General features: G+C 69.4%; 50 protein-coding genes and 2 tRNA genes (1 of these 52 running past the window's edge). 32 read left to right on the top strand and 20 right to left on the bottom strand.

Going from position 1 to position 57,671, the window contains the following annotated elements; all coding sequences use genetic code 11:
- Nucleotides 1–198, bottom strand: partial view of a M1 family metallopeptidase gene (locus tag TFC3_RS26790; protein ID WP_067505521.1) — the 5' portion only. It extends 1,254 nt beyond the left edge of the window; only the first 198 of its 1,452 coding nucleotides appear in the window; its start codon is at nt 196–198; the stop codon falls past the left edge of the window.
- A 100-nt stretch (nt 199–298) separates the two neighbouring features.
- On the opposite strand from TFC3_RS26790, the gene gatB reads away from it, so the two are divergent.
- On the top strand, nt 299–1,792 hold the full coding sequence (gatB, locus tag TFC3_RS26785; protein WP_067505514.1) for an Asp-tRNA(Asn)/Glu-tRNA(Gln) amidotransferase subunit GatB: 1,494 nt from the start codon (nt 299–301) through the stop codon (nt 1,790–1,792).
- Between the two features lie 10 nt (nt 1,793–1,802).
- Nucleotides 1,803–2,015 carry a hypothetical protein gene (locus TFC3_RS38850; RefSeq protein ID WP_067505511.1) on the top strand — a complete coding sequence of 71 codons (213 nt, stop codon included), beginning with the start codon at nt 1,803–1,805 and terminating at the stop codon, nt 2,013–2,015.
- On the opposite strand, the gene TFC3_RS26775 is transcribed toward TFC3_RS38850, so the two are convergent.
- Nucleotides 1,999–3,579 carry a metallophosphoesterase gene (locus TFC3_RS26775; RefSeq protein ID WP_369819692.1) on the bottom strand — a complete coding sequence of 527 codons (1,581 nt, stop codon included), beginning with the start codon at nt 3,577–3,579 and terminating at the stop codon, nt 1,999–2,001. The two genes, TFC3_RS38850 and TFC3_RS26775, sit on opposite strands and share 17 nt — an antisense overlap.
- 58 nt (nt 3,580–3,637) lie before the next feature.
- Complete coding sequence (locus TFC3_RS26770) at nt 3,638–4,813, bottom strand: sorbosone dehydrogenase family protein (protein WP_082772325.1); 1,176 nt, start codon at nt 4,811–4,813, stop codon at nt 3,638–3,640.
- Nucleotides 4,814–4,863: 50 nt separating this feature from the next.
- Between TFC3_RS26770 and TFC3_RS26765 the strand changes: the two genes are divergently transcribed.
- A complete protein-coding gene (locus TFC3_RS26765) occupies nt 4,864–5,790 on the top strand; it encodes a 2-hydroxyacid dehydrogenase (protein ID WP_067505502.1) in 927 nt (308 codons plus the stop codon).
- Here the strand turns inward: TFC3_RS26765 and TFC3_RS26760 are convergent.
- Nucleotides 5,784–6,167, bottom strand: a complete 384-nt coding sequence (locus TFC3_RS26760; protein ID WP_067505499.1) for a PH domain-containing protein — start codon at nt 6,165–6,167, stop codon at nt 5,784–5,786. The genes TFC3_RS26765 and TFC3_RS26760 overlap by 7 nt on opposite strands.
- Before the next feature lie 202 nt (nt 6,168–6,369).
- Here TFC3_RS26760 and TFC3_RS26755 point away from each other — a divergent pair, with 202 nt between their 5' ends.
- Complete coding sequence (locus tag TFC3_RS26755) at nt 6,370–8,982, top strand: bifunctional diguanylate cyclase/phosphodiesterase (protein ID WP_236718329.1); 2,613 nt, start codon at nt 6,370–6,372, stop codon at nt 8,980–8,982.
- A gap of 37 nt (nt 8,983–9,019) precedes the next feature.
- Here the strand turns inward: TFC3_RS26755 and TFC3_RS26750 are convergent, their stop codons facing one another.
- Nucleotides 9,020–9,865 carry a PHP domain-containing protein gene (locus TFC3_RS26750; protein ID WP_067507679.1) on the bottom strand — a complete coding sequence of 282 codons (846 nt, stop codon included), beginning with the start codon at nt 9,863–9,865 and terminating at the stop codon, nt 9,020–9,022.
- 147 nt (nt 9,866–10,012) lie between these two features.
- Here TFC3_RS26750 and pip point away from each other — a divergent pair, with 147 nt between their 5' ends.
- Entirely contained in the window at nt 10,013–10,981 is a 969-nt protein-coding gene (gene pip / locus TFC3_RS26745) for a prolyl aminopeptidase (protein WP_067505485.1), read from the top strand.
- A 23-nt stretch (nt 10,982–11,004) separates the two neighbouring features.
- On the opposite strand, the gene TFC3_RS26740 is transcribed toward pip, so the two are convergent.
- Nucleotides 11,005–12,021, bottom strand: a complete 1,017-nt coding sequence (locus tag TFC3_RS26740; protein ID WP_067505481.1) for a LacI family DNA-binding transcriptional regulator — start codon at nt 12,019–12,021, stop codon at nt 11,005–11,007.
- Between the two features lie 104 nt (nt 12,022–12,125).
- On the opposite strand from TFC3_RS26740, the gene TFC3_RS39625 reads away from it, so the two are divergent.
- The 6 genes from TFC3_RS39625 (at nt 12,126) to TFC3_RS26710 (ending at nt 20,533) form a co-directional block, all read left to right on the top strand.
- Nucleotides 12,126–12,491, top strand: coding sequence for a hypothetical protein (locus TFC3_RS39625; protein ID WP_236718327.1), 366 nt, complete (start codon nt 12,126–12,128; stop codon nt 12,489–12,491).
- Nucleotides 12,488–13,351, top strand: a complete 864-nt coding sequence (locus TFC3_RS26730) for a carbohydrate ABC transporter permease (RefSeq protein WP_067505475.1) — start codon at nt 12,488–12,490, stop codon at nt 13,349–13,351. The genes TFC3_RS39625 and TFC3_RS26730 overlap by 4 nt, the downstream gene beginning before the upstream one ends.
- A 20-nt stretch (nt 13,352–13,371) precedes the next feature.
- Entirely contained in the window at nt 13,372–15,738 is a 2,367-nt protein-coding gene (locus tag TFC3_RS26725; RefSeq protein ID WP_067505472.1) for a glycoside hydrolase family 2 protein, read from the top strand.
- 69 nt (nt 15,739–15,807) lie between these two features.
- Entirely contained in the window at nt 15,808–17,529 is a 1,722-nt protein-coding gene (locus tag TFC3_RS26720; RefSeq protein WP_082772324.1) for an RICIN domain-containing protein, read from the top strand.
- A gap of 207 nt (nt 17,530–17,736) precedes the next feature.
- Nucleotides 17,737–18,246 (top strand): DUF4440 domain-containing protein, encoded by a 510-nt coding sequence (locus TFC3_RS26715; protein ID WP_236718325.1) that lies wholly within the window; start codon nt 17,737–17,739, stop codon nt 18,244–18,246.
- A gap of 88 nt (nt 18,247–18,334) precedes the next feature.
- On the top strand, nt 18,335–20,533 hold the full coding sequence (locus TFC3_RS26710; protein ID WP_067505466.1) for an ATP-binding protein: 2,199 nt from the start codon (nt 18,335–18,337) through the stop codon (nt 20,531–20,533).
- Here the strand turns inward: TFC3_RS26710 and TFC3_RS26705 are convergent.
- The 3 genes from TFC3_RS26705 to ilvD form a co-directional block, all read right to left on the bottom strand.
- Entirely contained in the window at nt 20,512–20,922 is a 411-nt protein-coding gene (locus TFC3_RS26705) for a response regulator (protein WP_067505464.1), read from the bottom strand. The two genes, TFC3_RS26710 and TFC3_RS26705, sit on opposite strands and share 22 nt — an antisense overlap.
- Nucleotides 20,915–22,567 carry a PP2C family protein-serine/threonine phosphatase gene (locus tag TFC3_RS26700; RefSeq protein ID WP_153040391.1) on the bottom strand — a complete coding sequence of 551 codons (1,653 nt, stop codon included), beginning with the start codon at nt 22,565–22,567 and terminating at the stop codon, nt 20,915–20,917. Before TFC3_RS26700 ends, TFC3_RS26705 begins: the two co-directional genes overlap by 8 nt.
- Nucleotides 22,568–22,934: 367 nt before the next feature.
- On the bottom strand, nt 22,935–24,782 hold the full coding sequence (ilvD, locus tag TFC3_RS26695; protein WP_082772537.1) for a dihydroxy-acid dehydratase: 1,848 nt from the start codon (nt 24,780–24,782) through the stop codon (nt 22,935–22,937).
- Between the two features lie 124 nt (nt 24,783–24,906).
- Between ilvD and TFC3_RS26690 the strand changes: the two genes are divergently transcribed.
- The 6 genes from TFC3_RS26690 to serA all read left to right on the top strand — a co-directional run bounded on the left by TFC3_RS26690 (nt 24,907) and on the right by serA (nt 33,966).
- Nucleotides 24,907–27,300, top strand: coding sequence for a bifunctional diguanylate cyclase/phosphodiesterase (locus TFC3_RS26690; RefSeq protein ID WP_067505455.1), 2,394 nt, complete (start codon nt 24,907–24,909; stop codon nt 27,298–27,300).
- A 147-nt stretch (nt 27,301–27,447) separates the two neighbouring features.
- Entirely contained in the window at nt 27,448–29,274 is a 1,827-nt protein-coding gene (locus TFC3_RS26685; protein WP_067507673.1) for an acetolactate synthase large subunit, read from the top strand.
- Nucleotides 29,271–29,795 carry an acetolactate synthase small subunit gene (gene ilvN, locus TFC3_RS26680; RefSeq protein ID WP_067505452.1) on the top strand — a complete coding sequence of 175 codons (525 nt, stop codon included), beginning with the start codon at nt 29,271–29,273 and terminating at the stop codon, nt 29,793–29,795. The genes TFC3_RS26685 and ilvN overlap by 4 nt, the downstream gene beginning before the upstream one ends.
- A 38-nt stretch (nt 29,796–29,833) precedes the next feature.
- A complete protein-coding gene (gene ilvC, locus TFC3_RS26675; RefSeq protein WP_067505448.1) occupies nt 29,834–30,847 on the top strand; it encodes a ketol-acid reductoisomerase in 1,014 nt (337 codons plus the stop codon).
- Between the two features lie 174 nt (nt 30,848–31,021).
- Nucleotides 31,022–32,284: a mannosyl-3-phosphoglycerate synthase gene (mpgS, locus tag TFC3_RS26670; RefSeq protein WP_082772322.1), complete on the top strand. Its 1,263-nt coding sequence runs from the start codon at nt 31,022–31,024 to the stop codon at nt 32,282–32,284.
- Nucleotides 32,285–32,367: 83 nt separating this feature from the next.
- Nucleotides 32,368–33,966, top strand: a complete 1,599-nt coding sequence (gene serA, locus TFC3_RS26665) for a phosphoglycerate dehydrogenase (RefSeq protein ID WP_067505445.1) — start codon at nt 32,368–32,370, stop codon at nt 33,964–33,966.
- 1 nt (nt 33,967) lies between these two features.
- On the opposite strand, the gene TFC3_RS26660 is transcribed toward serA, so the two are convergent.
- Entirely contained in the window at nt 33,968–34,303 is a 336-nt protein-coding gene (locus TFC3_RS26660) for a hypothetical protein (protein ID WP_369819691.1), read from the bottom strand.
- Nucleotides 34,304–34,704: 401 nt separating this feature from the next.
- Here TFC3_RS26660 and TFC3_RS26655 point away from each other — a divergent pair, with 401 nt between their 5' ends.
- Both TFC3_RS26655 and TFC3_RS26650 read left to right on the top strand, forming a co-directional pair.
- Nucleotides 34,705–35,733: a 3-isopropylmalate dehydrogenase gene (locus TFC3_RS26655; RefSeq protein ID WP_173745403.1), complete on the top strand. Its 1,029-nt coding sequence runs from the start codon at nt 34,705–34,707 to the stop codon at nt 35,731–35,733.
- 188 nt (nt 35,734–35,921) lie between these two features.
- Complete coding sequence (locus tag TFC3_RS26650) at nt 35,922–37,019, top strand: branched-chain amino acid aminotransferase (protein WP_067505436.1); 1,098 nt, start codon at nt 35,922–35,924, stop codon at nt 37,017–37,019.
- Here TFC3_RS26650 and TFC3_RS26645 read toward each other — a convergent pair whose 3' ends face one another.
- Complete coding sequence (locus TFC3_RS26645; protein ID WP_067505433.1) at nt 37,020–37,754, bottom strand: tyrosine-protein phosphatase; 735 nt, start codon at nt 37,752–37,754, stop codon at nt 37,020–37,022. It lies immediately after the preceding gene.
- Between the two features lie 283 nt (nt 37,755–38,037).
- Between TFC3_RS26645 and cimA the strand changes: the two genes are divergently transcribed.
- A complete protein-coding gene (cimA, locus tag TFC3_RS26640; protein WP_067505431.1) occupies nt 38,038–39,627 on the top strand; it encodes a citramalate synthase in 1,590 nt (529 codons plus the stop codon).
- Between the two features lie 5 nt (nt 39,628–39,632).
- Here cimA and TFC3_RS26635 read toward each other — a convergent pair whose 3' ends face one another.
- On the bottom strand, nt 39,633–40,370 hold the full coding sequence (locus TFC3_RS26635; protein WP_067505428.1) for an ABC transporter permease: 738 nt from the start codon (nt 40,368–40,370) through the stop codon (nt 39,633–39,635).
- Nucleotides 40,351–41,232: an ABC transporter ATP-binding protein gene (locus TFC3_RS26630; RefSeq protein WP_067505426.1), complete on the bottom strand. Its 882-nt coding sequence runs from the start codon at nt 41,230–41,232 to the stop codon at nt 40,351–40,353. The genes TFC3_RS26635 and TFC3_RS26630 overlap by 20 nt, the downstream gene beginning before the upstream one ends.
- 82 nt (nt 41,233–41,314) lie before the next feature.
- On the opposite strand from TFC3_RS26630, the gene TFC3_RS26625 reads away from it, so the two are divergent.
- Entirely contained in the window at nt 41,315–41,914 is a 600-nt protein-coding gene (locus TFC3_RS26625) for a TetR/AcrR family transcriptional regulator (RefSeq protein WP_067505423.1), read from the top strand.
- On the opposite strand, the gene TFC3_RS26620 is transcribed toward TFC3_RS26625, so the two are convergent.
- The 4 genes from TFC3_RS26620 to TFC3_RS26605 form a co-directional block, all read right to left on the bottom strand.
- A complete protein-coding gene (locus TFC3_RS26620) occupies nt 41,883–42,839 on the bottom strand; it encodes an endonuclease/exonuclease/phosphatase family protein (protein ID WP_067507667.1) in 957 nt (318 codons plus the stop codon). The two genes, TFC3_RS26625 and TFC3_RS26620, sit on opposite strands and share 32 nt — an antisense overlap.
- Nucleotides 42,840–42,949: 110 nt before the next feature.
- Complete coding sequence (locus tag TFC3_RS26615) at nt 42,950–44,386, bottom strand: hypothetical protein (protein ID WP_067505420.1); 1,437 nt, start codon at nt 44,384–44,386, stop codon at nt 42,950–42,952.
- A 59-nt stretch (nt 44,387–44,445) separates the two neighbouring features.
- Nucleotides 44,446–45,792, bottom strand: coding sequence for a pitrilysin family protein (locus tag TFC3_RS26610; protein WP_067505417.1), 1,347 nt, complete (start codon nt 45,790–45,792; stop codon nt 44,446–44,448).
- The gene (locus TFC3_RS26605) at nt 45,789–47,105 is read right to left on the bottom strand and encodes a pitrilysin family protein (RefSeq protein WP_067505413.1); all 1,317 of its coding nucleotides are present in this window, start codon (nt 47,103–47,105) and stop codon (nt 45,789–45,791) included. The genes TFC3_RS26610 and TFC3_RS26605 overlap by 4 nt, the downstream gene beginning before the upstream one ends.
- Before the next feature lie 209 nt (nt 47,106–47,314).
- On the opposite strand from TFC3_RS26605, the gene arfB reads away from it, so the two are divergent.
- Complete coding sequence (gene arfB / locus TFC3_RS26600; RefSeq protein ID WP_173745351.1) at nt 47,315–47,755, top strand: alternative ribosome rescue aminoacyl-tRNA hydrolase ArfB; 441 nt, start codon at nt 47,315–47,317, stop codon at nt 47,753–47,755.
- 12 nt (nt 47,756–47,767) lie between these two features.
- Here arfB and TFC3_RS26595 read toward each other — a convergent pair whose 3' ends face one another.
- A complete protein-coding gene (locus TFC3_RS26595) occupies nt 47,768–48,742 on the bottom strand; it encodes a 3-methyladenine DNA glycosylase (protein WP_067505410.1) in 975 nt (324 codons plus the stop codon).
- A gap of 315 nt (nt 48,743–49,057) precedes the next feature.
- Here TFC3_RS26595 and TFC3_RS26590 point away from each other — a divergent pair, with 315 nt between their 5' ends.
- The 6 genes from TFC3_RS26590 (at nt 49,058) to TFC3_RS26565 (ending at nt 52,694) form a co-directional block, all read left to right on the top strand.
- Nucleotides 49,058–50,020 carry an ABC transporter ATP-binding protein gene (locus TFC3_RS26590; RefSeq protein WP_067505407.1) on the top strand — a complete coding sequence of 321 codons (963 nt, stop codon included), beginning with the start codon at nt 49,058–49,060 and terminating at the stop codon, nt 50,018–50,020.
- A complete protein-coding gene (locus tag TFC3_RS26585; RefSeq protein WP_067505403.1) occupies nt 50,017–50,865 on the top strand; it encodes an ABC transporter permease in 849 nt (282 codons plus the stop codon). The genes TFC3_RS26590 and TFC3_RS26585 overlap by 4 nt, the downstream gene beginning before the upstream one ends.
- Nucleotides 50,866–50,875: 10 nt before the next feature.
- Entirely contained in the window at nt 50,876–51,124 is a 249-nt protein-coding gene (locus TFC3_RS26580; protein WP_067505401.1) for a helix-turn-helix transcriptional regulator, read from the top strand.
- Nucleotides 51,125–51,170: 46 nt separating this feature from the next.
- On the top strand, nt 51,171–51,974 hold the full coding sequence (locus TFC3_RS26575; protein ID WP_082772320.1) for a fumarylacetoacetate hydrolase family protein: 804 nt from the start codon (nt 51,171–51,173) through the stop codon (nt 51,972–51,974).
- Between the two features lie 463 nt (nt 51,975–52,437).
- Nucleotides 52,438–52,509, top strand: a tRNA-Gln gene (locus TFC3_RS26570).
- A 112-nt stretch (nt 52,510–52,621) separates the two neighbouring features.
- Nucleotides 52,622–52,694: transfer RNA gene (locus TFC3_RS26565), tRNA-Glu, on the top strand.
- A 377-nt stretch (nt 52,695–53,071) separates the two neighbouring features.
- Here TFC3_RS26565 and TFC3_RS38230 read toward each other — a convergent pair.
- Together TFC3_RS38230 and TFC3_RS26555 are read right to left on the bottom strand one after the other, a co-directional pair.
- Nucleotides 53,072–53,251 (bottom strand): hypothetical protein, encoded by a 180-nt coding sequence (locus TFC3_RS38230; protein WP_067505395.1) that lies wholly within the window; start codon nt 53,249–53,251, stop codon nt 53,072–53,074.
- Between the two features lie 65 nt (nt 53,252–53,316).
- Nucleotides 53,317–54,003, bottom strand: a complete 687-nt coding sequence (locus tag TFC3_RS26555; RefSeq protein ID WP_023561932.1) for an IclR family transcriptional regulator — start codon at nt 54,001–54,003, stop codon at nt 53,317–53,319.
- A 49-nt stretch (nt 54,004–54,052) separates the two neighbouring features.
- Between TFC3_RS26555 and leuC the strand changes: the two genes are divergently transcribed.
- From leuC to TFC3_RS26535, 4 genes are all read left to right on the top strand, one after another.
- Nucleotides 54,053–55,498, top strand: coding sequence for a 3-isopropylmalate dehydratase large subunit (gene leuC / locus TFC3_RS26550; RefSeq protein WP_067505392.1), 1,446 nt, complete (start codon nt 54,053–54,055; stop codon nt 55,496–55,498).
- A gap of 15 nt (nt 55,499–55,513) precedes the next feature.
- Nucleotides 55,514–56,101, top strand: a complete 588-nt coding sequence (leuD, locus tag TFC3_RS26545; RefSeq protein WP_067505389.1) for a 3-isopropylmalate dehydratase small subunit — start codon at nt 55,514–55,516, stop codon at nt 56,099–56,101.
- Between the two features lie 218 nt (nt 56,102–56,319).
- The gene (locus tag TFC3_RS26540) at nt 56,320–57,165 is read left to right on the top strand and encodes an HU family DNA-binding protein (RefSeq protein ID WP_067505386.1); all 846 of its coding nucleotides are present in this window, start codon (nt 56,320–56,322) and stop codon (nt 57,163–57,165) included.
- Between the two features lie 104 nt (nt 57,166–57,269).
- The coding region (locus TFC3_RS26535) for a hypothetical protein (RefSeq protein ID WP_067505383.1) at nt 57,270–57,671 on the top strand (402 nt) is incomplete at its 3' end.

The raw sequence follows: 57,671 nt of genomic DNA, 5'->3' as shown, positions 1-57,671 counted from the left end.
GTTGTCCTGGCCGCGGTTGGGGTAGATCGGGTCCGCTATCGGCTGGCCCGCTGCCGTTGGTGCGCTCTCCCGGGGCGTTGCTTGGCCTGTAACTCCGGCTGCTGACGGCTTTGCTGCCGGCTTCGTTTCGGGGGTGGAGCAGGCGGTGAGCAGGGCGGCTGAGAGCAGGCTCGTGGCGAGCAGGACGGGACGGAGCATGGCGGTGACCGTACCGAAATGGGCGCCCGCCGTGGGGACACCAGAAACGGCTACTAGGCTTGTGGGTTGTCGGATCCCGCAGTCACCTGGAGTCCAGCGCATGAGTACGACCGTGCTTCCCACCTACGACGATGCTGTCGCCCGCTACGAGCCGGTGATCGGCCTCGAGACGCACGTCGAGCTCGGCACGAACACGAAGATGTTCTGCGGTTGCCCGACCGAGTTCGGCGCCGAACCCAACACCCAGGTGTGCCCGGTCTGCCTGGCCCTGCCCGGCGCCCTGCCGGTGGCCAACCGCGCCGGCATCGAGGCCACCATCCGCATCGGGCTCGCGCTCAACTGCGGCATCGCCACCTGGTGCCGGATGGCGCGGAAGAACTACTTCTACCCCGACATGCCGAAGAACTACCAGACCTCGCAGTACGACGAGCCGCTGTGCACCGACGGCTATGTCGACGTGGAACTGGACGGCGAGACCTTCCGCATCGAGATCGAACGCGTGCACCTGGAAGAGGACACCGGCAAGACCCTGCACGTCGGCGGGGCCACCGGCCGCATCCACGGCGCCACCGAGTCGCTGGTCGACTACAACCGCGCCGGCATCCCGCTCGTCGAGATCGTCACCAAACCGGTCCCCGGCCTGGGCGCCCGCGCCCCCGAGGTGGCCCGCGCCTACGTCAGCGAGCTGCGCGACATCATCCGGTCTCTTGGCGTCTCCGACGTCCGCATGGAGCAGGGCTCGCTGCGCTGCGACGTCAACACCTCGCTCAACAAGTCCGGCGAGGAATGGGGCACTCGCACCGAGGCCAAGAACGTCAACTCCCTGCGCTCGGTCGAACGTGCCGTCCGCTCCGAAATCATCCGCCAGTCCGCGGTCCTGGACGGCGGCGGCTCGATCCTGCAGGAAACCCGCCACTTCCAGGAGGACACCGGCGACACCCGCCCGGGCCGCTCCAAGGAAACCGCTACGGATTACCGCTACTTCCCCGAGCCCGACCTGGTTCCGATCGCGCCCGACCCGGCCTGGGTAGCCGAACTCAAGGCTGCGCTGCCCGAGCGTCCCAGCACCAAGCGCGCCCGCCTGCGCGAGGAGTGGGCCATCAGCGAACTCGACATGCAGTCCATCGCCAACGCCGGCGCCGTCGAGCTGATCGAGGAGACCATCGCCGCCGGAGCCAACCCCGCGGGCGCCCGCAAGTGGTGGATGGGCGAACTGGCCCGCCGCGCCAACGAAACCGGCGTCGAGTTGTCGGCCGTCGGCGCCACCCCGGCGCAGGTAGCCCAGCTCCAGAAGCTGGTCGACGACGGCAAACTGAACGACAAGGTAGCCCGCCAGGTCCTCGAAGGCGTCGTCGCCGGTGAAGGCGATCCCGCCCAGGTGATGGCCTCCCGCGGACTCGAGGTTGTGTCCGACACCGGCGCTCTGCAGGCCGCTGTTGACGAGGCGATCGCGGCCAACCCGGATGTTGCGGCGAAAATCCGGGACGGGAAGGTGGCTGCTGCGGGTGCTCTGGTTGGTGCGGTCATGAAGACCACTCGGGGGCAGGCTGATGCTAAGACGGTTCGGGAGTTGATTCTCGCTCGGCTCAGCTGAGCACTTTTTCTTGCGGTTGACGGCCGGGCTGGGCACGGCGGCCATCTTGGCGGCCGGAGCCGCCTGCCTTTTGACGGCGCTCGATCCGCGGGCCCGGCGGCACGCGCTGGCGGTGGCCACCCTGGAGATCATCGCCGAGGTAGGCATTGGGCGGAGCACGCATCGGGCCGTCGCGGCGCGGGCCGGGGCCGATCGGCGGCAGGTGGTCAGCGGCTCGGGGTGATGCCGGGGGTCACCCCGTTGACCACCGACGGATTCGTGGTCGGTTCGGGGCTGGTGCCGATGACGTTGCGCTGAACCTCGACGTTGGACTGCCCGGTGCCCCCCAGCCGAATGTCGTCGTACGCCTTCAAGCTCTGGTTTTCGTCGAAGTAGAGCACCGACATGGCCAGCGGCGTGGGCTCCTTCTTCTCCAGGCCGCGCAGGCCAGCGCCGCCGGTTGAGCCCTCCACCAGCAGCCGCGTCTGCATCGGGGCCGTGGCCGCCGCCGAGGGGGAGGGCGCCGGGGAGGCCGAGGCCGTCGACTCGGACGGGGGCGGGAGCAGGCTCACCGAGCGCTGGTGGGTGTGCCCGGCCAGTACCAGCGGGACCGTGCCGGACAGCGGCGGGGCCATGGCCGGGTCATGTACCAGCGCCACCCCGACCTTGGTCTTGGCGGCGCGGATCGTGGCGGCGAGTTCGTCGCCCGCGGCCAGCAGCGGGCTGGTGCCCAGGTCATCGGCGCCCGCGGGGGCCTGGGTTTCGCTCTTGTCGGGAGTGAACTCCGGGTCGCCGATGCCGGCGATGGTCAGCCCGTTGATCGTGATGATCGAGTTGTCGAGGACCTTGGCGTTCTTCTGCCGGGCCACAGCGGCCTGGATCGCCGCGGAGTCATGGTTGCCGCGGATGTAGATGTACGGGACGCCGACCGTGGCGATGGTGTTCACGTACGACGTCTCCGGGCTGCTGCCCCAGTCCACGATGTCGCCGGTGTCGATGATCGCGTCGATGTCCCACTGCTTGACCACCGTCTTGATCACGCTCCACGACGCCGGGTTGAGGTGCAGGTCCGAGACGTGCAGGATGCGCGTGGTGTTGCCGGACGGCTGCACCGGCAGGCTGGAGACCGTGGTGTAGATGCGGCTGACGTTGCTGACCAGCTCGGCGAGCTGATCGGCGTACCGGCCGTAGTTGTCGGCGATGCGCCGCGCGTCACCGACCACCGCCGGCGCGTTGACCAGCAGGCCCTCGTAGCGCGGTTCGCTGATCGAGTCGGGGCGGATCGTGCCGGCGGCCAGGCCCAGGCTGCCGCCGGTCACCACCAGCGAGATCAGGCCGGCCGAGGCGACCCGGCGGATGTTGCGGAAGATCAGCGCGGACAGCAGCAGCGAGCAGACGATCGCCGCGCCGAGCGCCCGCAGGCTGAGCTTGAGCACACCCTGGGTTACGTCGTCAACCGCGGACTGGCCGGCGGCGCTGATCGCGGTGGGGTCGTCGATCAGGGCCTCGGTGCGTTGCTGATCCAGCGAACCCAGGTTGACCTTGAGGTGGATGGGCCCGTCGTGGCTGTCCAGGTGCAGCGAGCCCAGCGGCGGGATGTCGATCTCGGTGCCGCCCTGCACGGACGGGCTGATCGACATGTCGGCGCGGAACGGCCCGACCGCGATCTCGGAGTGGGCCAGCAGCATCGTGCCGACGACGACGCCGGTGAGGCTGACCAGCAGCACGGCGGCCCAGACGCCGAGGCGCCGGGTCCACGGGTGCCGGCGTACCCGGCCCACCAGGTCCTTGGTCTTCGTCAAAGTCATATCCATGGTCAACGCCCAAGCCTGCCCCCGCGGTCCCGTCGTCAAACGATTACCAGCGTCAGCTGCGGCCTGCGCCACCTTCCGAGAACACCAGGCGAATGATCTGGTCGTCGTCGGGACCCGGGTCGCCACCCTCCTCCTGGTTGGAGGTGGTGACCCACAGCGACCCGTCCGGCGCCGCGGCCAGCGCGCGCAACCGGCCGTACTGACCGGTCAGCAGTTTCTGCGGCTGCCCGACGAGCGTGCCGTTGCCGGTGGTGCTGACCATCCAGATCCGCACGCCGCCCAGGCAGGCCGTGGCGATGGTCCGGTCCAGCACCGCCACGCCCGAGCAGTAGGAATCCGCGATCGGCCACGTGACCAGTGGGTTTGTGTACTTGGGATCGTTGGTGGTGCCGTCGGCTGCCGCCCAGCCGTAGTTCTTGGCCTTCTGGATGACGTTGAGCTCGCCGTTCTTGGGCTGGTCGGACTCGCTGGCGTACATGCGCTTGCCCGAGTCCCAGGCGATGCCCTGCACGTTGCGGTGCCCGCTGGACCAGACCGGGGAGTCCTTCACCGGGTTGCCCGGCGCGGGCTTGCCGTCGGCGGTGACGCGCAGGATCTTGCCGCCGAGGTTCTTCGGGTTCTGCGCCTGGGTGCCCTTGGTGGCGTCGCCGGTGGTCACGTACAGCATGCCGTCGGGTCCGAAGGCCAGCTGGCCGCCGTTGTCGTGGGCCGAGTGCGGGATGCCGGTCAGGATGGGCTGCGGCTTGGCTTTGAGCTTGAGCTTGGCGACCCGGTTGTCCTTGTCGGTGGAGTAGTAGACGAACACCGTCTGGTCGCTGGCGTACTTGGGGGAGACCGCGATGCCCAGCAGCCCGCCATCGCCGCCCGCGGTGACCTCGGAGAGCCGCTGCACCTCGGTGACCTTGAGCCCCTCGGCGTCGGAATCCGGGCCGACCTGCAGGATGCGAGCAGTGTCGCGCTCGGTGACCAGCGCCGAGCCGTCGGGCAGGAACGCCAGGCCCCATGGCACCTCGAGGCCCTTCGCGAGCACGGTGACCACGGCTTCCTGCGCCGACTCGCTGCCGTCGGGCCCGGAGGACTCCGGTGCCGAGGCCGAGGGGGTGGGCAGGTTGGGCGGCTCGCCCGCCACGTCGGGGTCCGGTGGGCCGAAGCTGCAGGCGGTGCCGGCCAGCAGCACCACACCCAGCGTCACGGCACTCGCACGCAACCGGCGACTGCGCTCGCTCACACGACCTCCTCGTTCACGACTCCAGCGTAGCCGCGTCTAACTTGTGGGACATGAAGGTGTGGATCGCTCATGAGAAGGCGCTCGGGCTGCTGGGACAGCTTCCGGCCGGGGTGGACGTCGAGGTCTGCGAGGACGCGGTCAGCTGGCCGTCGGACCCGGCGACGGTGCAGTTCTGGGTGCCGCCGTTCGCGTCGGTGACCCGTGCGGTCGATCAGCTACCCGCGTTCACCGGGCTTGAGGTGGTCCAGCTCCTGTCCGCCGGCGCCGATGCCTGGGCCGGGCACACGCGCTCCGACGTGCAGCTTTGTGACGCGCGAGGGGTGCATGACAAGCCCGTGGCCGAGTGGGTGATCGGCGCGGCGATCGCTGCCTTCCGGCAATTTCCTGCTTGGGTACGAGCCCAGCGCGCCGAACAGTGGGGCGTCCCCGGCAGCACCCCGACCCAGGAGCTGACCGGCAAGAAGGTGCTGATCGTCGGCGCGGGTTCGATCGGGCGGGCCGTGGAGCAGCACCTGGCCCCGTTCGACGTGACGATCACCCGGGTGGCCCGCACGGCCCGGCCGCGGGACGGTGTCCATGGCGTCGAGGAGCTGGCCGGGCTGCTGCCGTACGCCCAAGTCGTGATCTTGCTGGTGCCCTTGACCGAGCAGACCCGGGGGCTGGTCGACGCCGCGTTCCTGGCCGCGCTGCCCGACGGCGCGCTGCTGATCAACGCTGCGCGCGGACCGGTGGCTGGCACCGACGCGCTGGTCGCCGAGCTGGCCAGCGGCCGGATCAGCGCGGCGCTCGACGTCACCGATCCGGAGCCGCTGCCGCCGGGTCACCCACTCTGGCAGCTACCGAACGTCCTGATCACCCCGCACATCGGCGGGTCGGTGCACGGGCTCGGACCGCGCGCCTACGGGCTGGCCGGGGATCAGATCCGCCGCCACGCCGCCGGGGAACCGCTGATCAACCTGGTGACCGAGGGTTACTGATCCTCCGGAGGCGAGCTGACCTCCTGGCCGCCGGCCGCCAGCACGGCCGGGAGGTTGTCGGTGGTCACCGCGGTCAGCGGCACCACCCGGTTGTCGTTGGTGCGCACCGAGATCCGGTTGCGCTCGTCCGGGGCGAACGCGGTGATCTGCGGCCAGGTCAGCGTGGTGCTGCCGAACAGCGCCCGGACCTTGAGCCCTTCGGGGAAGACGTCGGTGCCCGCGCGCCAGGCCCAGACCATCACGGCGAGCGGGATGAGCAGCAGCGGCGCCAACTGCCAGGTCACCCCGGCGAACGGCACCGTCCCGACGAACGCGATGAAGGCGGCGAGGACCAGCGCGCCGGACCGGCGTACGCGCAGAACAGGCTTGCGACTCACCCAGCCATCCTCCCACCGGCACGCCCGGGTCTTTCGGCCAGGCCCCGCAGGCGATCTTGGTGTCCATACCAGACAATCGGCTGGTACGAAGGCAGCCGGGCCGCACGTAACCTGTCCGGGGGACGATCGTTACCCGCAGTGGGGCAGCGTTCCTCGCGCCGCCCTCCCCTCAGCCCCCTCACCCCGCAGAGGTTCCGTCGACGTGGCAGTGCCGCTCCTCGCGCGCTCTTTCACGCGGGTCAGCACCCGTGTGGCGTTTCTCGTCGCCCCCGTGGCGGCTGCCCTGGTGCTTGTCGCCGGGATGACCGGTCTGCTCGACCCGGTACTCGCGCTGGCCAGCGCCGTGGGCATCGCCGCCGTGTTCGCCACCGCCGTGCTGTGGCGTACGGCCCTGGCCATCCACCACGACGAGCAAGCCTTCGCCGCCTGCCGCGGTGCCGGCCTGATCGGCACAGCGACCCTGCTCACCGGGGTCACCTGCGGCCTGCTCGCCGCAGGGCAGGGCTGGGCCGCGGTCGGTGCCGCGGGCGCTGTCGCCGCCTTCTTCGTGCTCGGCACCGCGCTGCTGCCCGGCGCCGCGTCCACCTTCGCGGTCCGGCTGCGGCGGGTGTTCGACGGGCTCGGCCTGGGCATCAGCCTCGGCTTCGCGGCCTACCTGGTCACCCCGATGCGCGAGACGCCGGTCGCGGCGCTGGTTTGCACGTTGCTGACCGCCACCGGCATCTCCATGGTCACCGTGATCGTGCTGCGAGCGCGGCTGCACCGCCCGGCGGCCCTGCGCTGCGGGATGGGCGCGATCGCGTTGATGATCTCGCTGTGCATCGAGGTCAACTTCGTGCTCTGCGGCATCAAGGGCTGGAGTGTGCCGCTGTGCGGTCTGGTCGTCGTGGCCCGGCTGGCGCTGACCGCCGAGGGCGGGTCGCGGCGGCACCTGCCCACCCGGATCGAGCCCCGTGAGCCCGACCAGTACCTGTCCGGCTACCCGCTACTCGCGGTGCCAGCCGCGGTCGGGGTGGTCGCCGCGCTCTACCACCTGTTCTTCGTGGGCAACTTCGACCGGGCCGCCGTGGTGCTGGGCATCCTGATGGTGGCCGTGCTGACCATGCGCGAGCTGCTCGTGGTCCGCGACATCCGGCGCTACACCGGCCAACTGCGCACCAAGGAAGCGCACTTCCGCTCGCTGGTCGCCGGGGCCACCGACCTGACCCTGGTGCTCGACGACGAGCTGCTGATCCGCTGGCAGTCCCCGGCCGCCGCGAGGCTGTTCGGGCTGGCCGACGCCGAGGTGATCGGCCGTACGTTCCTGGAGCTGATCCACCCGGACGACGCCGCCGACGCCAAGGCCGGGATCGAGGTCCTGCTCGCCGGGGAACGCGAGGACGGCCCGCCCGCCCTGCTCAACGCGCGGCTGCGCGACGGCTACGGGATCTGGCGCGACACCGAATCCACGGTGGCCGACCAGCGCGGGGTGCCCGAGGTGGCCGCGCTGGTGGTGCACGTGCGCGACGTCGGCGAGCGCCGCCACCTGGAACGCACGCTGCACCGGCTCAGCTACACCGACCAGCTCACCGGGCTGGCCAACCGGCGGGCGCTGATGCGCGATCTGCTCGAGTTCCGCCGCCGCGCCGGTCAGCAGGGCACGCTGCTGGTGATCGACCTGCACGGGCTGGCCGAGATCAACGACAGCCGGGGCCGCGAGACCGGGGACGCGGTGCTGATCGAGGTGGCCCGGCGCATCCGGGCGCTGCTGGCTCAGGAGGACGTACCGGCGCGGCTGGGCGGCGACGAGTTCGCGGTGCTGAGCACCGATGGCGCGGTGCTGGCGTATGCCCTGGCCACCCGGATCGTCACCGCGCTGGTCGAGCCGTACCAGCTACCCGGCACCATTGTCGAGCTGCACACCAGCGTGGGGCTGGCCGAACTGGCCGGTGGCAAGGACTCCGACGAGCTGCTGCGCCACGCCGACCTGGCCCGCAGCCGCGCCCACCAGCTCGGCCGCGACCGGGTGGAGTGGTACGACACCGACGTCGAGATCCAGCTGCACCGGCGCATGGATCTGGAACGCGAGCTGCTCGGGGCGGCCGACCGGGGCGAGCTGGACCTGGTCTTCCAACCGGTAGTGGCGCTGGGCGACGCGCACCCGGCCGGCGTCGAGGCGTTGCTGCGCTGGCGGCACCCCCGGCTGGGCACGGTTCTGCCGGCCGAGCTGCTGCCGATCGCCCGCGCGGTGGGTTGCGCCGCCGAGCTGGACGAATGGGTGCTGGACGCCGCCTGCCGTCACCTGGCGAGCTGGTCGAGCGGCGGCACCGACTTTTGGCTGTCGGTGAACGTCGCACCCCGCGAGCTGCTCACCGCCCGCTTCCCGGAGCACGTCGCGGAGATCCTCGCGCGCCATGCCATCGCCCCGGAACGGCTCGTGGTCGAGGTGCAGGAGACGTGGGTTGCGGAGGACGTTCCGGCCATCGTGGCGGCGCTGACGGCCTTGCGAAAATTAGGGGTACGGGCAGCGCTGGACGATTTCGGCGCCGGCCAGGCCTCCCTGGCGCACCTGCGCCGGCTGCCGGTCGACATGCTCAAACTGGACCAGTCGCTGCTCAACCAGGGCGACACGGCCAGCACCACGCCCGCGGTGATCGACGTGGTGGTCAGCCTGGGCCGCCGGCTCGGCTTGCAGTTGGTGGCCAAGGGGCTGGAGAGCCAGGACCAGCTCGAACGCGCCCATCAGGCTGGGTGCCACTTCGGGCAGGGCTTCGCGGTGGGCCACCCGGCCCCGGCCGAGCGCATGGAGGCCTACCTGGACAGCCACCGTAGCTGAGGCCCGTCCTATCGGACCGAGACGGCCTGCGACGCCGCTAGACGGTCCAGCGGTCGTAGGGGTGCCGGCCGGGGCGGAAGCCGAACGACTCGACCATGTCGACGGCCTCGCGGAAGCCGTGGGTGATGCCGCCGGGCTGGTGCGAGTCGCTGCCGAAGGTGACCACCCGGCCGCCCTCGTCGCGGAACCACTTGACGAGTTCCGGGAAGGGCAGGTTGCGAGTGTTCACCTCGAGGGCTCGATCGGTGGCGGCGAGGGCGCTGAGGGCGTACCGGAAACCCTCTTCGAATTTGCTGGGGTTGAACGGTCCCAGGCTTGCGGGCCAAGCGCGCGTGGGGTAATCGAGGTGGGCCAGCACGCCGAACAGGTCGGAGCCGTTGATCATCTTGGTGATCTCGGCCAGGTAGTCGTGGATGAGCTGGTCGGCCGGCCGGTCGAGGTAGATCCCGGAGACCTCGGCAAGCACCGCGTCGGGGCCGACGGGCAGGCAGTGCAGCGAGCCGAGCACCCGTTCGAAGCCGCCCTCGTGGAGCAGCGCAGAGGCCTCGGACCGGACCCAGTGCGACTCGCCGAGCTCGACGCCGTGGATGATCCGCAGTCCCGGGAACTTGGCGCGGCAGCGCTCCAAGCACTCACGGTAACCCTCCACGTCGAGCCGGGGCGGCACCAGCATGCCCTCGGGTGTCGCGTGCTTCTTGCGCGTCGGATCCTCGAAGATGTTCTTGTTGAGCAGCTTCCACGTAGTGAAATCGGCATGCTCGGTGAAGGCGATAGCGGGCAACCCGATCTCCACCGCCCGCGCGCAGGTCTCCTCCATGGCCCCGAGCGGCGCATCCCACGACCACTCACTGTGCACATGCCCGTCCGCGGGAATAACGTCCATGATCACCATTCTGCTATGCGGACGGGCTCGCCGGGCGACCGGCGCCCAGCCGGGGGAAGGGTTCATGCAGCGGTCAGGGACTCGTTACCGCGCGACGCGGCCAATTCTGGGATGCGCGGCAAGCCGTGACACGGTTGGATCACCGCCATGAGCCAGTTGTATCCCGACATCGAACCGTTCGCCCACGGCCTGCTCGACGTCGGGGAGGGCCACTGCGTCTACTGGGAGAGCTGCGGCAACCCGCACGGCAAGCCCGCGCTGGTGTTGCACGGTGGTCCCGGCTCGGGCGCGAACGCCGACTGGCGGCGGCTGTTCGATCCGGCGATCTACCGGGTGGTCCTGTTCGACCAGCGCGGCTGTGGACGCAGCACCCCCGACGCGGGCGACGTGCGCAGCGACCTGTCGACGAACACCACGCCGCACCTGCTGGGCGACATCGAGAAGCTGCGCGTCCACCTGAACATCGACAAGTGGTTGCTGGTCGGCGGATCCTGGGGCAGCGCGCTCGCCCTCGGCTACGCCGAGAAGCACCCGGACCGGGTCAGCGAGATTGTGCTGTTCAGCGTCGTCACCAGTACCCCGGCCGAGCACCGGTGGCTCACCCGCGACCTCGGCCGCATCTTCCCCGAGCAATGGGAACGTTTCCGCGACGCGGTGCCGGTGGCAGAGCGTGACGGCAACCTGCCCGCTGCTTACGCCCGGCTCCTGGCCGACCCCGATGAGACGGTACGGGACCAGGCCGCGCGTTCCTGGTGCGCCTGGGAAGATGCCCTGGTCTCCAACGTGCCCGGCAGCAAACCCGACCCCCGGTACGACGATCCGGCGTTCCGGATGACCTTCACCCGCCTCGTCACCCACTACTGGGCCCACGACGGCTGGTTCGCCGACGGTGAGCTGCTGGCCGGGGCGCACCGCCTCGCCGGCATCCCCGCCGTCCTGGTCCACGGCCGTCTCGACCTCGGCAGCCCCGCCGGCATCCCCTGGCGCCTGGCCAACGCCTGGCCCGACGCGAGGCTCGAACTGATCGACGAGGCCGGGCACGGCACGGGCCGAGGGGTTGGCGGTGTGGTGATCGAGGCGCTGGACCGCTTCGGTGCTGCTTCTGGCACGCTTTAGCGGTGCGGCTGTTCGTCCCCGGCTCAGGAAGCGGGCGGTGCCGTGCTGCCTCTCGGGGTCAGGTGGGCGGTGCCTTCCTCGCTGTTCGGCACCGGTTCGCCGGCGATCGCGGCCAGCAGGGCTCGCGCGGCATGGGCGCCGTACGCGGCGATGTCTCGGCTCAGGGCGGTCAGCGGTGGGTGGACCAGCGAGCACAGCGGCGAGTCGTCCCACGCCACGATCGACAGGTCGGCCGGGACGCTCAGACCCATCTCCTGGGCCACCGACAGGCCGGCCAGGGCCATCACGTCGTTGTCGTAGATGATCGCGGTGGGGCGTTCACCCGCGCTGAGCAGGCGGCGGGTGGCCCGTCCGCCTTCCTCGCCGGTGTAGTCCGAGGGGACCGTCAGCGCTGAGCTCAGGCCGAGGGACGCGCAAATCTCGGTGAACGCGCGGGTGCGGGTCTGGGTGTGCAGCAGGTCCGGCAGGCCGCCGACCCGGGCGATGCGGCGGTGCCCGAGGGCCATCAGGTAGCCGACTGCCTCGCGGATGGCACCGGCGTCGTTGGACCAGAGCTGGGTCAGTCGGCCGGTGTCGCCGGGGCCGCCGAGCACCACGGCGGGCAGTTGCAGTTCGTTGAGCACCGGGATGCGCACGTCGTTCTCGCGCAGGTCGGTCACGAAGACGCCGTCCACCCGGCGCTCACCCCACCAGCGGCGGTAGACCTCGGTCTCGGTTTGCGGGCTGGCCACCACCTGCAGGGTCAGCGCGTACGAGCGGGCGGCCAGCTCCTGCTCGAAGCCGCTGATCAGGCCCATGAAGAACGGCTCGATGCTGAGGATACGCGCGGGGCGGCTCAGGGTCAGCCCGACCGCTCGGGAGCTGGCTCCGGACAAGGCCCGGGCGGCGCTGTGCGGGTTGAAGCCGATCTCTTCGGCGATCGCCATGATGCGGCGCCGGGTGGCCTCGGACACGCCGGGCTGGCCGTTGAGGGCGTATGACACCGCGCCCTTGGACACGCCGGCCTTGCGGGCGATGTCCGCGATAGTCGGCCGCTTCACGAGCCCCCGCCTTTCTCATGTTCCAGCGCCCACCGCGGTGGGGCGCTCTCACGCTACCGCGCGCCGATATTGCCCTGGAGGCGGCCAAACTCTTTATCGGTTAAGTGTCCCACATCACCATGAGGCTGCGTGGCCGTCAAGCAGGAACAGCGCCCGGGATGCGCGTTTTCCCACATCAGAAACGCACTCGTAACACGGTATTGACAGTCAGATGTGAGCCGGATTACGGTCCGAAACTTATCCGGTTCAGTTACATTCTCGCGCTGTTTTTCCAGGAGAACTCGGCCGCGGCGACGGGAGGCTCGGACAGCCAATGGCAGACCATCGCGCAACTCATCTACAAGGCCGGCTGGAAGGACCTCGATCTGGGGTACGCGGCGGCGATGTCGTGGGCCCTGTTCCTCATCATTCTGGTGATCGCCGGCGTCAACGCGTTCCTCACCAACCGGCTGGGCGGGGGCAAACGATGAGACAACGACCCTCGGACCTGGGCCGGGCACCCCAGGAAACCCGCGCAACGCTGCGCACCTATGCCGCGCTGGCTGCCGTTCTGCTGTTGTCGGCGTTTCCGCTCTACTGGATGTTCGTCATCGCGACGAGCACCGACGCGGCGGTCTCGGCCATTCCGCCGTCGGTGCTCCCCGGCGGGCAACTGATGACCAACCTGCACGAGGTCTTCACGATGCAGGACGTCTATTTCACCGCCTCGCTCATCAACAGCGTCATCGTTTCCACGGTCGTGACCGTGTCGACGCTGTTCTTCTGCTCGCTGGCCGGGTTCGCCTTCGCCAAACTGCGCTTCCGTGGCCGCGATCCGCTGATGGTCGTGGTGATCCTGACGCTGACCGTGCCCAACCAGCTCGGCGTGGTGGCGTTGTACATCCTGATGGGCAAGCTCGGCTGGAACGGCACGCTGCTCGCGGTCATCACGCCGTTCCTGGTGAGCGCCTTCGGCGTTTTCTACATGCGCCAGTTCATCCTGCACGCGGTGCCGGACGAACTGGTCGAATCCGCCCGGATGGACGGCGCGCTGACCATGCGGATCTACGCCAGCATCATCCTGCCGGCCATTCGCCCGGCCCTCGCGGTGCTCGGGCTGCTGACCTTCGTGGCGACCTGGAACGAATTCCAATGGCCGCTGATCACGCTCAACGGCACCGAATTCCCGACCTCGATGGTGGCACTGTCGGACCTGGCGAGCGGAAACTATGTCATCTACCGCCGGGTGCTGGCGGGTGCGTTCGTGGCCACGGTTCCGCTGCTCGCGCTGCTGCTCGTGGGCGGGCGGCAGATCGTGCGGGGGATCATGGAAGGCGCCGTGAAGTCCTGACCGAAACTGCTAGGAGCACTGTGCCGTCGTACCGGGAATTGCATGAAGGCTGGATTCTCACCGGCGGTGACGTCACCGATGTCGCCGCCACCGTGCCGGGTTCTGTGCACACCGATCTGCTCGCCGCCGGGATCATCGAGGATCCCTGTCTCGGCTCGAACGAGGCCGAGGTGGCGTGGATCGGGCGCACCGATTGGGTCTATCGCACTCGCTTCGAGTGGAACGGCGGGCAGGAGCGCACCGATCTGGTGTGCGACGGGCTCGACACGATCGCCACGATCATGCTGAACGGCGTCGCAGTGGGGCACACCTCCAACCAGCACCGCGGTTACCGCTTCGATGCGCGCCCGGCCCTGCAAGCGGGCGACAACGACCTGGAAATCCGTTTCCAGTCGGCGTACACGTATGCCGAGGCGCAGCAGCAGCGGCTCGGCGATCGGCCCAACGCCTATCCCGAGCCGTTCAACTTCATCCGCAAGCAGGCCTGCAATTTCGGCTGGGACTGGGGGCCCACGCTGGTCACCGCCGGAATCTGGCAGCCCATTGGTTTGCACACCTGGCAAACGGCCCGGCTGGCCGAGGTGCGACCGCAAGTCACGGTCGTGGCTGGGCGGGGTGTGGTGGAGCTTCGGGTACGAATCGAGCGCACCACCCCCGGCCCGCTCACCCTCACCGCAACAATCGCCGGGCAAACACGCACGCTCACCTGCACCGATGACGAGGTGCAGGTGCGTCTGGACATCGAGGACCCCGGGTTGTGGTGGCCGCGGGGATTCGGTGAACAGCCGCTTTACGACCTCGATGTGGTGCTCGGTGACGGCCTCGATTCCTGGCACCGCCGCGTCGGTTTCCGGACCGTACGGGTGGACACCGCGGACGGCGCTTTCGCCGTGCAGGTCAACGAGGTGCCGGTGTTCGTCAAGGGCGTCAACTGGATCCCCGATGACGTGTTCGCCAGCCGGGTCACGCCCGAGCGGCTGCGGCACCGTTTCCAGCAGGCCATCGACGCGAACGTCAACTATTTGCGGGTGTGGGGCGGTGGCCGCTACGAATCCGAGGAGTTCTACGGCCTCGCCGACGAACTCGGGCTGCTGGTCGGTCAGGACTTCCTTTTCGCCTGCGCCGCCTACCCCGAGGAAGAACCGTTCACGAGTGAGATCGCGGCCGAGGCGCGCGAGAATGTGGTGCGGCTTGCCTCGCATCCCAGCCTGGTGCTGTGGACGGGCAACAACGAGAACATCTGGGGGCACGCCGACTGGGGCTGGATCCCCGAACTCGACGGTAAATCCTGGGGCGCCGGCTTCTATTTCGACCTGCTGCCCGGCATTGTGGCCGAAGAAGACCCGAGCCGCTTCTACTGGCCCGGCAGCCCCTGGTCGGGAAGCCCGGATCGCCACCCCAACGATCCGGCGTACGGGACCACGCACATCTGGGACGTCTGGAACACCGACGACTACACCAAGTACCGCGCATACCGGCCGCGCTTCGCCGCCGAATTCGGCTACCAGGCGCCGCCCACGTATGCAACGCTGCGCCGGGCGCTCACCGATGATCCGCTGACCCATGACTCGCCGGGAATGCAGGCACACCAGAAGGCGATCGGCGGCGACGCGAAGCTGCAACGCGGGCTCGACGCCCACCTGCCGGTCCCGCGCGATTTCGACGATTGGCACTATCTGACCCAGCTCAACCAGGCGCGGGCGTTGTCTCTGGGAATCGAGCACTTCCGCTCGCTGCGGCCGTACTGCATGGGCGCGATCATGTGGCAACTCAACGATTGCTGGCCGGTGACGTCCTGGGCAGCGGTTGACGGGGACGGGCGGAAGAAGCCTTTGTGGTACGCGCTGCGCCACTCCTTTGCCCCGCGACTGCTGACTTTCCAGCCTCGTGAGGGCGGCGTCGCTCTGGTTGCCGTAAACGACTCCGGCGACGTGTGGGAGCTCGAAACGGCGATCTTTGGACGTACCGTGGAAGGGGTTGAGGTTTCGTCGCAATCGGTCGGCGTGAGCGTTGCTCCCGGCTCGGCCACGACGGTGGACGTCAGCGTCTCCGGCGACTTTCTGCTGGCCGAGGCGGACGGTCAGCGGGCTTTCTGGTTCTTCGCCGAGGACAAGGATATTGCTTGGCCGGCACCGCAGTTCGAGGCTGCCGTCGAGGTCATCGGCGACGAGACGCACGTGCGCGTGACGGCCGCAACGACCCTGCGCGACCTCACGCTGTACGCCGACCGCGTCGACCCAGCGGCCGAAGTGGACCGTGCCGGTGTGACTTTGCTCCCAGGCGAATCGGTGACGTTCCGGATCCGTGGCGCCGGCGATCTGGACCCCGCCGCGCTGATCAGCAAACCCGTGCTGCGATGCGTCAACGACGTGGTGGCCGGCGGCTGAGGACGGGGTTGCGAGGCACCGCCGGGAAGTGGGAGATTTCTGCGTACTTCGATGCGACGGGGGCTTTGAATGCGAACTCTGTCCACTCTGGCTGGGCTGTGCCTGATGGCGGCGGGTGCGGTGCTCGTGCCCGCAGCCGCCGCCCAGGCCGCCACCACACCCGCGGCCGGCAGCACGCTCCGGCTCGGGCACAGCGGCAAGTGCCTCAACATCGGCAACAACAGCACCGCCAACAACGCCAAGGTCATCCAGTACACCTGCTCGACCTCGGCCACGGCCCTCAACGACAAGTTCAAGCTGGTCCCGGTGGCCGGATCCGGCGGGTTCTACCAGATCCAGGTCGTCAGCTCGGGCAAGTGCCTCAACGTGACCAGCGCCTCGACCGCCAACAACGCACTGATCATCCAATACACGTGCAGCGCCACCAGCGACAACAACCTCTGGCACGTCGAGGAGATCCCCGGGCGCCCGACCGTACGCTTCGTCGGCGTGGGCAGCGGCAAGTGCCTCAACCTGCCGCGCAACAGCACTGCCGACAACATTCAGCTGATCCAGTACACCTGCTCGGCGTCGACGACAGCGGGCAACGAGCAGTTCTTCCAGCCGCCGGCCACCTCCGGCACCCCTGTGGCGCGCCCGTTCACCAGCAAGCAGCCGATCTCGGTGGTGCAGGGCACGGCCGCGACCAGCGGCGGCACCGCGCCGGTCCACTACAGTTGGATCAACGTCGACAACCAGCTCACCGTGCTGGCCGACCGCAACCCCGACCCGCAGAACACCGACCCCAACGCCCCCGAGCCGATCTACAGCCAGACCGACGGCTTCGGCTACACCGGCCGTACCCAGAGCGCCAGGCTGCAGGACGGCCGCGTGCAGGTGCTGGCCCACGACGCCGCCGCCGGTGACATCGAGCTGGCCGATGAGACGGCAAAGGGCTCCGGCTCGTACGGTCTCATCCACGACATCGGCGGAGCGTTCACCCCGCAGCCGGTGCTCGGCCAACTCGGTCCCAACGGCGCGCTCGTCGCTTTCGCCGTGGTCAACGGTGAGCTCTGGTACGCACCCCAGGTCGTCAACAACACCACGGTGCCCTACGGCGCCTGGCGCAACCTCGGCGGCACCAGCCTGACCGGCACCCCCTCGCTGGTCCGCACCGCCGCCGGTGTCCGGGTCTTCGCCAACGACACCACCAACCGGCTGTGGACTGCGGTGTTCGCCTCGGGCCAGCTATCCGACTGGGTCCAGCTCACCGGCACGTTCACCGGCTTCACCGTAGCGGGCAAGCCGGGCAACGACTCGGTGCTGGTGGGCCGCACGTCCGCCGGTCAGATCCAGGTCAAGGGACAGAACGCCGACGGTTCGTACGCCACCACGCTGACCCCGGTCGCGGGTCTCAACGCCGTGGGCACCCCCAGCGCGGCCACCGACCCGGCCACCGGCCGCGTGGTGATCAGCGCCCGCGACTCGCTGGGCCAGGTCTACCTGTCCTACGAGACCGGCTCGAACACCGACACGTTCGGCGCCTGGCGGCTTGTCTCCGACCCGGAAAGCACGGAAACCCTGGCTGCTAACGACCCGACGGTGTTTGCGTACACGGTGCCGTCCGGGGCCAGCTTCGGGATCGCCTGGCCGAGCAAGGCCACGGACGTCGACTTCCCGATTGTGGCGACGTTTGCTCCTGGGGCGGCTGCTCCTGCTGCTGCTTCCGGCGCTACGCAGCGGAAGGGCGGGCTCAAGGCGGACGTGCACCAGCTGACGCCGCCTGCGAAGGTCGCGAAGATCAAGGGCTGATCCCGTTCCGGGCGCCGGCCCCTTCTGCCTTGGATGGCGGGAGGGGCCGGCGTTTCGCGTTAGGTGGCCCGCTCCTGTGAAGGGTCGCGGTGCACGGCAGAGGGTTCGCCCTCGACCGCTGGCACGAGAGGGGGTGGAGCCCGGCCGCGACGGGTCCGGCCCCGGACGGCTTGATCTCAACCCGGGTTGAGCTCCTACCGTCGTGGCATGCCCGACCCCATGAGCGAGGACCGACCGATGACCGGAACCGAGCAACGAGTGGCGTTGAACGACCCGGCGGCCCACGCCGCTGCCGAGACGGTGGCTGCGGAGCTGGCGGCGCAACTGCAGCTAGGCGGGAACGCCATGGACGCCGACGTGTACGACGCCTGGTTCGCCGCCGACATCCTGTGGGGCAGCCCGTACGGAGCAACGCTGGCCGGCTTCACGGAGTTGAACGCGATCCACCGTCGATTCATGAACCAGTCGCCGTCGACAACCCCAGCCCCGGCCCCGGCCTCGCGCTTCGAAGTCGTGTCGGTCCTCGCGCCCACACCGGGGGTCGTCGTGACCCAGATCCGCCGGCAGGCCCTCGCAGCGGGCGGGTTCTCGGAGATGGCCCTCTACGTGCTGGTCGAACGCGAAGGCCGATGGTGGCTGGCCGCCGCCCAGAACACGCCGATCGGCCAACCCCCGCGAAACAGGACCCAGGTCCCGGTCGCAAGCACCAAGCCGTAAGCCGGAGATCAGGCAGGCAGCGTCGAAACAGCAGGCCACACCCCACACACCCGCGGACCACGCGCGCCAGACCGGATACCGTCGGCTGGTGACTGATGATCGGGCCGCTGCGGCTGAGGTTGAGACCGGGACCACCTTCGACCTGTCGGCCTGTGTGCGGGAGCCGATTCACCGGCTGGGGGGCGTCCAGTCCTACGGTTCGCTGGTTGCCATCGACGGTGACCGGATCGTCGTAGCGAGCGCGAACGCCGAGGCGATGCTCGGGGCCGGGCCGCTGATCGGGGCGCCGGTGTCGCACCTACTGACGGGGGAGCAGTTGGAGACCCTGCTCGCCCTGGTGGATGCCGATGCGGGGCAGGCGGCCATGATGCCGTTGGAGATTCCCGGGCGTTTCGACGTTACCGTGCACCGCTCCGAGGGGCTGCTGGTGCTGGAGTTCGAGCCGGCCGGGCCTGCGGTCAACGAATTCACCGCGTTCTACGCGCCGATCCGGCAAGCGCTCGTGCGGTTGCAGCGGGCCACCACAGTCGTCGAGGCCTGCCAGGCGGCGGTGCGCGAGATCAAAGCGATCACCGGGTACGACCGCGTGGTTGCCTATCGGTTCGAGTCCTTTGACGGGCCCGGCGAGGTGGTCGCCGAGGAGGTTGCGCCGGAATGGGAACCGTGGCTGGGACTGTGGTTCCCGGCCACCGACATCCCCCCGCAAGCCCGCCGGCTGTACGAACACAACTGGATCCGGGTCATCGCCGACGTCGACGACGCCACCGCCGTGCTGGAGCCGGTGACCGCGGAGCCGCTGGACCTGTCGCTGTCGGTGCTGCGTACGGTGTCACCTTTTCATTTGGAGTACCTGCGCAACATCGGGGTGACCTCCTCGATGTCGGTGTCGCTGCTGGCCCACGGGCGGCTCTGGGGGCTGATCGCCTGCCACGGCCGCGACGTCAAAACCTTGAGCCCGCAGCTCCGGGCGGCGTGCGAGTTCTTCGGGGTTGCCCTGTCCCTGCACCTGGCGGCGTTGCGGGAGCGCGACGACAGCGCCGGGCGGGAGCAGTCGCGCACGGTCATCGTCCGGTTGATGGAGCGGGTGGCTGCCGACCTGCCAACCGGGTGGGCCGCGGGGCCCGCCGGGTTGGAGCGCGTGATGGATTGCGATGCTGTGGCCGTACGGATGAATGGTGAGACCGTTGTGCACGGGGCTGATCCGGGCCCGGAAGCTGTTGCGGCACTGGCCGCGGCTGTTCCGCCGTTGGGCGCGGGCGAGTTGTGGCACAGCGACGAGGTGGGGTCGGGCACGCCGGACCTGGCCGGGGCGCTCGTGCTGCGGTTGAGCAACGCCGGGGACAGCATCATGTGGCTGCGCAAGGAACGCACGTCGCGGCGGCGGTGGGCGGCCGATCCGGATACGCCGGTGGTGCTCGGGCCGCACGGTCAGCGGTTGACCCCGCGCGGGTCGACGGCGGTGTTCCTGGCCACCGTGCGCGGGCGCAGTTTGCCGTGGACCGCGACGGATCTGGCGATGGCGGGGGAGCTGGGCCGCGGGATCATGGAGATCGCGGTGGCTTACGCGCGCGAGATGGTGGCACTGAACACCGAGCTGAGCCGCAGCAACGTCGACTTGGATTCGTTCGCGCACGCGGCTGCGCACGATCTGAAGGAGCCCTTGCGGGGCATCGCGAACACCGCGGCGTTCATCGCCGAGGACGCGGCGGACGACTTGGACCCGGTGACCGCGCGGCGGCTGACCTCCATCCAGCGGCTGGCCACCCGGATGGATGAGCTGCTCAACGCGCTGCTCTACTACTCAAGGCTGGGGCGCACCGAGTTGCGCCGCGAGCCGGTGAACCTGCGGGCCGCCGTCGAGCACGCGCTGGAGGTGGCCGGGCCGCGGCTGGAATCCGAGCGCGTGGAGATCGAGCTGCCCGATCCGGGGGCCGTGCTGCTGGCCGATCCGGTGCTGTTCGACGAGGTGCTGGTCAACTTGCTGGTGAACGCGGCCAAGTATGCCCGGGTGCAGGGGGCGCGGCGGGTGGCTGTGGGGGCGGAAGCGGATGCCTTGTTCGTACGGGACAACGGTGTGGGCATGCCACCGCACCTACGCGAGGAGGCGTTCCAACTTTTCCGGCGGCTGCACCCGAAGACGAACCCGGGTGACGGGTCGGGCGCGGGGCTGGCGATCGTGCGCCGCATCGTGGAACGCCACGGCGGGCGGGTGTGGGCCGAGGAGACGCCGGGCGGGGGCACGACGATGTGGGCGACGTTTCCCGGTCAGGAACGGGCGCGCCAATAATCCAACGTCTGAGTGAGGACCGTACGGAACAGAGCGAAGTTGATCGGCTTGTAGATGTAGCTGTCCGCCCCGGCCGCATAGCACGCATCGGCTTCCGTCTGATCCTCCGACGACGTGAAGACGACAAGCGTCAGGTGCGGCAGGGCGGGCTCTGCTCGTACCCGTTGAATGACCTGCAGTCCGCCTTCCCCGGGCATGTTCAAATCGAGCAGAACAAGGCCGGGCAGGACGGTGTCAGGCTGGTTGAGCCGGGGCAGCACGTCGGCGCCCGACCGCAGGAATTCCAGCCGTACGTTCGGATGTGAGCGCCCGATGGCCCGCCCGATGGCTTCGACGTCCTCCTCGGAGTCCTCGACCACCAGGACGAAATCCGGGTCCGTGTCAGCCATCGTGGTGCCCCCTCGCGCGGATCGCCAGCACGGCGATGTCATCGCCCCCGCCCCCGCCGAACGCGGCCGAGGCGCTGCTCACCTCGCGCACCAGCTCCTCGACCGGGGCGTCGCGCAGGCGATCGAGCGTGTTCCACAGCTCGCGATGTTCGAACATCACGCCGCCGGCATCGCGGCTCTCGGTCAGCCCGTCGGTGAACATCAGCAGCGTGTCACCCGGCGCCAGCTGCAACTGCGACCGCCCGATCGACGGCTTCGCCACAACCCCCAGCGGAATCCCACCGCCGCGCCCCGCCTCGGCCGGACGCTCCCGGCGCACCACAATCGGCGCCGGATGACCGGCTGACAACCAGCGCACGCTCACCTCGCTGGGTCCCGGCCGCAGCATCGCCACACCGGTGGTCACAAACCGCCACGAGCCGTCGCGCCGCAGGCCACTGTTGAGCCGCCCGAGCGCCCGCCCGGGTGACACGCCCTCCTGCAGCAGCGTGCTCAAGGTGTGCCGGGCCATCCCGGTGAGCGCCGCAGCCTCAGGGCCACGCCCGCACACATCACCGATCAGCGCCGCCACCGTGCCGTCCGAGCGGGCCACCACGTCGTAGAAGTCCCCGCCCACCTCGGTCACCCGGTCCCCGACGGCGTAGTTCGCCGCCATGTGCAGACCCTTGGCAACCGGCAGACGGGCGGGCAGCAGATGCTGTTGCATGGTCATCACGTCGCGGCGGCGCTGCTCGTACAACTGCCCGTTGTCGATCGCCAGGGCCGCCCGATAAGCCAGGTCCCGCAAGAAATCGGCCGGCGGAATCCGCTCATCCCCTCGGTCGAAGAGGAACAGCAGAACACCGAGTACGCGCCCGCGCGCCCGCAGCACCTCAGGATGGAGGGTCCGGGTCCCAGCCTGGAACGGCGCTTCCACGTGCATCCGCTTGGCCCGCCCGGCCACTGCACACCGGGCCAGCCGCCCCAGCCCGTCAGTGGTCTCGGCGTGATTCAACGCGGCATCGAGCCGGCGCATGTCAACGTGGACGGCGCTGCTGAGCGAGAGCGTGTCGTTGTCGCAGGTGTAGACCAGGCATCCCTCGGCGATCGCCGGCACGGCCATGCGAGCCACCCGGCGCAGCGTCTGCTTGGTGTCGAGGACGGCGTCCATCTGCAGGGAGGCCTCGGCGAGCAGGGCATCACGGATCTGCTGCGCTTCCTCGTCGCGGCGGCCTTCGAGGCGGTGGATGGCCTCGCGGGCTACGTCCACTACTTGGGCCAGGCAGGCGCGTACCCGCTCGAGGTCGGCGGTGTCGTCGGTGAGCGCCATCATGGTGCCACCGGATTTGCCGGGGACTTCGACGCTGAGGGAGATGGCGTGGCGGACACCGCGCTTGGCCAGAGATTCCGGGATTTCTTGAGGTGCGGCCTCGGCCAGGGCTTCGGCGGTCTTCTCGTCGTCGGCTTCCAATGGCAGGCCCGCCCACCGGTACGCCGAAGTGTGTCCCCGGGGGTCATGACGCAGCCCCCACACGCCGAGCACCCCCGGCTCACCCAGCAGCGGCGGCAGAACAAGCTCCGCAAGCTGGTCGCGCGCAGTGATCGCAGCGACGGCCGTCCAGAGCCGGTGCAGCGTCGCGGCCCACCCCAGCTCGCTGTCGCCCACGCCCACCTCCCAGCCATCCCTCACTCAGGGTAACGGGCCCGAGAGTCCGAGAGGGTGACGGCCCCCGAGAGCCCGAGCAAGTATGCGCGGATCCTTGCACCAGAGCAAACGACGGCCGGGGGTGCCCGGCGCGCGCCTTGAGCGCCTGAACTGCCCCCCACGAGCCGTCGATCTTCACTACATTGAGGCGGCGGGACGTCAACGGTCTGTACGGCACGTACCAGGCGAAGCTGTCGGACAGTTGCACCGGGGACTACATCCAGATCCTGGACTACTGAGCCTTCTCGAGGCTTTGCCGGGGCGGCTCGGGCTCCTCAACGCAGAGATCCGAGCCGCCACCAAGCCGCCACCAAGAAAGAACAGTGCCCTACTCGGGCACCCGCCGGTAAGCGCCATCACTGGCGCTGGTAGCCATCGACGCGTATGCCCGCAAGGCCGCCGACACCGGCCGCACCCGGTCAGCCGGCGTGTAAGGCTTGGCCCGCCGCTCCTGTTCGTGGCGCCGCTGGGCCAGATCCTCGTCCGACACGTTGAGCGTGATGCTGCGGCCGGGGATGTCGATGGTGATCTCGTCGCCGGTCTCGACCAGGGCGATCAGGCCCCCGGAAGCCGCCTCCGGAGAGACGTGGCCGATGGACAGCCCGCTCGTGCCGCCGGAGAAGCGGCCGTCGGTGATCAGCGCGCACGCCTTGCCCAGGCCGCGGCCCTTGAGGAAGCTCGTCGGGTACAGCATCTCCTGCATGCCGGGGCCGCCCTTGGGGCCCTCGTAGCGGATCACCACGACGTCCCCCTCGACCACCTGCTTGCCGAGGATGCCGTCGACCGCCGCGTCTTGGCTCTCGAAGACGCGGGCCGGTCCGGTGAACTTCCAGATCGACTCATCGACGCCTGCCGTCTTCACCACGCAGCCATCCGGGGCGAGGTTGCCGAAGAGGATAGCCAGGCCGCCATCGACGGTGTAGGCGTGCTCGACCGAGCGGATGCAGCCGCTCTCGGCGTCGGTGTCGAGGGTGGCCCAGCGGTTCTCGGTGCTGAACGGCTGGGTGGTGCGCACGCCGCCGGGGGCGGCGTGGAAGAGCTCCAGCGCCTCGGGGCTGGCCGAGCCGCTGCGGATGTCCCAGGCGTCCAGCCAACTGCTGAGATCGGGGGAGTGTACGGACCGGACGTTCGTCTTGAGCGAGCCACCGCGGTTCAACTCGCCGAGCAGGGCGGGGATGCCACCGGCCCGGTGCACGTCCTCCATGTGGTACTTGGGGCTGTTCGGGGCGACCTTGCTCAGGCAGGGCACCCGGCGCGAGATCGCGTCGATGTCGGCGACGCTGAAGTCCAGCCCGGCCTCGCGGGCCGCGGCCAGCAGGTGCAGCACCGTGTTGGTGGAGCCGCCCATCGCCACGTCCAGGGCCACCGCGTTCTCGAAGGCGTCGCGGCTGGCGATGGTGCGCGGCAGCACGCTCTCGTCGTTGTTCTCGTAGTACTGCTTGGCGATGTCGACGATCAGCGCGCCGGCCTTCTCGAACAGCGCCTTGCGGGAGGCGTGCGTGGCCAGCGTGGAGCCGTTGCCGGGCAGGGCCAGGCCGATCGCCTCGGTCAGGCAGTTCATCGAGTTGGCGGTGAACATGCCGGAGCACGAACCGCAGGTGGGGCAGGCCGAGCGCTCGATGGTGTCGAGCTGCTGGTCGGTGACCTTGTCGTTGGCGCTGGCGCTCATCGCGTCGACCAGGTCGAGCTTCTCGTGCACCACGCCCTCGATGGCGACGGTCTTGCCGGCCTCCATCGGGCCGCCGGAGACGAACACCGTCGGGATGTTGAGCCGCAGTGCGGCGATCAGCATGCCGGGGGTGATCTTGTCGCAGTTCGAGATGCAGACCAGGGCGTCGGCGCAGTGCGCGTTGACCATGTATTCGACGGCATCGGCGATCAGCTCGCGGCTGGGCAGCGAGTAGAGCATGCCGCCGTGGCCCATGGCGATGCCGTCGTCGACGGCAATGGTGTTGAACTCGCGCCCGACGCCGCCGGCCTCGGCGATGCTGTCGGCGACGAGCCCGCCGAGGTCCTTGAGGTGCACATGCCCCGGTACGAACTGGGTGTAGCTGTTGGCAATCGCCACGATGGGCTTGCCGAAGTCGTCGTCGGTCATGCCGGTGGCGCGCCAGAGGGCGCGGGCGCCGGCCATCGTCCGACCGTGTGTTGAGGTCCGGGAACGCAGCTCAGGCATGACACCCATAGTGCCACCGCGAGTAAGGACCGCCGGTGTGCCGCCCGTCATGCTTCCACAAGGCGGGACGCGGAAGCGCGACAAGGCGGGACAGCAAGGCGGGACGTGACAGGGACTACAACAAATGATCGCGGTACGGCAGAGTGTTCCCGTGCACTCACCGTCCGGCGTGGAGCTGGCCGGGCTGGCGAGCCTCCTGGTCGCCGTCCCGGCCGTCGCCTTGCTGGGCAAATCCGGACGTAAACACACGGGTGCCGCGCGCCGGGCCCACCTCCTGCTGGCTGCGGGTGGTGCGCTGTCGACCGCCGCCGCCTTGGCCGGCCTGCTTACCGCGGTGCTGCTGCCGCACCGGGACGGCCGGACGCTGGGCCAGGCGGTCGCGCTCGCCATGGCCCTGGGCACGATCACGCTGCTGACCGGCACCTTGATGCTGCCGGGCGCCGCGGAGAGCCGCCGGGCGGCGCTGCGTCACCTGCTCGACGGTCTGATCGTCGCGGCGGCGATCTGGTTCGTGGGCTGGATCCTGGTCTCCGCACCCACCCGCATCCTGGGCGCGGCCACCCCGGTCCGGTGCCTGCCGATGTTGCTGCCCGCCGGTGTCGCGGTGCTGGCCACGGGCCTGACCACCATTCTCGCGATGCATGCGCACCGGCCGCGCTACGCCACGGTCCGGGTCTCCGCCGGGGTCACCATGGTGGCGATCGGCGCCACCGCGTTGTCCGGCGGCATCTGCCAGGACTGGCCGGTTATCGTGCTGAGCAGCGCGATCCTGCTGCCGGCGGGGCTGTTCGTGGTGGCCCGCGGCGTGCGCAGCGCGGACCGGCCGGTCACGGTCACCGGCGACATCATCCAGCGCGGATCCGGCTATGCGTTCGTACCCATGGGCTCGATGTTTCTGGCCGGCTGTTACCACCTGCTGGCCGGCGGCGAATTCACCGGTTTGGGCTTCGTGGGCGCCACGGTGGAGGGCTTCGCGCTGGTCACCCGGCAATACGTGGCGCTCGGGGACGTACGGGATTACACCTTGCGGTTGCGTCAGCGGGAGGCACACTTCCGCGAGCTGGCGCACACCGATCCGCTCACCGGGCTGGCCAACCGGCGGGGTCTGGTGCGGGCGCTGCGCACCGACGCGTCCTTCGCGCACGACCGCACGCTGGTCAGCATCGACCTGGATGGCTTCAAGAACGTCAACGACATGCGCGGGCATGACATCGGTGACGCGGTTCTGACTGAGGTGGGCGAGCGGCTGCGCGCCAACCTGCGTGAGGGGGACGTGGCCGCGCGGCTGGGTGGGGATGAGTTCGCGGTGCTGATGATGGCGAGCCGCGAGGAAGCGCTGCGGGTGAGCGAGCGGCTGCTCGAAGTGCTGTGCGAGCCCTACGACACCACCGACGGGCCGGTCTTCCTGTCGGCGAGCGTGGGCGTGGCGGGCTCTCCCGCGCCCGGCGACACCGGCGAGCTGATGCGCGACGCGGATCTGGCGCTGCGTTACGCGAAGCAGCGCGGCAAGAACCGGGTGGAGAGCTACGAGAAGCGCTATGACGAGCTGCTGCGCCGGCACAGCGTGCTGGAGAACGAGCTTCGCCACGCCATCGACAGGGATCAGTTGCGGTTGGTGTTCCAACCGGTCGTGACGCTTCCATCGGTACGTCCAGTGGGCGCGGAAGCTCTGTTGCGCTGGACCCACCCCGAGTTGGGCAAGGTCCGCCCGGACGAGTTCATCCCGGTCGCCGAGGAGTCCGATCTCATCTGCGTGCTCGGCTCCTGGGTGCTCGACCAGGCTTGCCGTCAGCTCTCGCAGTGGCTGGCGGCCGGGCACGACGTGTGGGTGTCGGTCAACCTGTCACCCAAGGAGTTGCACGCCGCCGACTACGCGTGCCGGGTGGCCGGCGTGCTGGAGAAGTACGGCGTTCCCCCGCAGCGGCTCGTGCTGGAGGTCACCGAGCATGCCGTGGCCACCGACAAGGAAGAGCTGATCCGCCGCCTGGTCGAGCTGCGCTCCACCGGGGTGCGGATCGCGCTGGACGACTTCGGGGCCGGCTACTCCTCGCTGGGCCAGCTGCGCGACCTGCCGGTGGACATCTTGAAGATCGATCACGCGCTGGTCGCCGAGCCGGAGTCGCGGACGGGCATGGCCGCGCCGCTGGTCGACGTCGTCGTGCGCCTCGGGCACCGGCTGGGCCTGGAGGTGCTGGCCGAGGGCGTCGGCACCCCCGCGCAACGCGAGGTGGTCGAGCAGGCCGGGTGCCGGCTCGGGCAGGGCTCGCTGTTCGGCTGGGGCGTGCCGGCCGAGCATTTCGAGGCCAAGCTGCTCACCGCTCGGCCCGGCGGAGTACGCCCGGTTCCGCCGGCCCGCAACCGCCCGCCGGTTTCCTCAACGGCACCTGCTCGCAGCCAGATCGTCATGCTGGGGCCCGGAATGCGGCAGGTGAGAGCGGTCCTGCCCACCGATCCGGCCTTTTCGAGTGACCAAGATGTGAGATCAGTTGACGCACCACGTGAGATGGGGCAGTCTTAGCCGCATGTGTTCGTCGTTCCTCGTACTTAGTTGAGCGCGCTGCCCATCTAGAACCCCGGGCAGTGCGCTAGGTCCCGTGCGAAAGCACGCGGGCCTTTTTTGTTGCGCGAAGAACGGCATCCGAACCCGAACGAAGGCCTGATCGTCATGACGAGACCCACGCCAGAGACCCTCGCAAACCGCGCTACCCCGGCCACCGTCGCAGCGGCCTCCGGGACGGCTGTACCGGCTTCCCCGACCCCGGTCACCGGGGCCGGTTCCCTCGTGCGGTCACTGGAGGCGCTCGGCGTCGAGGTGGCGTTCGGCATTCCCGGCGGGACGATCCTGCCGGCCTACGACCCGCTGTACGACTCCAAGGTCCGGCACATCCTGGTGCGCCACGAGCAGGGCGCGGGTCACGCCGCCACCGGCTATGCCCAGGCCACCGGCAAGGTCGGCGTGTGCATCGCCACCTCCGGGCCGGGCGCCACCAACCTGGTCACCGCGATCGCCGACGCCTACATGGACTCGGTGCCGATCGTGGCGATCACCGGTCAGGTCTCGCGCGCCGCCATCGGCACCGACGCGTTCCAGGAAGCAGATATCCAGGGCATCACGCTGCCGATCACGAAGCACAACTTCCTGATCCAGGACCCCGAGGAGATCCCTCAGGTTCTCGCGCAGGCGTTCCACCTGGCCTCGACCGGCCGGCCCGGCCCGGTGCTGGTCGACATCCCCAAGGACGTCCAGCAGGCGCAGACCACGTTCTCCTGGCCGCCGACGCTGGACCTGCCCGGCTACCGGCCCACCCTGCACCCGCACGGCAAGCAGATCCGCGAGGCAGCCCGGTTGATCGCCGCGGCCAAGCGCCCGGTGCTCTACGTCGGCGGCGGCGTGCTCAAGGCCGGCGCCACCGACGGGCTGCGCAAGCTGGCCGAGCTCACCGGCATCCCGGTGGTCACCACGCTGATGGCGCTCGGCGCGTTCCCCGACTCGCACCCGCAGCATCTGGGCATGCCCGGCATGCACGGCACGGTTCCCGCGGTGTACGCCCTGCAGAAGGCTGACCTGCTGGTGACCCTCGGCGCCCGCTTCGACGACCGGGTCACCGGCCAGCTCGACTCGTTCGCGCCGGACGCCAAGATCGTGCACGCCGACATCGACCCGGCCGAGATCGGCAAGAACCGCCACGCCGACGTGCCCATCGTGGGCGATGCCCGGCACGTGATCGACGAGCTGATCGCCGCGATCTCCACCTCGGCGACCGGCGCCTCGGCCTACGAGCCGTGGTGGGCCCAGCTCAACGACCTGCGCGAGCGCTACCCGCTGGGCTACGACGAGCCGACCGACGGCACGCTCGCCCCGCAGTACGTGATCGAGCGCATCGGCCAGCTCGCCGGCCCGGACGCGATCTACGTGGCCGGCGTGGGCCAGCACCAGATGTGGGCCTCGCAGTTCATCAAGTACGAGAAGCCGGGCACCTGGCTCAACTCCGGCGGCGCCGGCACCATGGGCTACGCGGTGCCCGCCGCGATGGGCGCCAAGGTCGGCCGGCCCGAGACCGCGGTGTGGGCGATCGACGGCGACGGCTGTTTCCAGATGACCAACCAGGAGCTGGCCACCTGCGCGCTGGAGGGCATCCCGGTCAAGATCGCCGTGATCAACAACGGCAACCTGGGCATGGTGCGCCAGTGGCAGACCCTGTTCTACGAGGGTCGCTACTCCAACACCGAGCTGGGCACGCACAAGCACCGCATCCCCGACTTCGTGAAGCTGGCCGAGGCGCTGGGCTGCATCGGGCTGCGCTGCGAGTCCAAGGACGACGTGGACGCCACCATCAAGGCGGCAATGGACATCACCGACCGGCCAGTGGTGATCGACTTCACGGTCGGCAAGGACGCCATGGTGTGGCCCATGGTTGCCGCCGGCACCAGCAACGACGAGATCATGCACGCCCGGGACCTGCGCCCCAACTTCGAAGAGGATGACCTGTGAGCAGCCAGAACAAGCACACCCTCTCGGTGCTGGTGGAGAACAAGCCAGGCGTGCTGGCCCGGGTGAGCGGGCTCTTCTCCCGGCGCAGCTTCAACATCGACTCGCTGGCGGTGGGCGAGACGGAGAACCCCGACGTCTCCCGCATCACGATCGTGGTCAACGCCGACTCCTCACCCCTGGAGCAGGTGACCAAGCAGCTCAACAAGCTGGTGAACGTCCTGAAGATCGTCGAGCTGGACCCGCAGCAGTCGGTGCAGCGTGAACTCCTGCTGGTCAAGGTCCGCGCCGAGCGGGCCATGCGCAGCCAGGTGCTCGAGACGGTCGAGCTGTTCAGGGCGAAGGTGATCGACGTCGCACCGGACACCCTCACGATCGAGGCGACCGGCAACCCCGACAAGCTGGACGCGTTGCTGCGCGACCTCGAGCCGTACGGCATCAAGGAAATGGTGCAGTCCGGTCTCGTGGCCATCGGCCGCGGCAGCCGGTCCATCACCACCGGCCCTGCCCTGCGCGCGGCCTGATCCCGCCTGACCCACACAAGAATTTCGAAAGGGAAGTCATGACCGCGGAAACGTTCTACGACGACGACGCCGACCTGTCCATCATCCAGGGGCGCAAGGTCGCCGTGATCGGCTACGGCAGCCAGGGCCACGCGCACTCGCTGTCGCTGCGCGATTCGGGCGTCGACGTGGTGATCGGCCTGAAGGAGGGTTCGAAGAGCCGGGCCAAGGCCGAGGAGCAGGGCCTCAAGGTGCTCACCCCCGCCGAGGCGTCCGCCTGGGCCGACGTGATCATGGTGCTGGCCCCGGACACCGCGCAGCGCAAGATCTACACCGAGTCGATCGAGCCGAACCTCACGGCCGGGAAGGCGCTGTTCTTCGGCCACGGCCTGAACATCCGCTTCGAGCTGATCAAGCCCCCGGCCGACGTCGACGTGGCGATGGTCGCCCCCAAGGGCCCGGGTCACCTGGTCCGCCGCCAGTACGTCGACGGCAAGGGCGTGCCCGCGCTCATCGCCGTCGAGCAGGACGCCACCGGTGGCGCCCAGGCGCTCGCCCTGTCGTACGCGAAGGCCATCGGCGGCACCCGCGCCGGGGTCATCAAGACCACGTTCAAGGAAGAGACCGAGACCGACCTGTTCGGCGAGCAGGCGGTGCTCTGTGGTGGCACGGCGGCGCTGGTGCAGACCGGTTTCGAGGTGCTCACCGAGGCCGGCTACGCCCCGGAGATCGCCTACTTCGAGTGCCTGCACGAGCTCAAGCTCATCGTCGACCTGATGTACGAGGGCGGCATCTCCCGGATGCGCTACAGCGTCTCGGACACCGCCGAGTTCGGTGACTACGTCTCCGGCCCGCGTGTGATCAACGCCGGGGTCAAGGAGGAGATGAAGAAGATCCTCGCCGACATCCAGTCCGGCGAGTTCACCCGCACCCTCATCGCCGATGACGAGGCCGGCGCCCCGGCGCTGAAGAAGTACCGCGAGCAGGGTGCCCAGCACCCGATCGAGATCACCGGCGCCAAGCTGCGCAGCATGATGAGCTGGGTGGACCGGCCGATCACCGAGACGGCCTGATCCGTTTTGCCCTCCGGGTCGCGGTGCTTTTTTCTTTGGCCCGCGACCCGCTCCGGGTGACGCGACGATTACTTGAAACGCGGGCGTTACGTCCCTCTTACCTTATTGGCGTCGTCATCGAATTGTGCATCGTTGAGGTACTTGCCGGTGGTGCGCAGCAGGTAGCCTCGCCGCATGCGACTGGCTGATTCTTTCCGGAGTGAGCGCTTCGGCGCGGTCCGGATCCAAGAGCTGCAGAGGGTGATCGAGCTCGACTCGGGCGCCGTGCACGACACTGGTCAGCCGAGCCTTTCGGCTGGTAGCCGCGTCGTGCCGCCGGAAGCAATGCGTGCCGTCGAGTCGCAAATGGTAATCGTCGTCCCCTGCATGAATGAGACACGAAGCGTCATCGAAGGCGTGCTCTCCGGGATTCCCCATGACTGTCTCATTGTGCTTGTCTCGAACAGCGACAGGCGTCCGGTGGACCGCTACGAGATCGAATCGCAGACGCTTGAGCAGTTCTGCCGTCTGGCGGGCCGTTCCGCGGTGGCCGTCCATCAAAAAGACCCGGGCCTGGCCGCCGCGTTCAAAGCCGCCGGCATGACGGAATTGATCGGCGAGGACGGCCTGGTGCGTAACGGCAAGGGCGAGGCCATGCTGATCGGCATGGCGGTGGCCGCGATGACCGGCCGCAAATACCTCGGCTATGTCGACGCCGACAATTACGTGCCCGGTGCGGTCAATGAGTACTGCAAGGCCTATGCGGCGGGGCTCTATCTGGCCGGCAGCGCGTACTCGATGGTCCGGATCTCCTGGCACTCCAAACCCAAGCTGCGTGACGGCCGGTTGTTCTTCAGCCGCAAGGGCCGCAGTTCCCAGATCACCAACGAATGGCTCAACAAGTTCCTCGCCGAGTATTCCGGCTTCGGCACCGAGGTCATCGCCACGGGCAACGCCGGTGAGCATGCCATGACCCTCGAACTGGGCCTGAAACTGCGGCTTGCGGGCGGCTTCGCGGTTGAGCCGTACGAGTACATGGACGTCTTCGAGCAGTTCGGCGGCGTGCTGGAAAGCAGCGATGCGGAGGTGATGGCCGGCTCGGTGCCGATTCTGCAGATCGAGACCCGCAACCCGCATTTCCACGACAACAAGGGCGAGGAACACGTGCAGGGCATGCGCATGCAAGCCCTCAATGTCATCTACCACTCGCCGGTCACCCTGCCCTCGGTGCGCCAGGCAATCGTCGATTTCATGATCTCGCAGGGCGCGCTGCAAGCCGGTCAGGAACCACCGAAGGAACGGGTCTATCCGCCCGTCGCCAGCCTCGACCTGGAATTGCTCTACGACGGCCTGGACGCCGAAGCGCTGTCCTTCCGTCAGTTCGACGGGCGCGCCTCCAACGGCCTCCCGCCGGCGCCACCGATCGAGCGCCGCGCCATTCCGCACCACGCGATCTGACCCTGCCGGTGGGCGTGGCGGCGCCTACCGGTCTGAGGAATACTGTCACCCTCTGGTTACGTGATGTAGCGAGATGGGGACCTATGACGCCTGTCGTGCTGATCGCTGAGGAACTCGCACCCGCCGCCCTCGATGTCCTGGCCTCCGATTTCGAGCTCCACCAGGTCGACGGCACCGACCGCGCCGCGCTGCTCACCGAGCTGGCGGAGGCCGACGCGTTGGTCGTGCGCAGCGCCACCCAGGTCGACCGGGAAGCCATCGCTGCGGCACCCCGGCTCAAGGTGGTCGCCCGCGCCGGGGTGGGTCTGGACAATGTGGACGTGCCGGCCGCCACTGCCTCCGGGGTCATGGTGGTGAACGCACCCACCTCGAACATCGTCTCGGCCGCCGAGCAAGCCGTCGCGCTGCTGCTCAGCGTGGCCCGGCACACAGCCAGCGCCAGCGCTGCCCTCAAACGCGGGGAGTGGAAACGGTCCCGGTACACCGGTGTCGAGGTGCAGGGCAAGACCGTGGGAGTGGTCGGGCTGGGCCGCATCGGGGTGCTGTTCGCGCAGCGGATGGCGGCGTTCGGGACCCGGCTGATCGCGTACGACCCGTACATCCAACCGGCGCGGGCGGCTCAGCTGGGCGTGCGGCTGGTGAGCCTGGAGGAGTTGCTGCGGGAGAGCGATTTCATCTCGGTGCACTTACCCCGTACCCCGGAGACCTTGGGCTTGATCGGGGAGAAAGAGCTGGCGCTCGTCAAGCCCGGGGTGCGGATCATCAACGCTGCTCGCGGCGGGCTGGTGGACGAGCGGGCGCTGGCCGAGGCGCTGAGCGACGCCCGGGTGGCCGGGGCCGGGCTGGACGTGTTCGTCACCGAGCCGGCCACCTCTTCGCCGCTGTTCGCCTTCGACAACGTGGTGGTGACACCGCATCTGGGCGCGTCGACGGCGGAGGCACAGGACAAGGCAGGGCTCTCGGTGGCGCGCAGCGTCAAACTGGCGTTGCGCGGGGAGTTCGTGCCGGACGCAGTGAACGTGCAGGCCGGCGGCGTGGTGGACGAGGACGTACGGCCGCTGCTCGCGCTCGCCGAACGGCTCGGCAAGGTCTTCACGGCGGTGGCCGGTGGCATCGCGGCGAACGTGACGGTCGAGGTGCACGGCGAGATCGTTTCCCACGACGTGACGGTGCTCAAGCTGGCAGCCACGAAGGGTTTGTTCGCCTCGGTGGTCGAGGAGCGGGTCACCTACGTCAACGCCCCCCAGCTCGCGGCCGGCCGGGGCGTCGCGGTCGAGCTGGTGACCAGCGACGAGGTGGTCGAGCATGACAACCTCGTGACCGTACGAGGGGCCCTGCCCGATGGCCGGAGCGTGAGCGTGGCCGGCACCGTGACCACCTCGGGAGCCCGGGAGATCCGCAAGCTCACCCGCCTCGACGAGTTCGAGCTGGAGCTGGGCGCGGGCGGGGTGCTGCTGTTCTTCCGCTACGCCGACCGGCCGGGCATCATCGGGCGGATCGGCTCGCTGCTCGGCGAGGCCGGGGTCAACATCGCGGCGATGCAGGTGGCCCGGCGCGAGGCCGGGGGCGAGGCGCTGATGGCCCTGACCGTGGATTCCTCGGTCGACGCCGAGCTGCTGTCCACGGTGGCCGAGGCGGTCGGGTCGACCCGGGGCAGCATCGTGGACCTGCGCGAGGAGTGAGTCAGCGCGCCTTGACCGGCGGTGGGTAGACCGTGCCGTCCTGCAGGTCGAGCAGGTCGAGGTTGAGCTCGCCGGCCAGCCGCTCGATGGTCTCCAGCACCGAGTCCTGGCACTTCTCGTCCAGGCGCATGGTGATGTGATCCGCGGCGGCGTGCAGCGGGGCGCTGGCCCAGGGCGAGCCGGCCAGCCCCGCGCGCGGCCCGCGGTCGGGATATGCGCTGGTCAGAGCGTCGTAGAAGGCGACGACGCGGGGATCGGCGGGCCGTTGCGGGTGCTCACCACGGGCGCATCGCACGTTGGCGGCCCGCACGTCATCCGGCCGGGCCGCGTTGTCCATGGCCCACACCACGAGGTCGAAACTCACCGGCGCATGGTGCCATACCGGGGGGCGAAACATCCCATTGTCGCGCCGACACGCGGGTCATGCGTCTTGCGCGACATTAGTCCGCATCGCTAGCGTTGGTCCCGCCGCGCGGGCGTGGCGGGCATGTCTTCGGGTGACATCTCCGCGGCCGTCCCGTGTGGTGGTTTCACCCCCGGCGGGCGCGAAGCCACGCGTACTCGTCGTGACAACCCCCGCGCTCGTTGCCGCGACGCGGGGGTTGTTCGCGTTCCGGGTTCCCCGGCCACGCGCCTTAACGATCTTTAACCACAGAGTGGGACCGCCGTACCGGAGATCGGGACGGCGGGCTAGGCTCGCCAGAGGTTGGTAGCTGGATTTAGGGAGTAGTTGTGAGCGTGGCGCGTATCGCGGTGGTGGCCGGCGACGGCATCGGAACCGAGGTGACCGCGCAGGCGCGCAAGGTGGTCGAGGCGGTCCTGCCCGGCGCCGAATACCAGGAATACGACCTGGGTGCCCGGCTCTACAACCGCACCGGCGAGGTCCTGCCGCAGTCCGTTCAGGACGAGCTTGCCGGGCACGACGCCATCCTGCTCGGCGCGATCGGCGACCCCAGCGTCCCGCCCGGCGTGCTGGAGCGCGGTCTGCTGCTCAAGCTGCGCTTCGACTTCGACCAGTATGTGAACCTGCGGCCCTCCCGGCTGTGGCCCGGCACGGTCAGCCCGCTGTCCGGCATCAAGCCCGGCGAGATCGACATGGTGGTGGTCCGCGAGGGCACCGAGGGTCTCTACGTCGGCGCCGGCGGCATCCTGCACAAGGACACCCCGGCCGAGATCGCCACTGAGGAGAGCCTGAACACCCGCCACGGCGTCGAGCGGGTCGTGCGCGACGCGTTCGCCCGGGCCCAGCGCCGCGAGCGCCGCCACCTGACCCTGGTGCACAAGACCAACGTGCTCACCCACGCCGGTGGGCTGTGGGCGCGCACGTTCGCCGCCGTCGCGGCCGAGTTCCCCGGCGTGACAACGGAATACCAGCACATCGACGCCGCGAGCATGTTCATGGTGAGCAACCCGCAGCGCTACGACGTCGTGGTGACCGACAACCTCTTCGGTGACATCCTCACCGACATCGCCGCTGCCGTCACCGGTGGCATCGGCATGGCCGCCAGCGGCTCCGTCAACCCGGAGCGCAAGTACCCGTCGACGTTCGAGCCGGTACACGGCTCCGCACCGGACATCGCCGGCCAGGGCATCGCCGATCCGGCTGCCGCCATCCTCTCCGCCGCCCTGCTGCTCGAGCACCTCGGCCACCCCGACGAGGCCCGGCGAGTATCCGAGGCGGTCGCTGCCGAGGTTGCGTCCCGCGCGCCGGGAGCCTCGCTGCGCACCGCCGAAGTCGGGGACCGGGTCGCCACCGCGGCCGCCTGAACCCACCTTTCCCGCACTGGTCGCCCCACCCGGCGCGACCTGGGGCCTGACCTGGCGTCCCACCCATAGCGGGTGGTCGATGGCCCACACCCGGATGCCAGCATTGAACGAGCGTTCGGGGTAAGTTCTCTGGAGCACTGCGGGTGCTTCCTCATGCCTCAACCGAAGAAGAAAGCAGGTCAACTGCCATGAGTGGTGGTGACAACCTCGACTTCGAGATCCGTCCGAACCCGGCGCCCGTCAGTGCCGCGGACCGGGCCACGCTGCTGGCCAACCCGGGCTTCGGGCGCATCTTCACCGACCACATGGTCACTGTCCGCTACGCCGAGGGCAAGGGCTGGTACGAGCCCCGCGTGGAGGCCCGCGCCCCGATCCCGATGGACCCGGCTTCGGCTGTGCTGCACTACGCGCAGGAGATCTTCGAGGGACTGAAGGCATACACGCTGCCCGACGGCGGCGTCGCCATGTTCCGCCCGGATGCCAACGCCCGGCGCTTCGCCGAGTCGGCCGCGCGCATGGCCATGCCGGCGCTGGGCGTCGACATGTTCCTCAAGTCGCTGCACGAAATCATCACCATCGACCGGTCCTGGATCCCGCAGGGCGAGGACAGCAGCCTCTACCTGCGCCCGTTCGCCTACGCCAGCGAGGTCTTCCTCGGCGTGCGCCCGGCGATGGAATACCTCTACCTGGTCATTGCCTCGCCGGCCGGCGCCTACTTCAGCGGCGGCGTGAAGCCACTCAGCCTGTGGGTGACCCCCGACTACACCCGCGCCGCCCCCGGTGGCACCGGCGCGGCCAAGTGCGGTGGCAATTATGCGGCCGGGCTGTCCGCGCAGGCCGAGGCCATCGAGCACGGCTGCGACCAGGTGGTCTACCTCGACGCGATCGAGCGCAAGTACCTCGACGAGCTGGGCGGCATGAACATCGTGTTCGTGCTCGACGACGGCAGCCTGGTGACGCCGCCGCTGACCGGCACGATCCTGCCGGGCATCACCCGCGACTCGATCCTCAAGCTGGCTCAGCGGGCCGGGCGCAAGGTCGAGGAGCGGCAGGTCAGCCTGGACGAGTGGCGCGACGGTGCCCGCTCGGGCCGCATCCGCGAGGCGTTCGCGTGCGGCACGGCTGCGGTCATCACGCCGATCGGCACGGTGAAGTCCGCGGAAGGCGAGTTCGCCGTGGCCGACGGCGGTTCCGGCGAGGTCACCATGGCGCTGCGCCAGGAGCTGACCGACATCCAGCGCGGCCGGGCCGAGGACCCGTTCGGCTGGGTGCACCGCGTGCTCTGATCAGTCCTCCAGCAGGTGGTCGCGCAACGCGGCCACCTGCTCCGGGGTGACCCCGATGTCGCGCACGTAGGCCCCGACCGAGCCGTGCCGCGCCCGCAGGTCCGCCAGGAACAGCAGCATGGCATCCTTCGGGCAGTTGAACATGTGGTACTTGTCGTGCATCACGTCCGGGCTGGTGCGCTGCAGATACGTGGTCAGCGACGCCATCGACGCCTCGGTGAGCGCATAGTCGTCGGCGATGTCGCCGTCCGACACCCCGAGCAGCGCGAGCGTCAACGCGCACACCACCCCCGTACGGTCCTTGCCGGCCATGCAGTGCACCACCACCGGCGCCGCCTGCGGATCAGCGATCAGCTTGAGCGCCGCGGCCAGCCCGGCCCGGCCGTCCTCGGCGAAGTTGAGATAGCGATCGGCCAGCCAGCGCTCGTGCGGCAAGCCGGCCGGCTCCGGCACGCTCTCCCAGTCGACGTGCTCGATCACCAGGTTGTGGTACGCCAACCCGTCGGCCTCGGGCACCCGGCCGTGGCGTTCGACCTCGTGCACCCGCCGCAGGTCGATCACCGTGCGCACCCCGAGCTCGCCGAACGTCTGCAGGTCGTCGCCCTTGAGCCGGTGCAGCGAATCCGAGCGGAACAGCCGCCGCCAGCGCACCGCGCGGCCGTCGGACCCGGCGTAACCGCCCACGTCCCGGAAGTTGTAGTTGGTCGAGAACGTCAGAGTGCGAGGGTGCGTCACCCCTTCAACTTAACGGGTTTCGTCGATCGGACGGGTGACCGTCGTACCCGGGCGGGCGATGCTGGCCGTCCCGGAGTCTGGACTTCTGTCCCAAAGTCGCGTCGTGGGTGGCATGCTTCGCTACGTGACCCACTCCCTCGTGCTGATTATTCGCACCTAGCGCGCCGGCGACGCTCTGCCGACGCGCTGACCTCCCGCGACCGCGGGGGGTCATTTTTGTTGGGCCGGCTTCGCCGGGCACCACACCCGGGTCACCACATCGGTCAAGGAAGGAACCTCGCCCATGGACTACCAGGTCTTCGACACCACGTTGCGCGACGGAGGGCAACGCGAGGGCATCAGCTACTCGGTTGTCGACAAGCTGGCCGTCGCGCGGCTGCTCGACGAGTTCGGGGTGGGTTTCATCGAGGGTGGCTGGCCCGGTGCGATGCCCAAGGACACCGAGTTCTTCGAGCGCGCCAAGACCGAGCTGGACCTCAAGAACGCGGTGCTCGTCGCGTTCGGTGCCACCCGCAAGGCCGGCGTCGACGTGGCTGCCGACCCACAGGTCAAGGCGCTGATCGACGCCGGTACGCCGGTGGTCTGCGTGGTGGCCAAGTCCGACATCCGCCACGTCGAGCGGGCGCTGCGCACCACCGGTGAGGAGAACCTCGCCATGGTCCGCGACACCGTCGCCCACCTGGTGGCCAACGGCCGCCGCGCGTTCGTCGACTGTGAACACTTCTTCGACGGCTTCCGCTACGACCCGCAGTACACCGCGTCGGTGGTCACGGCCGCGTTCGAAGCCGGCGCCGAGCGGGTCGTCATGTGCGACACCAACGGCGGCATGCTCCCGTCGATGATCACCGCCGCGATCAACGAGGTGGTGGCGCGCACCGGCGTACCCGCCGACCGGCTCGGCATCCACTGCCAGAACGACACCTCATGCGCGGTGGCCAACACGATCGCCGCCGTCGAGGCCGGCGTGCAGCACTTCCAGTGCACGGCGAACGGCTACGGCGAACGGCCCGGCAACGCCGACCTGTTCGCGGTGGTCAGCAACCTGCAACTCAAGCTCGGGCTCAAAGTCCTACCGGACGGGTGCCTGGAGAACGCGACGCGGGTGTCGACCGCGCTCGCGGAGATCGCCAACATCGCCCCCGACACCCACCAGGCCTATGTCGGGGCCGCGGCGTTCGCCCACAAGGCGGGCCTGCACGCGAGCGCGATCAAGGTGGATCCGCTGCTCTACAACCACGTCGACCCGGCGGTTGTGGGCAACGACATGCGGATCCTGGTGACCGAGATGGCCGGCCGGGCCAGCATCGAGCTCAAGAGCCGCGAGCTCGGGCTGGATCTGGCCGGCCACCCGGACACGCTGACCGAGGTGACCCGCAAGGTCAAGGAGCTGGAGGCCGGTGGCTGGTCGTTCGAGGCCGCCGACGCCTCCTTCGAGCTGCTGGTGCGCGACACGCTGCCCGGGGCCGCCCTGGCGCGCCCGTTCACCCTGGAGTCGTACCGCACGCAGGTCGAGCACCGCGAGGACGGCCAGGTGATCTCGGAAGCGACCGTCAAGGTCCGGGTACGGGGCGAGCGCGTGATCGCCACCGCCGAGGGCAACGGCCCGGTCAACGCCCTGGACGAGGCGCTGCGGGTGGCCCTGAGCCAGCACTACCCCGAACTCAAGGGCTTCCAGCTCGCCGACTACAAGGTGCGCATCGTCGAGGGCTCGCACGGCTCGAACGCCATCACCCGGGTGCTGGTCGAGACCCGGGACGGCCGGCGCGACTGGACCACCGTGGGCGTACACGAAAATGTTGTTGAAGCCTCCTGGAAGGCGCTCACCGACGCGCTGACCTTCGGCCTGGCCCCCGCGCCGGTCACCACCGCCTGAACAGTTCAGTCCCGCCTGGTCATCACCCGCAGCGTGATGGCCAGGCCGGCCACGCACCACCCGGCGAGCACGGCGAACGGCAACCAACCGATCCCGCTCGCCGGGGTGGTGAGCGTGTCCCGTACGACATCCGCCATGTGCTCGAACGGAAGCACGTGGTGCACCGCCTGCAACCAGCCGGGCAGCCGGTCCGCCGGGTAGTTGATCGGCGAGAACATCAGCGCGATGAACACGATGGCCTGGCTGGCCAGGTTGGTGATGGTGGGCGGGGCGGCGTACGCGATGGCGAAGCCCACAGTGGTCGCGGTCAGCGCGACCAGCAGCATCGCCGGCCCCACCAGCCAGCTCACGTGCAGACGCAGATCAAAACGCAGCACCGCGGTCACCAGCCCCAGCACCAGTCCGGGCAACCCGGTGGCCAGCCACGTGGTCAGGTCGGCGGCCAGCACCGCGGTCCGCGGGACTGGCAGCGTGCGGTTGTAGGCGAACGTGCCCCGGCTCTTGGACTCCGCGACCAACTGCGGGGCCATCACCATGCCGATGACGATCAGGCCGAGCGTCGGCGCGCCGGTGGACAGGTGGAGCGCGGTGGCCGGGTCGACCTCGGGCATCAGGAAAGCGAACCCGATGACCACGCCGACGGCCAGGAACGTCTGGATGACCAGGAACATCGGCAGCATGAAACGCAGCCGTAGCGCGGTCCATCGCACCAGCAGCAGGTAACTACGCAACCAGAGTCGCATCGACGTACACATCCTCGAGGCTGGCGGGGTTGAGGGAGAAGCGGCCGGTGTGCTGCCCGGCCCAGGTGACAGCGGCGGCCGCGTCGGTGGCGGCCAGCGTCATGGTGAGCCGGTCGCCGTCGCGCCGGGCGGTCCGCGACCAGGCCGGCGGGGTGAGTTCGGCGGGGGTGGTGAGTTCGAGGCGCATCTCGCGCCCGGCGGCCAGGTCGGCGGGGGCACCGGTGGCTACCACCCGGCCGTGGTCGAGCACGACGGCGTGATCGATCGCGCGTTCCGCCTCGGCGATGTTGTGCGTGACCAGCATGATGGCCCGGTCCTCGGCGGCGAGTTCGCGCACCTGATCCCAGAGCAGCCGGCGGCGTACCGGATCGACGTCGTTTGTGGGCTCGTCGAGCATGACCAGACGTCCGGGCGTGACCACCGCCATGCTGAACGCGGTGAGCCGCCGGACGCCGCCGGAGAGCCGTTCGGCAGGGGAGTCGGCCCACTCCTCGATGTCCAGGTCAGCGAGCAGTTCCGCGGTCCGCCGCCGGACCTCGGCCCGGCTGCCTCCGCGCAGCCGCCCGGCGATCTCGATGGCTTGCCGGGTGGTCACGCCGGTGAGCGGCGCCTGGTCCTGCGGTTGGAAGGAGCAGACGGTACGAGCCCAAGCGGCGTCGGCCACCGGATCGCGCCCGAGCAGCCGGATCCGCCCCGAGCTGGGCCGGACCAGCCCGATGACCTGGCTCAGCAACGTGGTCTTGCCGGCGCCGTTGTGCCCGAGCAGGCCGATCACCTGCCCGGCAGCGACGTGCAGGGTGATGCCGTCGTTGGCGCGCACGCCCCGGCGGTAGGTCTTCGTCAACGCTTCGAGGTGCAACACAGTCGCCTCACATACCAATCGGTATTCGGATACCACTTAGTATCTGGATACCGCTCAGGATGTCAATGGGTAAGCTGACCGCATGACAGAGCGGCTGACCCGGGCGCAGCAGCAGGCCCAGACGCGCGAGAAGCTGCTGGACAGCGCCGAGACCCTGTTCGGCGACAAGGGGATCCACCAGACGTCGCTCGATCAGATCGCGGCGAACGCCGGGCTGACCAAGGGCGCGATCTATGCCAACTTCAGCGGCAAGAAGGAGCTGATCGCCGCGATCATGCAGCGGAAGATCGACAGTGATGAGCCGCTGCGCCCGCGCGAGTCCGCCGGCTCCTACATCGACATGATCGGCGAGACCTGGGCGGCCCACGTCGACCTGCCGGAAACGCGGCGGTTTGCCATGGCGCTGCTCGAACTCGCGCTGCACGGTCTGCGCGACAAATCGGACACCGAGACGCTGCGGCAATGGCTGGAAACGGTTCGGGCCTTCCACGCGCGCGACGCCGCTTCGCTCGGCCTGGGGGACGACCCGCAGATGGTGGCCGCTACGTTGCTGGCCCTGGACATCGGGCTCGCCCTGCAGCACCTCATCGACCCCGGGGCGGTGCCGGCGGACAGCTTCGCCCACGCGACCTCGGCCCTGCTCAACGCGCTCAGGAAACCGGAAGAACAACCTCGGCAATGACCGCGCGATGGTCGGAGTTGCGGGTGGTGTGCACCGAGACGTCCGCGACACCGAGGCGCTTGTCGACCAGCACGTGATCGATGGTCACCGGCGGGATCGGGTCGCCGTCGTACGGCCCCCACGTGCCGATCAGGCCCTTGCCCGTGACCGCCGCCGCGTCCCGGTAACCGCTGTTGATGAGCTTGCGCAACGGCTGGTGATCCAAGGTCGAGTTGAAGTCGCCGAGCAGGATCCGCGCGGGGCCCCTCGCATCGGCCCGGGGCTCCGCGGCAAGATCAGAGAACCAGTCATCGAGTACGGACAAAGCGCTCGGCGCCGCCGGATGCGCCGACTCGATAACCACCGGCCCAGCCCCGGCCGGTTGAATCGTCCCGTGCGCCTGGTTGAAGCCGGCCCCGTTGCGCTCGACCCCCGCAGCGGTCAGCGGGAACCGGGAATACAACCCCGACCCGCTCGCCCCCCACTCAGCCCCGAGCGACGAGTACGGCAGCAGCCGGCCCAGCCCCGCCTTCTCCAGGTTGCTCACCGCCTGCGGGCTGAACTCCTGCAACGCCAGCACCGAGACATCGTGGTCGCGGACGTCCTGCACGATCTGCGCGGCGTCGGCGTTGCCGAACAACATGTTCTGCGTCATCACGTGGATCGTCACGCCGGTCTGCGGGCCCCGATCGTTATCGGTCAGCGCCCGCGGCAGCACCGTCACCACGAACAGCGTCGCCGTGATCGCCGCGACCGCTGCCACCAGCCAGCGCCGGGTCGCCAGGGCCAGCAGCACCGGCACGACCGACCACGCGGCGACGTAGGGCGTGAACGCGAACAGCGGCACCAGCGGCCCGCGCTCAGCTCCGGCCAGCCGCAGCGCCACCCAGGCCACGCCGGGCAGCACCAGCAGCCAGAGCAGCACGAGCCACAGCGTCCGGCGCACCCGGACCGGCTTGGCAACGGGCTCCGAGCTCGTGATCGTCACGCAGGCGACGGTATCCGCCCGCCGCCACCGCTCACGAGCAATTCAGGCGCAGGTCACAACATCCAGGCTCATCGGTACGGGTTGAAGTTCTGCGCCGCCATCAGGAACCAGGCGGTGGCTCCCACGTGCTGGCTGGCGAAGTAACCGAACTCGAATCCGGTGTCGAACGGGTTGGTGGCGGCCACGATTCCCCCGGCGGCGGGCAGGGGAGTGCCCGTCCAGGTGCCGCCCTCGGCCGGGTTGGCGAGCTTGCCGTCCTGCGCGTCGCTGGTGCGCCCGACGGTCTGGCCGGCCCCGAGCGACTGCTGTGCTCGTACCGTTTCCTGCAGAAGTTGCCGGGCCAGAACGGCATCGCCGCGCGCATCCCGCTGGAGCAGCGCCAAAGCTACGTGCGAATTGCCCTCCAGCCAGACCGCGTCGCAGGTGTGCGGCAGGGAGCTGCCCGGCACGCCGTCGCGGGAGACGCGCACCTGGCTGCTGTAGGTCACGCCCGAGACACTGCCGTCGGTGTTCCACAGGTTGCCGGTCGCCCAGTCGACCGCCGAGTCGTAGCGCGAATCGCCGAAACCGAGCAGCTCCCAGGTCTGCACGTCCTCGGGCACGTTGGCCACGTTGATGGCGTCCGGGTCCTCGCCGTTGTTGCCGCCCAGCGTGCCGGTCCAGAAATGCCCGCCGGCGCGGTTCCACATCGCGCGTACGAACGCGGCGGCGACCTCGGCGCGGGTGTTCCAGACCCGGTCCTTGGTCAGCTTGCCCAGCAGGTCGAACAGCGCGTACGCGTCGATGTTGTGCTCGGTCGACGCCCACTTCTGCGTTGTCTCGCCGTCGGCCTGCAGCCCGCCGTGGTACCCGCCGAAGTGGTACGGCGAGCGCTGATCCGCGATCCACCGCCCCACCGCCACCGCGCCATCGAGGTATTTGCCGATGCGGGTGTCGACATACAGCTGGGCCAGCGCGAGCCCGGCCCACGCCATGTCCCCGGTCGACGAGCCCCCGAAGCCGAACGGCCACAGATGCGCCGCCTTGCCGTTCGCGCCCCGCAAACCCGGGAAGTACGGGCCGCCGCCGTAGAACTGCATCGGGCCGGCCGCGTACGCCTGACGCAGCCGGCCGTCGGAGTAGGCCTCGTCGTGTGCCTGCGCCCACAGCAACGCATCGCCGGCCAGCCGGGCGCGGCGCACGTTGGCGATCGTGGGGTTGGCCAGCCAGGCGAGCACGGCCAGCGCGTTGTCGTAAACGAACGCGGTGGTCATCAGCTCGGACTCGTTGTTGTAGCTCTGCAGCAGCCGCGGCTCACCGCCCTTGACGTAGGCGTCCTGTACCACGTCGAGGTAGTGGTACGCGCGGGCGACTGGTTCGATCAGCGCTGCGTCGGCGAGGGTGCGGGGGGCGTACGCGCTGAGCGCCGCGGCTTCCGGGGCCAGCCGGGGGTTGGCCGGATGCGCCGTAACGGGCCGTCGGCGGCGGGCGAATGTGGCCGAGGAGGCGGTGAGGTTCGTGGGCATGGGGGCCGTCCTGAACTGCCGGGGCCACCGCCAAAGCGACGGTGGCCCAGCAGCTTAGCTCACACTTCGGCGTCCACCACCTCGCCGATCTTGCTGGCCACCAGCTCATCGCGGATGACGGCGGCGTCGCCCTCGACCACCAGCGTCAGGCCGCCCGGGTGCAGGTGCGTCGCGGCGGCGGCGGACACCTCCTCGGCGGTGGTCTCCAGCAGCTTGGTCCGCAGCGTCGGGTAGTAGTCGTCGGGCAGCCCGTGGATCACCAGGGTGGCCAGCGCCCCGGCGATCGAGCTCGGCGTCTGCATGTCCACCGACAGCGAGCCGGCCCGCCAGGTGCGCGCGACCGCCAGCTCCTCCTCGGTAACGCCGTCGAGCTGGGTGCGGGTGATCTCGCCGACCGTGTCGACCAGCGCCGGCGTGGTGACCGCGGTCTGCACCGACGAGCTCACCCCGAACCGGCCGAACCGGCGGGCCATCGCGAAGTCGGCGCGGATGCCGTACGTGTAGCCCTTGACCTCGCGGATCAGGTGATTGAGCCGGGAAGTGAACGCCCCGCCCAGCACGGTCGCGGCCAGCGAGATCGGCACGTAGCCGGGGTGAGCCCGCTCCGGCGCCCGGTGGCCGAGGCGCAGCGTGGACTGCACCGAGCCGGGCCGGTCCACCAGCAGCACCCGGCGCGCGGCGGCGACCGGCACGTCCAGCGGTCCCTCGGCGGCCGGCGCCGAACCCGAGGTGTTGGCGAACGCGGCCGCCGCCAGTTCCTGCAGGTCCAGCTTGTCCAGGTCGCCGGCGACCAGCAGCACGCCCGGACGCTTGAGCCAGGCGTCGTGGAACGCCGCGACGTCCTCGACCGTGACCGCCGCCATCGACACCGGGTCACCGTTGAGCGGGCGGCCGTAGCGTTCCCCGGCGCCGAACAGGTCGGCGCGCAGCGCGGCGTCGGCCCGCGGACCCGGCTGCGCCCAGTCCATCCGCAGCGCGGTCGCCTCGTCGTCACGCACCCGCGCCACGTCCGCCGGGTCCAGCCGCGGGGTGCGGGCCGCCTCGGCCATCAGCGTCACGGCACCGGGCAGCAAGCCGACCGGCACGGACACCCCGACCCGGAACGAATCCCAGTCCACCGAGGTGGTCAGCTCGGCGCCCAGCCCCTCCAGGGCCAGCGCGTACGCCGCCGAGTCGCGTGCGGAGGTGCCCTCCTCCAGGCTCTTGGCGAGCACCCCGGCGGTGCCTTCCCGGCCGATCGTCTCGCGGGCGGCACCTCCGTCGAGCAGCAGCGTCGCGCTGGCGAGCAACTGACCCGGCAGGTGCGCGGCGACAATCTGACCGCCGGCCAGCCGCACACGGCGGATTTCGGGGAACGAGTACGGCCGGGCCTGGCCGGGTTCCGGCCGCGTCGGGACCAGGCTCATTCGGTGCCCCCTTCGGATGGCAGATAGGTGAGGGTGACGCGGGATTCGGCGTTGAGCGTGCGGGCCGCCTCGGCGATGTCCCCGGCGGTGACGGCCTGCCACTGCGGCAGCCGGTACGCCGCGGAGGCCGGGTCGCCGAACTGCGTGGCGTAGCGGCTCAGCGTGTCGGCCCGCCCGGCGACCGTGGACACCTGCCGCCACCACGAGGTGGTCAGCAGCGCCTTGGCCCGGCCCAGCTCGGCCTCGGTGACCGGTTCGCTGCGCATGCTGGCGACCACCTCGGCGACCCCCGTGGTCAGGGTGGCGATGTCCACCCCGTCCTTCGCGGTAGCCGTGATGATCAGGGGCGCGGCGGCGTGCGCGAGGTCCACTCCGTACGAGCCGATGAAGTCCGGCTGGGCGATCCGGGCGCCGTCGGCGAGCCGCTGATAGAGCCGGCTGCCGCGACCGCTGCCCAGCACGGTGGCGAGCACGGTGATCGCGTCGTACCCGGCGGTGCCGAACGGGTGGGTGCGGTGGGACAGGTAGACGCGTGGAGCCGGGACGTTGCCGTACACGACTTCGCTGGCCGGGCTGGTCGCCGGTCCGCCCAGGTGACCCGCGGGCGCGGGCGGGATGTCGGCGACGGGTTCGATCGAGCCGAAATACTTCTCGGCGAGCGCGACGACCTCACCCGCTACGACATCGCCCACCACGGTCAGCACGGCGTTGTTGGGTGCGTAGTACCGCGCGTGGAACGCCTTGAACGTGTCCAGCCCGGCGGCGTTCAGGTCCTCCATCGACCCGATCGTCGCGTGGTGATACGGGTGGCCCGCCGGGTACAGCAGCGGCAGCAGGCGTAGCCAGGCATCGCCGTACGGCACGTTGTCGTACCGCTGGCGCCGCTCGTTCTTGACCACCTCGCGCTGGTTGTCCAGCGTTTCCTGGGTCAGCGCGGGCACCAGCCCACCCATCCGGTCGGCTTCCAGCCAGAGCGCGAGTTCCAGGTGCTCGGCCGGCAGCGTCTCGAAATAGTTGGTGCGATCCGGGTTCGTGGTGGCGTTCAGCGAACCACCGGCGCCCTGGACGTAGCGCATGTGCTCGGTCTTGGCGACGTGCTGCGAGCCCTCGAACATCAGGTGCTCGAAGAGGTGCGCGAAGCCGGTCTGACCGGCCGGTTCATGCCGGGAACCGACGTCGTACCAGAGATTGACCCCGACCACGGGGGCGGTGTGGTCCTCGCTGACGACCACACGCAACCCGTTGTCCAGGCGAGTGGTTTCGATGGGCCACGGATAGCCGGTCTCGGCGACCGGAGCGGGCTGAGCTGTCACGCAACCTCCTCTGTCAGGCTCCAGTATCGCCTTGTCCCGGTTGTCGGCGTGTGCTCAACCCCGGGGCGGGCCGAGCGTCTGGGCTCGCAGCGCCGGGCACGCCATCGGATCGCCCGTCCTGGTGGTGCTGGCCAGCACTGGCTCCACCGTGACGGGCACCCGGACCGGGGTTGATCACAACCCGGTGGCGGCTCCCGACCCCGAATGGGATGCTGTCGCTCGTGCCCGATGACGTCCTCGTGAACGACCGCCTCGTCATCCCAGCCGCCGAGCTGGGATGGCGTTTCTCCCGCGCCAGCGGACCGGGCGGTCAGGGCGTCAACACCACCGACTCGCGGGTCGAGCTCTCCTGGGACCTGGGCGGCTCGGACATCCTGCCGCCCTCGCTCAAGGAACGGGCCATCGAACGGCTCGGCGCCCGGCTGGTCGCCGGCGTGCTGACCGTGGTCGCCTCCGAGCACCGATCCCAGCTGCGCAACCGCGAAGCCGCCGCGGCCCGGCTGGCCGGCATCGTGGCCGGTGCCATAGCGCCGCCGCCCCGGGTCCGCCGGGCCACCCGCCCGTCGCGAGGCGCAGTGGAACGCCGCATCGCCGACAAGAAACGCCGCAGCCAGACCAAACGCGACCGCCGCGGCGGCCCGGACCAGTAGGGGCTGACCGGTTCAGACGTTGTGCGGGGCTACGGCTTCACGGTTTTCGGCGGCCAGGGCGGGGCCGAGGAGCTCTTCGCAGACGCGGATCAGCCGGGCCCGCAAGGCGGATGCTCGCCGGGCGAACTCGCGCTGGCGGGTTACGTACTCCTGCTTGCCCTCGGCGGTTTCGATTTTGACAGCGGGTTGACCATAGGAACTCAGGTCGTAGGGGCTCGCCTGCATGTCGAGCAGGCGGATGTCCCCGGCCAGGGCGAAGCAGTCCAGGGCGAGCGCGCCGGGCACCGCGGGGCCGAGCTTGCCGGCCCACTTGTGGCAATCCATCGCCGCGTGCAGGCAACCCGGCTGGTCGAGGTCGACCTGGGTGGCGCGGGTGGGCTGCAGGCGGTTGAGCCCGACCGCCTCGGGGGTGAAGAAGCGGAACGCGTCGAAGTGGGTGCAGCGAATCGGGTGCTGCTCGACAACCTTGTCGGTTTCCTCCTGGCCCAGGCGCAGTGGCAGCTCGTGGCGGCGGTGCTCGGGCTGGCGGTAGACCATGGCCCACTCGTGCAAGCCGAAGCAACCCGAGAACGCCGGGCGGGACGCGGTCGCGGTGAGCAGGCCGTGGATGTAGCGCACGCTTTCCCCGCGGGCGTGCATGTAAGCCTCGACGTCGAGGGTCACGATGCCCTCGGGCAACGTGGTGTAGAACTTCCACCCCGCTTGCTCGGGCAGGCCGTCGGGGGCCGGGGCGAGGCCGGTGCCGACGCCGGGATGCCAGCGGCGAAGCTGAGCCGGGCGGGTGCCGTAGTAGTCGTACAGGAAATCCTCTATGGCGTGCTTCTCGCCGCCCGGCTTGCGGGCGCGGTGCCCGGCGGTCATCTCATCGGCGCGCTCGGCATGGCCGCGAGCCAGTGGGATCCACGCGACGCTGGGCAGCACCGTGGTCAGCGTCAGCCGTGAGCCGGCGCGCTTCTCCCTCAGTCCCGTGTCCTCGCTGATCCCCATCGCACCAGCGTATCCAGCAAGTCCATTCCTATCGAGCCCTGACGCCGCCGGTTGTGAGGAACGCCCGAACGAGGTTTGCCACATCGCCCGGCGCGCCGACGTCCGGGGCATGGTGAGCAAAGGCCGCCGGCACCGTGTACGCCGCCCCGGCAATGACCTTGCGCCCACCCGCCACGCCACCGGGGTGGAGCCGAGCCCGGTCTGGAAGTTGGCTGTGGCCGGAGGTCACCGAGATCGGAGCGCCGTCGGAGCTGACAATAGTTGGCATGCTCGGAGGCGTAGTAGACCTACTACATTATTGATAAGGTCCTGGACATGACGACGGTGACGGGGGTGCTCGAATCCGGTGTGCCGATGCCGGTGGACGAGCAGGTGCTGGACGTACGGGATTTACGGATGCGCTACGGCACCAAGGATGTGCTGCAGGGCGTGTCGTTCACCGCGCGGCGGGGCGAGGTGCTGGCTCTGCTGGGACCCAACGGGGCCGGGAAGACGACCACGATTGAGATCCTCGAGGGCTTTCGGAAACGGTCTGCTGGGGACGTACGCGTGCTGGGAGTTGATCCTGGAATTGGGGGTGAACGGTGGCGGGCGCGGCTCGGAGTGGTGCTGCAGTCGTGGCGAGACCATGGCAAGTGGCGGGTCCGGGAGCTGTTGCACCACCTCGGCACCTATTACAGCGTTTACTCGACCGCCGAGTTCCCGCGTCCGTGGCCGGTTGACGATCTGCTCGAAACGGTGGGCCTGACCGCGCAGAGCCGGCAGCGGATCGCTCAGCTCTCCGGAGGCCAGCGCCGCCGGCTCGACGTGGCGATCGGCATCGTCGGCCGGCCCGAACTGCTGTTCCTCGACGAACCCACAGTGGGCTTCGATCCGGCCGCCCGCCGCGACTTCCACGATCTCGTGCACCGGCTGGCCGATGTGGACGGGACCACCATCCTGCTCACCACGCACGACCTCGACGAGGCCGAGAAGCTCGCCGATCGCATCGTCATCCTGGCCGGCGGCCGGATCATCGCCGACGGCTCGGCCGACCAGTTGTCGCTGCGGGTGGCGGGTGAATCGGAGATCCGCTGGACCCGTGACGGGGCGCGGTACGTGCACTCGGCGATCGATGCCACCCGCTTCGTCCGCGAGCTCTTCCAGCAGTACGGCGACGCGATCACGGACCTGGAAGTGCGCCGGGCCAGCCTGGAGGAGACCTACATGACTCTGGTCCGCGAGTCCGAAGCCGGGCGCGCCCACGAGGCGGCCAGCACCTTCCAGGAGGCGCTGTGAGCAGCGTTTCCACCGCCGCGCGCACCGGCCTGGCCCGCGGCGGCATCGAGTTGCGCCAGACCCTCACCCACGCCGCCGACATCTGGCAGTTCGTGTCCCCCTCGATCCTGCTGCTCGGCACGATCTTCTTCGAGGCCGACGCCACGGTTCCCGGCACCGATATCTCGCTCGGAGCCCGTACCCTGCCCAGCGCACTCGGCATGGGCTTTGCCTTCACCGGCCTGATGACCGTGGCCATGCTGCTCGTGGTCGACCGCGAGGACGGCACGCTGCTGCGGGCCAAGGCCACGCCTAACGGGATGTCCGGCTACCTGGTCGGCAAGATCGTGCTGGTGGGCGGGATGTCCGCGATCGTCCTGGCCATCCAGCTCATCCCCGGGCTGTTCATCGTCGACGGGCTGCACATCGACGCGTTCGGCTGGTTCACGCTGGTGTGGCTGGTGCCGCTGGGCTTCATCGCCACCATGCCGATCGGGGCGATGGCCGGTTCGCTGCTCGACGGTCCTCGCAACCTGGGGTTCCTGATGCTGCCGCTGGGCGGTCTCGTCGCGATCTCCGGCATCTTCTACCCGATCACCTCGATGCCGGGCTGGTTGCAGGCCATTGCGCAGCTCTTCCCGATCTACTGGCTAGGGTTGGGCATGCGTTCCGTCTTCCTGCCCGACGCCCTCACCACGGCCGAGCTCGGCCATTCGTGGCGGCTCTGGGAAACCGCGGGCGTGCTCGGCGTCTGGGCGGTGCTGGGCCTGGCGATCGCCCCGATCCTGCTGCGCCGCATGGCCGAGCGTGAATCAGGCAGCGCCGTCGCGGCTCGCCGCGAGAAGGCCATGACCCGGGCCGTCTGAGAGAGCACCCATGAGTTCCGAGATCACGTACAACCGCATCGCCATGCTGCGCGCCGAGCGGGGCATCTCCCGGCGCCAGCTGGCCGATGCGCTCGGCGTGCACTACCAGACCGTCGGCTACCTGGAACGCGGCGAGTTCAGCCCGTCGTTGCACCTCGCGCTGCGCATCTGCGCGTACTTCGAGGTGCCGGTCGAGGTGGTGTTCGCGTTGGAGCCGTTCCCTCGGCTCGGCAAGGATGCGGTGCCGCGCAGCGCGTAGCCTCGACCTTGCCGAATCAAAGTTCTTCTGGGGATGGGGTTGACCCGTGCGTTTCGCTCGCTTTGTTCATGCCGGTGGCGTGTCCTTCGGGGTTGTCGAGGGGGAGGCGCAGTCGGGCACCGGCGGTCTGACGATCGCCGAGATCGACAGCATCCCGTTCCAGAACGTCCGCTTCACCGGCAACCGCTGGGCGCTGGCCGACATCCGGCTACTCGCGCCGATCTTCTCCAGCAAGGTCATCGGCGTCGGGCGCAACTACGCCGACCACGCGGCCGAGCTGGGCAACGAGGTGCCCAAGGAACCGCTGATCTTCATCAAGCCGTCCACCTCGGTGATCGGCCCCAACGATGCCATCCGCGTCCCGCCGGTCAGCCAGCAGGTCGAGCACGAAGCCGAGCTGGCCGTGGTGATCGGGGCCAGCGGCGCCCGCAGGGTGGACCGCGCCGGCGCCGAGAAGGCCATCTTCGGCTACACCGTTGGCAACGACGTAACCGCCCGCGACCTGCAGCGCAGCGACCCGCAGTGGACCCGGGCCAAGGGCTTCGACTCGTTCTGCCCGCTGGGTCCGTGGATCGAGACCGAGCTGGACGTCAGCGACCTCGAGGTGCGCTGCGAGGTGGGCCGCAACCCCGACGAGATGGAGGTACGCCAGCTCGGGCGCACCAAGGACATGGTGTTCGACGTACCGGCGCTGGTGTCGTACGTGTCGCATGTCATGACGCTGCTGCCGGGTGACGTGATTCTCACCGGTACGCCCGCCGGGGTCGGCCCGCTGGTTTCCGGCGAGACGGTGTCGGTGAGCGTGCAGGGCATCGGCGAGCTGCGCAACCCGGTCGTGTCGCTGGACTGACTCATCAGACATGGGCGGCACAGATCCGGGCCGGTGACAGGGTGCGCGACGGCTTGGGCGCGGCTGCGGATGCGCCCTCCGCGCATGAGGACATTGCCGCGGTGGCTGCCCGGTGCCTGCTGCAGCAGCGACTCAAGGCCGGTCGTAAGACCTGACCGGCCTTGAGTCGCTGACCCGCCGGGAACGGGTTGAGCAGCTCGGTGCGGCGTTGGGACGGATGGCGGCGCTGATCGATCACCCACAGCCGGCCCTGCCCACGGTCGCCGAAGTAGCGGGCCGACCTGCGATGACGTTCGCTGAGTGGGCCCGGGCGCAGGCCGCCGCGTTCTCTTGACGCTCAGTACTCGCGGAATCACGGAAACGCCAGACGGTAACCCGATTTGGTGGGGACCATGGGCTCAGGTAGAGTTCTTTCTCGGTACGGCAAGCCGCACAGCAAGGCCAAGCGGGGCGCCGGACTGAATGGGGTATGGGGTAATTGGCAGCCCGACTGATTCTGGTTCAGTTAGTCTAGGTTCGAGTCCTGGTACCCCAGCGCTACGGTCTCCCCGCGAGATTGGCAGCGCTGGACTTCTGATAGAGTTCGGCACTGTTGCTGGAGCGGGGAAAGACCAGAGCAAGGCAACACAGCACCACTGGCAAGGCCTGGTCCCGTCGTCTAGCGGCCTAGGACGCCGCCCTCTCAAGGCGGTAGCGAGGGTTCGAATCCCTTCGGGACTACGCATCAAACGGCTCGTGTCTTCGGATACGGGCCGTTTTGCTATTCAGATCTCTAGTTCTTTGGATCTTCGGTTCATGGGCCGCTTGTTGGGTGCGTGGCCGCTGCCGGCCTTCCGGCTTTGGCTGCGACCGGCTGCCGCCTCGGTCGACCTTGGTCCGACTGACTGCCGCCTGCATTGTTGCCTCGTGTCGCCGCCTCGCTGATCGCTCGGACGCCGCGCTCCGCTGAGGGCGAGGCGGACGGCCTGCTGCACCGGCCGGGCCGCGACACTGTCAGTGTGACCGATCTCTGTGGGCGCCGCGTCAACTTTGGATATTTCGTGCGGGCCGCTCTCTGAGACCGGAACTGGCCGGCCACGAGTCAAGCCTGCCCTCGGTTAGCTCATCGGCCATTTGCACTTCGACCACAGCGGCGATAACCCGAGCCTGCCCGGGCGCCCGATCTTCACGCAGCGGATCGAGTTGGCCGCGAGATCCTGCCCGGCTTCGTAATCGCCGCCACGCCCGGCCACGCCGAAGGTCATCGGTCCGTCGTGGTCCGGCGCAAGGTCGGCCACCGTGATCGTCGCCGGACAGAGCCACGACCACGCCCACCAGGAACCGCGAGCGAAGGAGCAAATCCCTACAGTCCGCTGAGCCGCTGTCCCGCCCGCACCACAGCCATCGCATGCCGTTCCCCGGGCCGCCGGCCCAGCCGCTCTATCGGACCGCTTATTGAAATTGACGCGATGACCCGGCCCGTCCGGTCCCGGATCGGCGCCGAGACGCTGGCCACACCCGGCTCGCGTTCGGCAACGCTTTGCGCCCAGCCGCGGCGGCGTACCTCGGCCAGGGTGCGGCCCGTGAACTTGCAGCGGGGCAGCAGTGGCATCACGGCTTCCGGCGGTTCCCAGGCCAGCAGGATCTGCGCCGCGGAGCCGGCCACCATGGGCAGCACTGATCCGACCGGCACGGTGTCGCGCAGGCCGCTGGCCCGTTCGGCCGCGGCTACGCAGATTCGTTCGTCCGCGCGGCGCAAGTAGAGTTGGGCGCTCTCGCCGGTGGCGTCGCGCAGGGCTGACAGCAACGGTTCTGCGGCGGTCAGCAGCACGTCGGGTGCAGCGTTGGCCAGCTCGCCCAGCCGGGGGCCCGGACGCCAGCGGCCCTGGGTGTCCCGGACCAGCATCCGGTGGATCTCCAGCGCCTGAGCGAGGCGGTGTGCCGTCGCACGGGGGAGCTTCGTCCGGTCGACCAACTCGGCCAGGCTGGCGCCGTCGACGCAGGCCGCGAGGATGACTACCGCCTTGTCGAGAACGCCGACACCGCTCATACTGTGTCCCACAAGCCGAAACATACCTCCCAGAATTTAGGATGTCCAGATGGTGGGAGTCACTCCGAAGCCGAAGACCTTGGCAGAAAAGGTCTGGGACGACCATGTCGTTCGGTCTGCCGAGGGTGAGCCTGACTTGCTCTACATCGACCTGCACCTGCTGCACGAGGTGACCAGCCCGCAGGCCTTCGACGGCCTGCGGACGGCCGGCCGGCCGGTGCGGCGTACCGATCTGACGCTCGCAACCGAGGACCACAACACGCCTACCGGTTACGCGGACCCGTCTTTCAACACCCGTCGCGGCGACCTGCTCACGATCGCCGACACGACCTCGCGCACGCAGATCGAGACGCTGCGCAAGAACTGCGCCGAGTTCGGCGTGCAGATCCGCTCGCTCGGCGATGCCCAGCAGGGCATCGTGCACGTGATCGGGCCGCAGCTCGGGCTCACCCAGCCGGGCATGACGATCGTCTGCGGTGACTCGCACACCGCAACCCATGGCGCGTTCGGCGCGCTGGCCTTCGGCATCGGCACCAGCGAGGTCGAGCATGTGCTCGCCACCCAGACGCTGCCGCAGTCCAAGCCGAAGACGATGGCGGTCACGGTGGTCGGCGAGCTGCGCCCCGGCGTCAGCGCCAAGGACCTGATCCTCGCGCTGATCACCCAGGTCGGCACCGGCGGCGGCAACGGCCACATCGTCGAGTATCGCGGCGAGGCCATCCGCAAGCTCTCCATGGAGGGCCGGATGACCATCTGCAACATGTCCATCGAGTGGGGTGCCAAGGCCGGCATGATCGCACCGGACGACACCACGTTCGCCTACCTGCAGGGCCGGGACCACGCGCCCAAGGGAGCCGGCTGGGACGCCGCGGTGGACTACTGGCGTTCGCTGGCCACCGACGAGGGGGCCGAGTACGACACCGAGGTCATCCTCGACGCGTCGGCGATCAGCCCGTTTGTCACCTGGGGCACCAACCCCGGTCAGGGCGCCGCGTTGAACAGCGCTGTGCCGGACCCCGAGGAGTTCATCGACGAGGTGGAGCGCAACGCCGCCCGCCGCGCGCTGGACTATATGGGCCTGGAGGCGGGCACGCCGCTCAAGGACGTGCCGGTCGACGTGGTGTTCGTGGGTTCCTGCACCAACGGACGGATCGAGGATCTGCGCGCCGCGGCCGAGGTTATCCGGGGCCACAAGGTGCACGAGGGCGTCCGGATGATGATCGTGCCGGGGTCGTACCAGGTGCGTGAGGTCGCCGAGCAGGAAGGCCTCGACAAGATTTTCGTCGACGCGGGCGCGGAATGGCGCTTCGCCGGCTGTTCCATGTGCCTGGGCATGAACCCCGACACGCTCGACCCCGGCCAGCGCGCCGCTTCCACGTCCAACCGCAACTTCGAGGGCCGGCAGGGCCGGGGCGGGCGTACCCACCTGGTCTCGCCCGAGGTCGCTGCCGCCACCGCCGTGGTGGGCAAGCTGGCTGCCCCCGCCGACCTCTGAGACGGAAAGATTCCCATGGACAAGTTCACCACCCACAGCGGCACGGTGATGCCGCTGCGCCGTTCCGATGTGGACACCGACCAGATCATCCCGGCCGTCTACCTCAAGCGGGTCACCCGGACCGGCTTCGAGGACGGCTTGTTCAGCGCGTGGCGCGACGACCCGTCGTTCGTACTCAACAATCCGGCCCACGCCGGGGCCACGATCCTGGTCGCCGGGCCCGACTTCGGCACCGGCTCGTCGCGTCAGCACGCCGTCTGGGCGCTGCGGGACTGGGGTTTCAAGGCGGTTATCGCGGCGCGCTTCGGCGACATCTTCCGCGGTAACGCGCTCAAGGAGGGGCTGCTGCCGGTCCAGCTCGGCCAGAAGGCCATCGAGGCGCTGTGGGACCTGGCCGACAGTGAGCCGGACAAGCAGATCACGGTGGATCTGACCGAGCGTCAGGTGCGCGTGGACGACGCCGTCTGGTCCTTCCCGATCGACGATTTCAGCCGCTGGCGCCTGCTCGAGGGCCTCGACGACATCGGACTGACCCTGCGCAACGAGGGCGACATCACCTCGTACGAGCAAAGCCGTCCGTCCTTCAAGCCGGTTGTTGTCTGAGCCTCGAAAGCCGTTCCTGCACAGGCTTTTTCGCCCCCGCCGGGTCTCCGGCGGGGGCGAATTCCGTTGCGACACAACGAATTTTTTCTGGCGAATGTTTGTGTCTGCTGGTCAGAGGGCATACGGTGCGCGCAGAATGGCTCGCATTGGGCCGATGGTGCTTGCTTAAGACGGTCCAGACCTATCAAGCATCAGTTCTCACGTTCGGGAGGAAAACCGTGAACAAGGCCGAGCTCATCGAGGCGCTCGCCGCCCGGCTGGGGGACCGGAAGACGGCGACAGCGGCGCTGGATGCGGTCATCAGCGAGGTGCAGAACGCCGTCACCAAGGGCGACCGTGTTGCCATTACCGGTTTCGGTGTCTTCGAGAAGCGGGCACGCAACGCGCGTACCGCCCGTAATCCACGCACCGGCGAACCAGTCAAGGTGAAAAAAACGTCCGTCCCCGCTTTCAAGCCCGGCACGGGCTTCCGGGAGATGGTCGCCAGCGGCAAGGTGGCCAAGGCCGCCGCCGCCAAGAAGACCACCGCGGCGGCGAAGTCCACCACTGCATCCAAGGCCGCTCCGGCCAAGGCGACAAAGACGGCGGCGGCGAAGTCCACCGCCAGCAAGGCAGCACCGGCCGGCGCCACCAAGACGACGGCGGCCAAGGCGACGGCAACGAAGACGACCGCCAGCAAGGCCACCGCGTCCAAGGCAACGGCCGGCAAGGCCACGGCAACGAAGGCGACGGCAACGAAGTCGGCTGCTTCCGGCGCCACCGCGGCGAAGTCCACCGCGGCCAAGAAGACCACCGCGTCCAAGGCGGCTCCGGCCAAGACGGCCACCGCCACCAAGACAGCCGCGGCCAAGAGCACGCCGGCGAAGTCGGCTTCCGGCTCGGCTGCCACCAAGACGACGGCGGCGACGAAGACGGCGACCAAGTCGGCGCCGGCCAAGTCGACTGCCACCAAGGCGGCCCCGGCCAAGAAGGCCACCGCCCGTAAGACCACGGCCGCCACCAAGGCGACCCCGGCCACCAAGGCCACCACCGCGCGCACCAGCGCGGCTCGCAAGACCCGCTGAGCACGCTCAGCGGCTCGTCAGCGCAGCGAAAGGCGTCCACCCTACGGTGGACGCCTTTCGCGTGTTCCGGCGCTGTGCGGGCCGCTCAGCCTACGGTCCGCAGCATGGAATCCTTGCCCGACCGCTCCCGCCCCGGCCATCCGCGGGGCCCGGTCGCTCGCTCGCTGATCGCGGCCGCCGTGTTCGCTGTGGCCGTGGTGCCGGGCTGGATCCTGGGCGACCTGATGGAACGCTGGACCGGCCTGGGGGTGCTGGACTGGCTGGTCACCGGCGTGAGCTCGGCCGCCGCGGTGCTGGTGCTGGCGCCGCACGGGTCCTACCGCCGCCAGGACGCGCTGCTCGGCCTGGTCCCGTTGTACGGCTGGTACCTCACCAGCGTGCTGGCCTGGCGGGTGGCGTTGCTGCCGTTGCGCGACTGGGAGCCCCGCGAGGACGAGTTGTGGCGGGCCCGCTGGCTCACCGGTGACCTGATCGGCTACTGGCGGGCGGACACCCTGCCCCAGCCC

It is taken from the genome of Actinoplanes sp. TFC3 (genome assembly GCF_001553785.1).
GTDB lineage: Bacteria > Actinomycetota > Actinomycetes > Mycobacteriales > Micromonosporaceae > Actinoplanes.
This window is presented reverse-complemented; position numbering and strand designations above follow the sequence as displayed.

What these genes read in the sequence shown, in the direction of transcription:
- gatB (WP_067505514.1), top strand. Translation starts at nt 299, where the DNA reads ATGAGTACGACCGTGCTTCCCACCTACGACGATGCTGTCGCCCGCTAC.
- TFC3_RS26775 (WP_369819692.1), bottom strand. Translation starts at nt 3,579, where the DNA reads ATGACTTTGACGAAGACCAAGGACCTGGTGGGCCGGGTACGCCGGCAC.
- TFC3_RS26765 (WP_067505502.1), top strand. Translation starts at nt 4,864, where the DNA reads ATGAAGGTGTGGATCGCTCATGAGAAGGCGCTCGGGCTGCTGGGACAG.
- TFC3_RS26750 (WP_067507679.1), bottom strand. Translation starts at nt 9,865, where the DNA reads ATGGACGTTATTCCCGCGGACGGGCATGTGCACAGTGAGTGGTCGTGG.
- pip (WP_067505485.1), top strand. Translation starts at nt 10,013, where the DNA reads ATGAGCCAGTTGTATCCCGACATCGAACCGTTCGCCCACGGCCTGCTC.
- TFC3_RS26730 (WP_067505475.1), top strand. Translation starts at nt 12,488, where the DNA reads ATGAGACAACGACCCTCGGACCTGGGCCGGGCACCCCAGGAAACCCGC.
- TFC3_RS26720 (WP_082772324.1), top strand. Translation starts at nt 15,808, where the DNA reads ATGCGAACTCTGTCCACTCTGGCTGGGCTGTGCCTGATGGCGGCGGGT.
- TFC3_RS26715 (WP_236718325.1), top strand. Translation starts at nt 17,737, where the DNA reads ATGCCCGACCCCATGAGCGAGGACCGACCGATGACCGGAACCGAGCAA.
- TFC3_RS26705 (WP_067505464.1), bottom strand. Translation starts at nt 20,922, where the DNA reads ATGGCTGACACGGACCCGGATTTCGTCCTGGTGGTCGAGGACTCCGAG.
- ilvD (WP_082772537.1), bottom strand. Translation starts at nt 24,782, where the DNA reads ATGCCTGAGCTGCGTTCCCGGACCTCAACACACGGTCGGACGATGGCC.
- TFC3_RS26690 (WP_067505455.1), top strand. Translation starts at nt 24,907, where the DNA reads ATGATCGCGGTACGGCAGAGTGTTCCCGTGCACTCACCGTCCGGCGTG.
- TFC3_RS26685 (WP_067507673.1), top strand. Translation starts at nt 27,448, where the DNA reads ATGACGAGACCCACGCCAGAGACCCTCGCAAACCGCGCTACCCCGGCC.
- ilvC (WP_067505448.1), top strand. Translation starts at nt 29,834, where the DNA reads ATGACCGCGGAAACGTTCTACGACGACGACGCCGACCTGTCCATCATC.
- mpgS (WP_082772322.1), top strand. Translation starts at nt 31,022, where the DNA reads ATGCGACTGGCTGATTCTTTCCGGAGTGAGCGCTTCGGCGCGGTCCGG.
- serA (WP_067505445.1), top strand. Translation starts at nt 32,368, where the DNA reads ATGACGCCTGTCGTGCTGATCGCTGAGGAACTCGCACCCGCCGCCCTC.
- TFC3_RS26660 (WP_369819691.1), bottom strand. Translation starts at nt 34,303, where the DNA reads ATGGACAACGCGGCCCGGCCGGATGACGTGCGGGCCGCCAACGTGCGA.
- TFC3_RS26650 (WP_067505436.1), top strand. Translation starts at nt 35,922, where the DNA reads ATGAGTGGTGGTGACAACCTCGACTTCGAGATCCGTCCGAACCCGGCG.
- cimA (WP_067505431.1), top strand. Translation starts at nt 38,038, where the DNA reads ATGGACTACCAGGTCTTCGACACCACGTTGCGCGACGGAGGGCAACGC.
- TFC3_RS26635 (WP_067505428.1), bottom strand. Translation starts at nt 40,370, where the DNA reads ATGCGACTCTGGTTGCGTAGTTACCTGCTGCTGGTGCGATGGACCGCG.
- TFC3_RS26625 (WP_067505423.1), top strand. Translation starts at nt 41,315, where the DNA reads ATGACAGAGCGGCTGACCCGGGCGCAGCAGCAGGCCCAGACGCGCGAG.
- TFC3_RS26615 (WP_067505420.1), bottom strand. Translation starts at nt 44,386, where the DNA reads ATGCCCACGAACCTCACCGCCTCCTCGGCCACATTCGCCCGCCGCCGA.
- TFC3_RS26610 (WP_067505417.1), bottom strand. Translation starts at nt 45,792, where the DNA reads ATGAGCCTGGTCCCGACGCGGCCGGAACCCGGCCAGGCCCGGCCGTAC.
- arfB (WP_173745351.1), top strand. Translation starts at nt 47,315, where the DNA reads ATGCTGTCGCTCGTGCCCGATGACGTCCTCGTGAACGACCGCCTCGTC.
- TFC3_RS26595 (WP_067505410.1), bottom strand. Translation starts at nt 48,742, where the DNA reads ATGGGGATCAGCGAGGACACGGGACTGAGGGAGAAGCGCGCCGGCTCA.
- TFC3_RS26590 (WP_067505407.1), top strand. Translation starts at nt 49,058, where the DNA reads ATGACGACGGTGACGGGGGTGCTCGAATCCGGTGTGCCGATGCCGGTG.
- TFC3_RS26580 (WP_067505401.1), top strand. Translation starts at nt 50,876, where the DNA reads ATGAGTTCCGAGATCACGTACAACCGCATCGCCATGCTGCGCGCCGAG.
- TFC3_RS26555 (WP_023561932.1), bottom strand. Translation starts at nt 54,003, where the DNA reads ATGAGCGGTGTCGGCGTTCTCGACAAGGCGGTAGTCATCCTCGCGGCC.
- leuC (WP_067505392.1), top strand. Translation starts at nt 54,053, where the DNA reads ATGGTGGGAGTCACTCCGAAGCCGAAGACCTTGGCAGAAAAGGTCTGG.
- leuD (WP_067505389.1), top strand. Translation starts at nt 55,514, where the DNA reads ATGGACAAGTTCACCACCCACAGCGGCACGGTGATGCCGCTGCGCCGT.